The sequence below is a fragment of the Vibrio sp. CB1-14 genome (genome assembly GCF_040412085.2).
GTDB classification, from domain to species: Bacteria; Pseudomonadota; Gammaproteobacteria; order Enterobacterales; family Vibrionaceae; genus Vibrio; species Vibrio chaetopteri.
Map to the genome: position 1 here is coordinate 461,371 of NZ_CP115920.1, position 57,671 is coordinate 519,041.

The window sequence follows — 57,671 nt, forward strand, 5'->3', positions numbered from 1 at the left end:
AGCCAATTGCGGATTAATCGGGATGTAGTGCAGTACGTCATGCAGTTTCGCGGTTTTCTTTACGGCAAAGTAGGACGGGCCAAGGTAGCTCCCCATGACTTGTATGTCCATCACTTGTGCATGCAGGTCATCATTATAGAAAACCTTATCGCCGTCTTGTACTTCAAAGGTTAGAAAGTCTTTGTAAGTTAGGTAGCGTGAAAACGGACCACTAGCACGGTTACCGACAATACCAACGTGCGAAATTTTTGCGAGAGGACGTGCGTAATCGGACAGTTGCGACCCTAGTGCGCTGTCACCGTCTAGCTCAAACCGGAATGGGTTGCGTGCCCCACCAGCAACAACGACAGCCGACTTTTGCGGTTTCACAAGAATGACATCACCGTCTTTAAAGCTCATTTTAGGCAGTTCACCGGTACGAATAAACTCATAGAGATCGACCGTGGCGATGACTTTTTTATTACGTAGAACTTTTATTTCTCGATAGCTGCCTCGCTCAGAGTCGATGCCGCCTGCGCGTTTTAGGTAGTAAAGCAAAGAGTCTGAAGCCATGCCTGCATATTGACCCGGGCGAATAACAGGGCCGCTGAGATAGACACTTACCGGTGTTGAGGTCAGCAAGTTTACATAAACATTGACGTTTTTGGTGTAAATTCGCTTAATTTTAGAGCTCACCAATGCGTTTACTTCACTGGCACGGACATCTTGTACTTTTATTGGGCCAATGTTGGGAATGAAAATATTGCCTTGGTTGTCAACAGTGGTGACATCAGAGTAGTTCACCGCTCCCCATAGCCAGATGTTGATCTTATCACCTGCGGCAATTAGGTAATTGTCGCTCAGGCCATCGGTTCGCTCGGTTTCGTAACCGCCTGCGAACAAATTGGCACCATAAGGCGGTGGCAGTGCTTCACCAGAAGAAGGGAGCAATTCTCGAACGTTAACTTCCCCTGGTAGCAATGTACCTTGACGCCCAGTGGTATTGTAACTGCCCATTTCAAGCGCTTGGTTTGGGGTCATTCCAGCTTGCAGCTGAGAGGAAATGGAGACCTGTGAGGCATTTGTTGGGATTGAGGCGCTCTGGGTAGCTGCGCCGGTTGGCACAGCGGTAGAGCTGGAGGATGTGCCCATAAGCTCTGGTGGTATCGTTACTGCGAATGCGGATGAGCAGGCAATAACGGTCAGAGCAAGGCTACTAAGCCGATAAGTAAGCTGAAATACTGACATTACTGAATCTTTATTATGGTTGAGGTTTCAACGATATTGTCGGTTAAGTACCAGACTTTGATTGGTGTCGTTGAAGCTGAACTGATATCGGAACTTTCTAGTTTCGCACAGGCGATGCGCGTGCGGTTTTCATTAATATCGGTCATCATTTGTAGCGCTCGGCACTCCTGACCAAGTCCCGAAGTATAAGGTTTACCTACTGCTACCATCATGCCGCTGGCATTGATTTGTGTTGTAATTGGGTTGTTTAATGCGACCCAATACTTTTCTGGGATACGTTCGCTATAGGTGATCGTCGATTGCCCAACTAGGGGAACCTGAGCTTCAACTTGACGTGGTGGTTGTGCGCATCCAGACAATACCATTGCGCAGACTGAGACGAGTGTGAGTTTGGTAGTAATTTTCAAAACAGAGGTCTTAGTGTTTGGACCGGGTTTGGGTACGCTACCGCCCTACGGTTTGTTGCGTTATCCATAACACGCGTCGAGTGAAAAAGTTGAGATGCTTTGGTGTAATTTAAGAACAGATTGAGCCGTTCTATGCGGTCGATATCATACCGTGAGAGTGAGTGTGAAGCAATGTCACGATTTTTGATTTAGGTCTCGGTTTGACGATAGATTGACGATAGATTGACGATAGTTCCTATCGCTAGGCAGTGTTGTCGTTATCATCTATTGGTTAGTTTGATATTGAACTGTGTAATTATATTACGTTATTGTTGCAATCAATTAGGTACAACGCTTATTCATTTCATAGGACTCTAAAACACATGACACACTACGATATTTTCAATGGCGACGCGGATGGCATTATTGCGTTATTACAACTTAGGCTCGCTCAACCTAAGGAATCTGTATTGATCACAGGGGTGAAACGCGACATTAAATTGGTCGAGAAGGTGGCAGTGAATAAAGGCGATCATCTTACTGTTTTAGATGTGTCAATGGAGAAAAACCATAACAGTGTGGCAAAGGCGCTGTCTTGTGGGGCAACGGTATTCTACGCTGATCACCATAGAGCGGGTGAGATTCCTCAACTTGATGGACTGGAAGCGCACATTGATTTAGATGCCAATACATGCACCTCATTGATTGTTGATCGTTTACTAAAAGGTCAATATCACGCTTGGGCGATTGCTGCGGCCTATGGTGACAACCTAATTGCAAAAGCGGATGAGTTAGCCATTGAGGCCGGTTACTCCAGCGCCCAAAGAGCCTTTCTTAAAGAGCTGGGCACTCTAGTCAATTACAACGGTTATGGTGCCAACATTGCCGATTTGCATTTTGAACCAGCCACCTTATTTAAAGCGTTATACCAATACTCATCGCCATTTGAGGTGCTAGAAGACCCGGAGTCGCCTTATTTTGTGCTAAAGGCCGCGTATGAGGCTGACTTGGCGTTGGCAATGTCTATTGAGCCTACTTATTCCTCCAAACAATTAACGGTTATCGAACTTCCTGATACCGCAGCCTCACGACGAATCAGTGGGGTTTTTGGTAACTTGCTGGCGAACCAAGCAAGTCACAAGGCACATGCAGTATTAACCCGAAATCAAGACAGCAGTTATACGGTTTCTCTTCGAGCCCCGCTTGACAATAAACAGGGCGCGGGAGATATTTGTGCCCAATTTGAGTCAGGTGGTGGACGAGCGGCAGCCGCTGGGGTAAATGCATTGCCTGAAGCTGAGCTAGACAGCTTTATTCAAAAAGTAGAGTCGTTCTACCTGAATGCTTAATAACAAGCATCGTACCTTATAATATTGAGGTGCACTAAAAAGACGGTATATTTCGACTGATTAAATAGTCGGTTGGGCTTAAAAAGGGAAAGAAAAATGAAAATTTTAGTCACTGGGGGCGCTGGCTTTATTGGTAGCGCTGTCGTACGTCACATTTTGGACAACACAACCGATAGTGTAGTGAATGTCGATGCATTAACGTACGCCGGAAACACAGAATCGTTACCGAATGCGCTGGATAATTCGCGTTACTGCTTCGAGCATGTTGATATTTGTGATTTTGCAGCCTTGCAGCGTGTGTTTGAGCAGCATCAGCCAGATTTGGTTATGCACCTTGCGGCGGAGTCGCATGTGGATCGCTCAATTGATGGCCCTTCTGCGTTTATTCAAACCAACCTAGTCGGTACGTTTAATATGCTGGAAGTTGCTAGGCAATACTGGAACGCGTTAGAGAGTGACAAAAAAGCGGCGTTCCGTTTCCACCACATCTCTACCGATGAAGTGTATGGTGATCTCGAGGGGACAGACGATCTGTTCACTGAAGAAACGTCTTATGAGCCAAGCAGTCCATACTCAGCCAGCAAGGCAGGTTCAGACCATTTGGTTCGAGCATGGGGTCGTACGTACGGTTTTCCTGTATTGGTGACTAACTGCTCTAACAACTATGGTCCTTATCATTTCCCTGAAAAGTTAATCCCACTGATGATTTTGAATGCGTTGGAAGGCAAGCCTTTACCAGTTTATGGTGATGGTATGCAGATCCGAGATTGGCTGTTTGTGGAAGATCATGCTCGCGCGCTTTATAAAGTCGTTACCGAGGGTAAGCTTGGCGAAACCTATAATATTGGTGGGCACAACGAGAAAGCGAACATCGATGTTGTGAAAACTATTTGCCAATTATTAGAAGAGCTTGTGCCAAACAAGCCAGAAGGCGTGGATGAATACCAAAACTTAATCACTTACGTAACGGATCGTCCAGGACATGACGTGCGTTACGCTATCGATGCTTCTAAGATAGAGCGTGAGTTAGGCTGGAAACCAGAAGAGACGTTTGAGTCTGGTATCCGCAAAACGGTTGAGTGGTATCTGAATAATAAAGAGTGGTGGACTCGCGTTCTTGATGGTTCATACACGAGAGAGCGTTTAGGTAATAACTAATCAGCCCAATTTTCTCAATGCCAGCAAGGCGGTGCTCAATATGGTGCCGCCTTTTTACTTTGATGTTATAGCGTGCAACGCAAAGCACAGAATTGCTCTATTGGTCGCAAATAGCCAATTGCATCAAGTTTTCCCCTATGCTGTTTTTTATGCTCGATTGCCCCAATGAGCAAAAGGAAGCTGCATGCTGTTTATCACTAATCGAATCCCCATTCAATCTGCGCGCTCTATAAAGAATCGCAAGATTTCATTCAATTCTCAAAATACTGATATCTCTAAATGGCTCTATTGCTGTGAGCGGCGCGGAGAGGGGGAGTATGTCGAGATATTATCTTCAACCATGTTCACAAAATTGAAGGCGCTACCTGCGGAAACGCAGCTGCTGTTTTATCTGCATGGTTTTAATAACAACATGAAGCGTGATCAAAAAGAAAGCAGCCAACTTCAGAGAGAAACGCGCTGCTGCCTAAATCGAATTAGACATCGCTATCAAGACGTTTACACATCGTACTCAATTTATTGAATGTTAGGAGGTCATACGAATGGAGCTTACGAGAGGGGTGTTTGTCCATCATCATGGGGGAAAAAATACGGTCACAGGATCGTGTCATGAGCTGAATATTGAAGGTAACTCAATCCTTATCGATTGTGGGTTGTTTCAAGGTGGGGATGCGAAACCCAAATCGTTGGATATTGATTTTAGTTTGGCGGCTGTGCGAGCGTTAGTACTTACTCACGCTCATATTGACCATATAGGGCGTCTGCCTTGGCTATTTGCCGTAGGCTTTCGAGAGCCTATCTATTGCACTCACGCGACGGCACATTTAGTACCATTGATGTTGGAAGACGGACTAGCACTCCAATTAGGACTAACTAAATCCCAGCGCGCACATATTGTTCAGCTCATTAGCCGCAAGCTTAAACCTGTAGGCTACAACGAGTGGGTGCCTGTGAAAAACGCTAAGCAGCACTACTTTACCCACATTCGTTTTCAGCCCGCTGGGCACATATTGGGAAGTGCTTATGTGGAAGTGAAGTTGCCCAATAAAGAGATTGTGGTGTTTTCTGGTGATCTTGGCCCAAGCAACACGCCTTTGTTGCCCGACCCAAAGCCACCTAAGCGAGCAGACTATCTGTTTTTGGAATCGACTTATGGCGATAAACGTCATGAAAGTGTTGAATCCCGTTCTAAGCGATTACTAGAGATTATTCAGCGTAGCCTTAGTGATGGCGGCGCCATTATCATTCCGGCATTTAGCGTTGGGCGAACCCAAGAACTGCTGTTTGATATAGAAACCCTGTTGTCGCAACACCAGCTAAGTGAGCGCTTACCTATTGTTGTGGATTCACCACTCGCGGCTAAGGTGACCAATGCCTATCGGCGGTATCGTAAGCTTTGGAGTAGAGAAGCAAAAGCGAAGGTCTTGGATGGGCAGCGTCCGCTCAGCTTTGATCAATGCATTGTGGTGAAGTCTCACCGAGAGCATGCAAGGCTGGTGAATCGACTGGCGGCCACGGGTGAGCCAGCGATTGTGATTGCTGCTTCTGGGATGTGTCAGGGTGGGCGTATTGTGGATTACCTAAAAGTGCTGTTGCCTGATGAGAGAACCGATGTGGTGTTTTGTGGGTATCAGGCAGGTGGTACGTTGGGGTGGGATATTCAGGCGGGTCGTTCTTCTGTTGTGATTGATGGTGATTCGGTTGACGTTAAGGCGAGTGTGCATTCAATGTCTGGGTATTCGGCGCATGCAGATAAGAACGATCTATTAGCGTTTGCGCTGAGATGTTCAGCGCACCTTAAGCAAGTGCATTTGATGCATGGTGAGTCAAAGTCAAAACAACATTTAGCGTATGATCTTTACCAGATCAAAGGTGCTAAAATAGAGCTATAGGGAGAAACATGCAACTTAATTGGTTGGATTTCTGCCTGTGAAAGAGTCGCGTCTCATTGGTAACTCGGGTACAATCCGGCTTGTTTTTACGTTATGTAGTATCCTGTTGCCACAGAGTTGTGTACAAATCTAGGTGGTAAGTTTGCTTTTTGAGGGTGTTACTTAAGGGCGGTAGCATTTGCTTTCGGAGGATATTATTAAAGCGCAAGTTATGAGTACTGTTGGTGTGCAGTTATTGGGGAAACTACTAATTGCAGGTGGAGGGGTCCTACTTGCTAGATTGCTCGGGCCAGAGGATTATGGTTCTTATAGCTATATACTGTCAATAATAACGATTGCAACATTACCAGTTGTAGCTGGTATGCCCAACTTGATTATTAGAGAGCTCTCAATCTATCAACAAAACAAAATGTGGGGACTGGTAGTCGGATTGATATCTTGGTGTCGATGTTACGCTATGCTGATGTCGGCTTTTGCTGCACTATTTGTTTTTTTTGCATATGTTCTAGGATTTATTGTAGATGTAAATCTCAATGTTCTATTAATTGCTCTAGTGTTAGTTCCTTTTAGGGCTTTTTTATCTCAGCAATGTGCGTTCCTTAATGCATTTCAAAGGCCAGCCTTAGCCAAAGTGCCAGAGCAAATAATAAATCCGACGCTAAGTATGATCTTTATTTTATTGTTTGCATATTATTCTAGTGTAACATTAGAAACAGTTTTTATATCTGTGGTGCTATCTACAATTTTGTCTCAAGTTATTGGTGTGATTTTATCTCGAAATAATCTCGAAGTTGTAAGAGGCAACCTAAATCCAGAATGGAAAATGAGAATCTGGGTCAAGTCTCTAGTCCCGTTTGCGTTAATCGCATTTGTTTATACCCTAAACTCGGAAGTCGCAACAGTTTTTCTTGGTAGCTTTAGTTCACATCAAGAGGTTGGATACTTTAAGGTGGCAATTCAAGCGGTAGCTATTATCTCTATTGGTTTGTCTTCAGTAAATTCCGTCATCATGCCCAAAATTGCCAGATCTTATAACATAAGAGATATTTCTCAGGCTCAGGCTACTATTAGAAGCGGAGTTAGATATAGCGTTCTATTATCAATGTTTATTGTTTTTGCGTATGTTTTTTATGGACGCCACTTAATTGATTTTTTATTTGGGGTGGAATATTCAGGAGTGTATGAAATATTAATTATTCTTACTTTTTATCAAGTGATAGATGTGCTTCTAGGACCTGTCGGCCTAGTGCTTAATATGACTGGAAATGAGGGGAAGGCACTTTCTAGACTCTTGGTGGTATTTGCTGTTAATGTTGCTCTTTTGTTCTTGCTTGTTCCATTATATGGTGCGGCAGGAGCTGCGTATGCAATGTTATTTAGTTTGGTCTTATTAAAAGTGTTGATGTGTTTTGCTGTTTATCAGTCGACAGGGTTAAAAACTTATATACATTGAGGGTTTATAATGAATAGTGAGATTTTTTTTAAACCAATCGAAAATGACGTTTTGAAGTATGATCATGGCTTGACGCATTTAGATGATGGTATTACAGCATTTATTCGATTAAAGGATGAAGCTCAAACAATAGAAGCATCTCTAAGATCAATTGAAGGTTTGTTTGATTATTACGTTATTCTTATTCAGCCATCGAATGATAAGACGGCTGAAATCGTTAAAGAAGTTATGAAGGATAGTAAAGCGACTATAGTACATTACCCTTATGAATCTTGGCCAAATGGCCCTGGATATTCAGAACAGGATGAAACTAGTGTTTATAGTAGAACGTTCTTTTACAACTTTGGTACTCAATTCATTCCAACAAAGCATGCATTTAAGTGGGATGGTGATATGATTGCGAGTACGGATTTAAGGAAGTACCTTTCTAAATGGCGTAAAAATAAGCGCGGTTATGTTGCAATGAAAGGAGTTGAGTGTGCAGATGGTTTGTGTGCCACAGTGAATTCGAGAATATATACGGGTAATGAAGTTCGAATATTTAAATCTAAGAAGAGTGCGTTTAGTAATGGCCCTAAATGTGAAATACTAAACATATATAAGAAAGGCCTATTGTATGCAATTTTTCGAAGGTTGTTTATTTATAAGATGCAGCAGCCAATGTACTATCATTTTAAGTATGCAAAACTAGAAAGTAGTCAGACAAAGGCTTGGCCTGAAAATTGGCGAGAAGTTGAACATTTTGTAAACCTTATGAGCTTTGATGTTGAAAGCAATAAAACAACCTTAAGGCCGCTTAGTGAAAATATATTGAAATAGGTTTTCTATGATACGAAAAATAGTTAGAAATATTATCCCAATACAATTTCGCTCTATGATACAGCGCTTAAGAGGGCGAAGTGTCTATCATGATTATTATTTGATGCACAGATGTATATTTATTCATATACCAAAATCTGCTGGGCAGAGTATCAGTTTGGCTTTGTTTAATGACAAGCACCCCGGTCATTACTCAATAAAAAAGTTTGAATGGGAAAGTCCGAAAAAAAAAGAAGCTTATTTCAAATTTACAGTTGTTAGGAATCCTTGGGATCGACTATATTCAGCTTATAATTACTTGACGAAATTTACACCTTACAAGTCAGATCAGGAGTTTTCAGAGAAGTATTTGAGTGAGTATAAAAGCTTTGAGGACTTTATTTTAAATGGTCTGAAAAAAAAGGAAATTTCAAGCTGGGTTCATTTTCGACCACAATCTGACTTCCTTCTAGATTCGAAAGGCAACTTTGATATTGACTATGTAGCTCGCTTTGAAAATATTGAAGACGGTTTTTTAGATATAGCGAAAAGACTTGATGTTGATGTACCTAAGTTACAAAAAGTAAACTCTAGTAATCGTGACTCCAAAAGTTATAAGAAGCATTACTCCCAAGATACTATTCGTATTGTAGCGAAACACTATGAAAACGATATAAAATTACTTAATTATGAGTTTTAAATATGCTGAGTTATAGAACAGTCCTTTTTTGTTGCGAGTCTCTTGAGCGTTTTCAATTTATAAGCCGTTTAGCAGAGCCAATCAAAAATAAAGCCTTATTGATTACTACAGAACCACTGGTAAAAGTACTGAGTCTTATAAATGGATTTGAGTGTCAATATGTACATAGAATGTCCAATGGTTTGAATCGCGTTACAAATATAAGAAAAGATGAGTTGGAAACTACAATCGAAGTCCTTAATGATGCCATGGCAGTTGAGGGGGCTTCTATGTGGGCTTCAGCTATTGAAAACACGATTTCTAAAAAAAAGTTTTCAAGAATAGAAAAAGTTGTTATTTGGAATGGTCAGCAAGTTCTAGGTAAAACGGTTGCTAATTATTACCGAAGTAAAAATGTGACCACTTTGTTTTTGGAGCTATCAAACTTACCTAAGAAAATATTTGTTGACAGAAAAGGGGTTAATGCTCAGTCTTCAATAGAAAATTTTAATCATCTACCACCTATTAATGAAGCTATTCATAAGCAGTGGCTGGATGATTACAGGTTATATAAGACCTCTCCGCCACCTCAAGCAAGTGTTAACCATAAAAAGAAGGTATTTAGCGCCCTTAATTTATTTTTGAAAGAAATTTTCTTTAGTAGAAACATCCACCCTACTTCACTCATTAAGCATAAGGTTGGTTCGGAATTTGAAACGGATATTGTTAGCCTGGAGGATGACTATTTTTTTGTGCCATTGCAGGTTTCGGGGGATACCCAAATAAAAATAAACTCGAAATACAACAATGTAGATTTGATTGTTTATAGTGCTCAAGTGGCAGAAAGGGTGGGTGCTAAGTTAGTGGTTAAAATACATCCTGCAGAAAGTAGTGTTAGCCAGGTGGAGTGTATTCTAAGCCTTAAGGAGAAACTAAATTTCTTGCTCTCGAGTCAAAATACAGTCGATTTATTGTCGAATTCAAAGAAAGTTATAACTATAAATTCCACGGTTGGCTTAGAGTCCATGATTCTCGACAAAGATGTAGAGGTTATAGGTGAAGCTTTTTATAAAGATTTCACACGAGATGACTTGCTTAAGTATATTCATGGTTATCTTGTTGATGGTGTTGACTACTTTTCGGATGAATCTATTGAACTGTCGAAAGTTCTGGAAATATTAGATAGATAATTCTGGTAAGAATTTTTAATGTGCGCTGTTTATAGTGTGATCGGTGATTTTATGATTGATGTATGTTTCATTAAAACTGGTAAGGCTTTTATACCTGAAGCTGATGCGTATAGTAAGTTTCTCAATTGTAGGGGGCTCTCTACGTCCGTTGTAGAAAGCGAGTTAGAAGCGAGTGAGCTGAAAGCTCGCTTATACTATCGGTTTGGTGGTGTATTGAGAGGTTGCATTGTAAAAGGAACGCCAGAAGTTCATGAATATCACACAGCAAGTGTTGGTCGATTCGCTTTTCTTAAGAATATATCGAAATCAATCTTAGCTTCCAAACCTAAATATTATTCATTTTTAAATGCCTTTGTTGAAGGAGAGTATTATTTCAGTCGTCAAATTCCTCGTTTCTATCGTGATATGGGGGCAAGCGATGCGGTATTATCATTACGCTCCATAAACTGTGAAAAGGAGTTTGATGTTTGTTATTTCGGAGCGATAAGTCAACGGAAGAATGTAGTGCCCGCCATTTCCGATTTAGCACGCCAAGGTTTCTCTATCGTGGTTGCTGGGCGTACTAACTCTGACGATGAATTATTGCTGAGTCAGATGAAGGGAGTAACCTTTCTTGGCATGCTTGATAGAGACCAAGTCCTACATTACCTGTCTAAGTCTAAAGCGGGGCTAAATATTATGCCTGACGAATACCCATTGACTCGGCAAACATCAACAAAAGTTATTGAATACTTGGTTGCTGGGCTACCTGTTATTTCCAATCAGTATGAGTGGATAAACGAACATAGCAGGCGTTATGGCTATGACTTCGCTACTATTAGCTCGTTAGATAAGAGAACTTTTCAATCGCTTATTAACAACCCCAATGCAATAATTAGCTTGGAGAAAGCGAAAAAATTCACATGGGAAGAAATCCTTCTAGAAATTGACTTTCTAGGTATCATTAACCGACTTATCAAGTGATGAACGTGCGTTAGGCTATGACAAAGAAATCTCTACTTTATATTATTACTCGCTCTGATGTTGTAGGGGGGGCGAGCATTCATCTTATCGATCTCATTCGTTACGCTAAAGTGGAGGGCTATGAGGTTCATGTCGCACTTGGTGGTGAAGGTGAATTTAGTCGATACCTCCAAGACAATGAACCATGCCAAGTGCATTGCCTTTCTTACCTGCAGCGTGAACTTGATTTGCGCTCTGACATTAAAGCGATTCGTGAAATACGGGCGTTAATAAAAACTGTCTCACCTGAACTCGTTCATTTGCATTCTGCTAAGGCTGGTTTGGTCGGTCGTTTGGCTACCATTGGCTTGAGGGTTCCTCGTGTATTCACCATTCATGGTTGGCCGTTTACCAATGGAATTCCCAGAACTCGTAAAGCTTTATATCTGACGATTGAATGGATAATGTCGTGGCTACCTACCTATGTGATTACTGTCTCTAAACAAGATAGGGCGCTAGCCAAGAAGTACCATTTTGCCAATATGGATAAAATGGTTGCGATCCAAAATGGTGTTGCACCAGCATCATATACAAGCTCAACGACTAATCACGCTATTGATGAGCAAGAGATGTTGAGATTTGCGATGGTAGCTCGATTCGATGAGCCGAAATGTCAGAGTATCCTGCTTGAAGCTTTGGCAATGAGTGACTCACACCGTATCAGTATTGATTTTGTTGGAAGCGAGCCTAGTTTGGAGGCCTGTAAAACCTTGGCTTGCTCATTGGGTGTTGAGAGTAAAGTCCGATTTCATGGCTATTTGGAACCCACTCAAGTGAGAGATGTTTTGTCGAAGAGTCATGGCTTTATTTTGATCTCGAATTGGGAAGGTCTACCTTTGACAATAATAGAAGCAATGTCTGCAGGCTTGCCTGTTATTGCAAGTGATGTAGGTGGAGTTCGTGAGTTGGTTGAGACTGATGTTACAGGGGTAATCATTCCGGTAGAAGATAGAGCAGCGAAGCTAGCGCAAGCATTTGAGCTCTATAGTCAGCACCCGGAACTCCTTGCAGAACACGGTAAGAGGGGGCTAGAGGCTTACAATAAAAGGTTTACGCTCGAGTCGATGCTTAAAAAGACGTTTAGTTTTTATCAAAAGGCGTGCGAATGACGATTTTATTGACGGGTGCAACTGGGTTTATCGGTAAAGAAATACGCAAGCAAGGGCTGGCTGAGTACCGTTGTGTTTCACGCCGTACTCAAGGTGAGCAAGACGACACCTTTTCGGTCGAAAGCATAGATGATCAAACGTGCTGGAGCGGTGCCTTTGATAATTGTGATGCAGTGATTCACTTAGCAGGAGTCGCGCACAATAAAGGCTCATCAGTTGATGACTTTTACGAGATCAATTATAAGGGCACAATGCACTTGGCTAGAAGTGCCGCTTCTGCAGGAGTGAAGCGTTTTGTGTTTGTCAGTACGGTTGGTGTGCTTGGAAATGGTACCGATAGTAAAGGATTAACCAATCACTCGTCAGCTGCCCCACATAATGACTATGCCAAATCTAAGTGGCTTGCGGAACAGGCTCTTTTAGAGTTGCAAGATCAATCTGAGATGGATGTGGTCATTGTAAGACCTCCTTTGGTTTATGGTAGTGAAGCGCCAGGAAACTTTGGTGCTCTTGCTAAGCTTGTGAAATCGTTTCCTTTGTTGCCTTTTGGGCTTGTAAAAAATAGACGCAGTATCATTTCTTGCACAAATTTAGCGGACTTTCTCTATCGTTGCTGTTATTTGCCAGAGGCGACTGGTAAAGCTTGGTTAGTCGCAGAGCGTGAGCCAGTATCTACGCGAGAATTGGTTCGTCAAATCGCGCTGGCGCAGGGGAAGTCTTGTTGGCAATTGTTGGTACCTACTTCATTAATGTACTGGGGAGCGGATCTGTTAGGTAAGCGAGCCATGGCTGAGCAGTTGCTTGGTGATTTAGTTTTGGAAGTCGACGAGACATTTGAGAAACTTGGCTGGGTTCCTCCATATACAATGCAACAAGGTCTTTCTTGCAATCAAAAAGAAGAGTTATAAATGTTACGTATTATCGATTTGGTTTTATCTGTTGTTGGTCTGGTTTTGACACTACCCATTTTGTTGGTTGTGACACTTGTTGGTTACTTTGATACCGGGTCGCCTATCTTTATTCAAGAGCGAGTCGGTCGAGGTAAGCGACCTTTTAAATTGATCAAGTTCCGAACTATGTCTGTAGACACGGCATCAGTTGCGAGCCACCTTGCTAGTCGCAGTTCAATTACTAAATTTGGTGCATTTTTGCGTAAAACTAAAATTGATGAGCTACCACAGCTTATTAATGTCGTTAAAGGTGAAATGAGCCTAGTTGGGCCTCGGCCTAATTTATTTAATCAGGCAGAACTGATTGAAGAGCGTGATAAGTTGAATGTATACGACGCGTTGCCTGGTGTTACTGGATTGGCTCAGGTGAGCAATATTGATATGTCTACACCTGAACTTCTTGCAAAGACAGATCGGAAAATGCTCGATACTCTTACTGTAGGTCGATATTTTGATTACATTATTGCGACAGCAACAGGCAAGGGTGCGGGTGACCGTGTCTCTAAATCTTGATAAAGCTCCCTATTGACTAGAGGTAATAGTGTTTTCTCTTAATCCAATTTGGACCATGCCCAGAGCGGGCAAAAGAGCGGTCAGCTTGTTTTTTGATACTGTCTTCATATTTGTCTCATTTTGGGCAGCGTTTTACTCTCGGATGGGAGCAATAGACGTATTTTGGCAAGATATTGAATATTGGTATGTTTTCGTTTCTGTCACTGTAGTGACATTGGCTGTATTTACTCATTTTGGTCTCTATCGGGCTGTACTTCGGTATTTGGGCTTGCAGGCTGTAGTAACGATAGCTTTTGGTGCCGCGCTGTCTGCACTTTCAATCATACTTTTCTCTTACTATTTTCAGATATTTTTGCCCCGCTCAGTGCCGGTTATTTACGCAACCTTTTTGGTTACATTGAGTGGTGGTGCCCGTCTTTTTGTAAGGTTTTTGATATCTGACTTTTTGATTAGCGGTCGTACACCGGTATTGATTTATGGTGCAGGCAAAGCGGGTCGGCAGCTGTATCAGGTGGTATCGCAAAGTGAGGACTATCGTGTCGTTGCTTTCATTGATGACAACCTGAAAAAACACAAGACGACAATACAAGGAGTCACGATATTTAGGCCCCAGTACATCTCCCGGTTATTGGGAAAGCATCAAGTAGAAAAAGTTTTCCTTGCCGTTCCCAAGGCGTCTCGAAATGAGCGTAAACGTATCATAGAGAGATTCTCAGATTTTCCTATCGAAGTTATGACCATTCCAAGTCTGAGCGATATCGTGAGTGGTGAGCTTAAAATTGAGCAGCTTAAAGAGGTCGCGATTGACGACCTGTTGGGAAGAGACTCTGTTTCGCCTAATCAATTGTTGCTAGAAAAAAACATCAAAGACAAAACCGTGATGGTCACGGGCGCTGGTGGCTCTATTGGCTCAGAGCTTTGTCGACAGATCATTAAATACAAGCCAAGTAGATTGGTTCTGTTTGAAGCGTCAGAGTTCTCGTTGTATAGCATCGAAAGAGAGCTGAACCAAAAAGCCCAAGGTATTGAGATTGTGCCTATCATGGGCAATGTTCAAAACCAGAAAAGATTGGTCAACACAATGACCAGTTTTGGTGTTGAGACGGTTTACCACGCAGCAGCCTACAAACACGTACCGTTGGTTGAATACAACGTCGCTGAAGGTATTCAAAATAATGTGTTTGGTACGTACCGCGCCGCATGTGCAGCGATTGAGGCCGGAGTGTCTTCTTTTGTGCTCATTTCTACCGATAAAGCGGTGCGCCCGACCAATGTAATGGGAACAACCAAACGTCTGGCGGAGCTGGGCTTACAGGCTTTGGCAAAAGGTTATCAGAAAGACCATCAAACCCTGTTTTCGATGGTACGCTTTGGTAATGTACTGGGTTCATCTGGCTCGGTCATTCCGCTCTTTAAGGCGCAAATTGCTAAGGGCGGACCAGTAACTGTCACGCATAAGGACATTATTCGTTACTTCATGACTATTCCTGAAGCTGCGCAGCTTGTGATTCAAGCGAGCGCCATGGCAAAGGGCGGTGATGTGTTTGTGCTTGATATGGGTGAGCCGGTTCGAATTTCAGACTTAGCGAAAAACCTAATTCACCTGTCTGGGCTGGAAGTGAAAGACGACCTTAACCCAGAGGGTGACATTGAAATCCTCTACACAGGCCTAAGGCCAGGTGAAAAGCTGTTTGAAGAACTGCTTATTGGCGACAGTGTTTCCAAGACGTCTCACGATCGCATTATGACCGCCCAAGAAGTCTCAATGGAGCAAGTCGAATACAATCAGTTACTTGACGATTTGCAGCAAGCGGCACAAGATTATGATCAACAAGCGTTGCGACAGCTCATGTTACAAGCACCAACGGGTTTTGTGCCGACTGATGGCATTGGTGACTTAGTTTGGGCTCAATCTAACGTCAACAAATCACAAACAAATTAAAAGACAGAATTATGAAAATTGCAGTTGCTGGAACGGGCTATGTAGGCCTATCGAATGCGATGTTGCTGGCTCAAAATCATGAGGTAGTGGCGGTCGATATTAATGCAGAAAAAGTAGAGATGCTGTGCAATGGGCAATCGCCGATTGTTGATAGCGAAATTGAAGCGTTTTTACAGCGTGATGATCTCAACTTTACTGCAACGCTGGATAAAGAGTTGGCATATCGCGGTGCGAACTACGTGATAGTTGCCACGCCGACAGATTATGACCCGCAGACCAACTATTTCAATACAGGCTCTGTTGAGTCGGTCATTAAAGATGTGATTGCGGTGAATCCGGATGCGGTGATCGTCATCAAATCAACCATTCCAGTGGGCTACACGGTTCGCGTTCGTGAAGAGCTTGGTACAGAGAACGTGTTCTTCTCACCAGAGTTTTTGCGTGAGGGCAGTGCTCTGTATGACAACCTTAATCCATCTCGCATCATTATTGGTGAGCGCAGTGAGCGTGCCAAGGTGTTTGGTGATTTGCTGGTAGAGGGCGCGCAGAAACAAAACATCGACGTACTGTATACCGACTCAACCGAAGCGGAAGCGGTGAAGCTGTTCTCTAACACCTATCTAGCGATGCGTGTGGCGTATTTTAACGAGTTAGACTCTTATGCTGAAGCCTTGGGTCTGGATACGCGTCAAATCATTGGAGGCGTGGCTCTAGACCCTCGTATCGGTGGGCACTACTGCAACCCATCGTTTGGCTATGGCGGTTACTGCCTACCAAAAGACACCAAGCAGCTTCTGGCGAACTATCAAGAAGTGCCGAATAATATTATCGGTGCTATCGTGGATGCGAATCGCACGCGTAAGGACTTTATTGCTGAGTCGATCATGAAGCGCAACCCTAAAGTGGTGGGTGTTTATCGTTTGATCATGAAGTCGGGTTCGGATAATTTCCGCGCATCGAGCATTCAGGGCATTATGAAGCGCTTGAAAGCTAAAGGTATTGAGGTCATTGTGTATGAACCTGTACTTAAAGAAGAGCACTTCTTCCATTCGCGCGTTATCCAGGATGTGGATGCCTTTAAACAAGAAGCTGACTTGATTATCTCTAACCGCATGTTGCCTGAGTTAGAAGATGTCGCGGACAAGGTTTATACGCGTGATTTGTTTGGTAACGACTAAATTCGTTATTGAATTAATTGATAGATATAGAAACGGGAGCAGTGATGCTCCCGTTTTTTGTTCGTGTCTTTTTTACCGTGGTGATTGAATCACTCTTCGGTTTCTTGAGTCTCTTCGTCCTCAAAACTCACATCAAGTGGCTCTTGAGACAAGATGATCCCTGTGTTGTCGGCATACACATAATCTTCTGGCAAGAAAGTCACGCCGCCAAAGTTGACCGGCACATCCACTTCCCCGACATCTGATTGCGTGGCACCAACAGGGATAGAGGCCAGCGCTTGAATGCCCAAATTCATGTCTTCTAGCTCGTCGACTTCACGAATGCAGCCGTAGACAATTATGCCTTCCCACTCGTTGTCCTCGGCCAATTGAGCGATTTCCGCATCAATAAGGGCTTTTCGCAGTGAACCACCGCCATCAATCAACAATATGCGACCTACACCATCTTGCTCTAAAATGTCGCGGATCACACCGTTATCTTCAAAGCATTTCACTGAGGTCACTTGACCTGCAAATGAGGCTCTGCCGCCAAAATTGCTAAACATTGGCTCGACAACATCTACTTGATCTAGGTAGATATCACATAGGGCTGAAGTACTGTATTCCATGGCGGCTCTTCTATGCAGTTTTCAAAAGGGATAAATCGAGTATATCGGTTGAATAGGTCAATGCAATGACAAGGCTCAATTAAGTGATCAGAGTTTGAGCTATAACCACACCAGAAAACAAGATGTTGGTGACTAGTGAGCACTTAACCACAATAGGCATCATCGGGGCGATTTGTGCAGGCTGTGTGGTTTGCCATACCGCGGTACCATGTTTGATGACCACCACCAAGCTCAGTACAAAAGGCAGGCTTATCCAAAGCGGTGATTGCTGCACCGACAAATACATCGCAAATGCACTCACTGCAACGGCGAGTAGGGCAAAGTGATACAACTTAGCCTTGCGCTCACCAAGACGGACCGCAACGGTACGTTTGCCGCAAGCGCTGTCGTTCTCTATGTCGCGCATGTTGTTGACGTTAAGTACCGCAACAGCGAGTAAGCCACAACCAATGGCTGGTAAAAATAGCAGTGTGTCTAAATGGCCGGTGTGAAGGAAATAAGTTCCAGAGACACCGAGCAAACCAAAGAAGATAAACACTGAAATGTCACCAAGTCCTACATAGCCGTATGGTTTATTGCCCACGGTGTAGGCGATAGCGGCTGCGATAGCCAGTACGCCAAGGCCGATAAAGGCGAGGATGTTTTGTAGCGATTCAAGGGCGTGTAACACTAAGAACAATCCAGAAGCGACAGTCAGCACCACATTCAGAATGATGGCTTTTTTCATTTCTAGCTGCGTGACCTCTCCCGACTGAATGGCGCGCATCGGGCCTAGCCTGTTTTCGTTGTCGGTGCCTTTTACGGCATCGCCGTAGTCGTTGGCAAGGTTGGATAGGATTTGCAGCAAAGTTGCTGTCAGCAGCGCGAGCAGCGCCACACTCCATGACATTTCACCTTTAGAAAAGGCAAGGGCACTGCCGGTGATGATAGAAACCAGCGCAAGTGGCAATGTTTTAGGTCTTGCGGCATCGAGCCAAATACGAAAAGAAGAAGTCATGATTACGCTACGAATTAACTGTTTTAAGTAAGTATACGGCAAAATGGGAAGTGGCTAAATACGCACACTAAATATGGTCTTAGTATGGGATTAGTATGATATTGATGGGTGTGTGAAGTGCGCTGAAAATCTTCACGGTTAAGCGGTATAGCATGTGGCGTCTGGCTAGGGGAAAACAAGAGATAACATAGTGAACTCAAACAAAACGAAAAAGCCGTGCGTCTACATCGCTGCATCGAAAGGACGTGGCGTGGTCTATATCGGCGTCACATCTAACCTTTCTGAGCGAATTTGGAAACACAAACACGGCGTGACCGAAGGTATCGTAAAGAAATACAACGTCAATCAACTGGTTCACTACGAATGGTTTGAAACGATGGAAGAGGCTGCGTCAAGAGAGCTGCAATTGCGCCATTGGGAGTGGGCTTGGAAGAATGAGTTGGTGACCAGTAGTAACCCTTATTGGAAGGATTTAAGTCACGAATTATGGTGATGTTAAAGGTTCGTCATTCTTGTACAGACAGGAATCTTCTAGAGGCTTAGTGCGTGCTTGAGTAGACCCCTGCCTGCGCAGGGGGGACGGTAATTTTGAGTGCGGTGATGTTAAAGGCTCGTCATTCCTGTGTAGACAGGAATCTATTTGAGGCTTGGTGCTTTGAGTAGACCCCTGCCTGCGCAGGGGTGACGATAATTTTAAGGGTGACGATAATTTTAAGGGTGACGATAATTTTAAGGGTGACGATAATTTTAAGGGTGACGATAATTTCAGTCGTGGCGATAATTTGAGTACACTCTTTAAAGAATAAAGCGACTCAAATCTTCATCTTCAACAAACTCACCTAACTTCGATTTCACATAGCCAGAGTCAATCACGAGCTTCGAGCCAGGCTTGTCAGTGGCTTCAAATGAAATCTCATCCATCAGGCGCTCCATCACAGTATGAAGGCGACGCGCACCGATGTTCTCGGTAGTTTCGTTGACTGTCCACGCCGCATCCGCGATCTGTTGGATGCCGTCGGTGGTGAATTCAACATCGACTTCTTCCGTCTTCATCAGCGCGATGTATTGCTCTGTCAGTGATGCTTTTGGTTCGGTTAGGATGCGTTTAAAGTCATCGCTGCTTAGGGCTTCTAGCTCAACTCGAATTGGCAGGCGGCCTTGTAGTTCAGGGATAAGGTCCGATGGCTTCGCTACTTGGAACGCACCAGAGGTAATAAACAGGATGTGGTCTGTTTTTACCATGCCATGCTTGGTTGAGACCGTGCTGCCTTCAATCAATGGCAGTAGATCGCGCTGCACGCCTTCGCGTGATACGTCTGGACCTGATGCTTCACCACGCTTACAGATTTTATCGATCTCATCGATAAACACGATGCCGTTGTTTTCAACGTTGTAAATTGCTTGCTCTTTTAGCTCTTCTTGATTGACCAGTTTAGCGGCTTCTTCTTCCACAAGGGCTTTGAGAGCATCTTTAATTTTTAGCTTACGCTTCTTCTTGGTGTCACCGCCAAGGTTCTGGAACATGCTTTGCAGCTGATTCGTCATCTCTTCCATACCAGGAGGTGACATGATTTCTACGCCCATTTGAGGCGCTGCTGTTTCGATGTCGATCTCTTTGTCATCAAGTTTGCCTTCGCGCAGTTTCTTACGGAAGATTTGACGAGTATTGGAAGAAGCGTCGTCAGTAGGCTGCTCGTTTTGACCCCAAGCATCACGTGCTGGTGGAAGCAGAGCGTCAAGAATGCGCTCTTCCGCTTGCTCTTCAGCGCGGAATTTCACTTTTTCCATCGCTTGCTGGTGGGTCATCTTGATCGCAACGTCTGTCAGATCACGGATGATGGTTTCTACTTCTTTACCTACGTATCCCACCTCTGTGAACTTGGTGGCTTCTACCTTGATGAACGGAGCATTAGCAAGTTTCGCTAAGCGGCGTGCGATCTCGGTTTTACCCACACCCGTTGGACCGATCATTAAGATGTTCTTTGGTGAAACTTCTACACGTAAGCTCTCTTCGAGCTGCATGCGGCGCCAGCGGTTTCGCAGCGCGATAGCAACAGAGCGCTTAGCTTTGTCTTGGCCAATGATATGGCGGTTTAACTCATGAACAATCTCGCGAGGAGTCATCTCAGACATAATTAATTCCTTACAAAACTTCTGGCACCAATGTGTGCCAGTTGGAAATTAGACTCATGACCTAGTTAGTGTCAGTGTCATGCTTAAAAGCACGTCATTCCTGTGCAGACAGGAATCTACTCAAGGCTTGGTGCGTGCTAACAGTAGATCCCCGCCTACGCGGGGATGACGCATTTTGTTAGCAGCCTGAGACATTTATTTACCGAGGCGACCTTACTTGTTTTCTGTCGCGTCGCTTTCTAGTTCTTCAATAGTGTGGTGATGGTTGGTGAACACACAAATATCGCCAGCAATCTTAAGTGCTTTCTCTGCGATCTCGCGCGCATCTAATTCTGTGTTCTCGAGCAGTGCCGTCGCTGCCGCTTGAGCAAAGTTACCACCAGAGCCAATCGCAATGAGGTCATTCTCTGGCTGAACCACATCACCGTTACCGGTGATAATCAGTGAAGCGGTTTCATCCGCTACCGCCAGTAGCGCTTCTAGTTTGCGAAGTGCACGGTCGCTACGCCAGTCTTTCGCAAGCTCAACCGCCGCTTTGGTTAGGTGGCCTTGGTGCATTTGCAGCTTGCTTTCAAAGCGCTCAAACAGAGTAAACGCGTCAGCCGTACCGCCAGCAAAACCTGCGAGTACTTGGTTGTTGTAGAGTCTACGAACCTTACGGGCATTGCCTTTCATTACGGTGTTGCCCAGCGATACTTGTCCATCACCCGCGATCACGACTTTGTTGTTACGACGTACAGATACAATAGTAGTCACGACGTTTGCCTCTTATTGGTTTTAATTTGGTTATGGAATGGATATGTGGACGCGAGGAATGGAATTCAAGGGGAAGAGCTTTTCGGGAATGTAAACGAAATCAGCCCCTGTTATGAGAGGCTGATTATTGGTTGTTTTTTGTTGGCGAGCTTCAGAGCTTACTGCGCTTCTTTCCAAATAGCGCAAGGCTCAATTTTAGCGCGCTGTAGCTTGTGCTTTTCGCGCTCGGCATCGCGTTTAAGCTTGTAAGGACCCAGTACGACTCTAAACCAGCTGCTGTTTTCTTTCTTGCGAATTTGGCTTGAGATGCCTTGGAAGGCAATGTCCAACTTACGAGCTTCCGCCTGTGCTAGCGTTTTGTATGCGCCGCACTGCATGATGTAAGGGATCTTAGAAACCACTTGCTCTTTGGCTTTTACCTCAACCTCACGCTTTGGCAAGGTTTCCACATAGTCCCACTTTTCTTCAGGTGGCGGTGGGATTGGTTTCGCCGGCTTTGGTTTCGGCTTAGGTGCTGGTTTGGTGGTCACAGGAGCGGGCTTGGCTGGCTCTGGGTCGTTACTTAGTAGGTACAACCCGTAACCAAACCCACTGGCGAGCAAAATCGCTAGCAAGCCACTGCGCCAGGGTTTCTTACCGGAAGTTCTCTTTTTTGCAGGGCGACGACTGGTGCCTTTGCCCCGTCTTACATAGTCTCGGTTTGCCACTTAGATTGGTTCTGATTGAAATAACTCACTGACCTCATGGTAAATACCGCGAGGTCAAGTTGCAAGTCAGTATCGTGCCAACTACAAGATTCTTGGAGGAGCCGCACTGTCGCGGATCACAAGTTCGGTATCCAATAAGCGAGAGCCTGCGCGAACGTCCGCGCCTTTGAGTACTTCAAGCATCATATACATCGCTTGGCGACCAATCTCATATCGTGGCTGAGAGACGGTGGTTAACGGTGGATCGCAGTATTGAGCAAATTGAATGTCATCAAAGCCCACTACAGATAAGTCTTGGGGAACTCGCAGACCAAGCTTCTTCGCTTCCTGCATTGCGCCAATCGCCATCACATCGTTGTGACAGAATATTGCGGTTGGTGGTTCAGGTAGGGCAAGTAGGGTACGAACCAATCGCGCGCCAGCTTCAAATGTAAAGTCACCTTTAACCGTGTAAGCTGGATTCATCGGCAGGCCAGCTCGGCGCAGTGCTTGTTGGTAGCCTTGCTGTCTAAAACGGCACAGGAATGCTGTGTCAGGACCGGCGATTTGTGCGATGCGCTTATGGCCTAAATTCGAAAGGTAGTTAACCGCCTCAAACGCTGAGGTGAGGTTATCAATGTGAACCGTTGGTAGCTCAAGCTCTGGTGCAAATTCACATGCCATCACAATAGGTGGTAAGTTTTTTTGCTCAGGCTTGCTGATATCAAACGGTAGGTCAGTACCGAGTAGCAGCATACCGTCGGCCTGTTTAGTAAACACGAGATTTACAAAAGAGGTTTCACGTTTTTTCGACTGACCACTATCACCCAGTAACACTAGGTAACCATGTTCCATTGCGGCATCTTCAATACCACGAATGATCTCGGAAAAATACGGGTCGCAAATGTCGGGAACAATCGTCACTATGGTTTTGGATTCATTTCTGCGAAGATTGCGTGCGAGTGAATTGGGAGAATAACCAGCTTCCAAAACAGCATCTTCAACACGTTTACGCGTAGAAGATGACACTTTTTCTGGGTTCATCAAAGCTCTCGAAACCGTAGCCGTTGAGACGCCTGCAAGCTGGGCAACATCCTTCATTGTCGCCATAAACGTGTGTCCTCTCTCTGTATGTCTGAACCTATAGGGAAGGTCTATTATTTATTGTTATCTTTCCCTGTGGGTTATTCCTGTGTTAAATGATTCATTTATCTAGTAAATAGATTTATAAGATCTATTTTTACAATCATGAACCAATACTAAATATTATTCATTTCTCGAATGAAAGTTACGGCCTGATTAACAGATTTTGCAAAACAATTGTGAAGCATATCACAACTAACGCCGCTTATTTTTTTGTCAGTAACCATTTTGCTTGGTGTGTTAGGTTAAGAATGGGTATCTAGCTGAGGTCTTGCGGCTCTACATCCAGTGACCAGCGCACTTTTTTTGCCAAAGGCAATTGAGCAATGACAGGTTTGGCCGCGCTGATGATCTTCTGCATTTGTGGGCGACTCGGTACTTGCAGCACCAGTTGCCATCGCGCTTTTCCTGCGCGTTTCGCTATGGGTGCAGGGGTTGGACCCAGTACCATACAAGCGTTATCAAAGAGCGGATGAGCTTCCAATGAGTAACGTACCTGCCTTAGGAAGTTCTCGACTTCATTACTGTTGTTGGCTTCGGCGCGAACCAAAGTCAAAAAACTAAATGGCGGCAACTTGGCTAGCTTACGCTCGTCAATGACTGTTTCGGCAAAGTGGCGATAGTCTTTATGCAGCAAGCTTTGCAGCAATGGATGTTCTGGGTGGTGAGTTTGTAGCAGTACTTCGCCTGGCTTACTGGCACGACCTGCGCGACCAGCGACTTGGATGAAGAGCTGGGCGAGCCTTTCTGAGGCTCTAAAGTCACTGCTATACAGTGAACCATCGACATCCAACAGCGCCACAAGCGTCACATTGGGGAAGTGGTGTCCCTTGGCGAGCATTTGGGTGCCAATCAAAATTTGATATTCATTCTTCTTGATAGCGTCCAATGCGGCTTCTAGGCTGCCTTTGCGCCTAGTGCTATCGCGGTCGATACGAATAGTATTGTATTCGGGAAATAAGCTCTCAAGCTGAGCCTCTAACTGCTCAGTCCCCACGCCTACAGTGACCAGTTGATGCGATCCACAGCCTTCACACTGATGCACAATCGGGCGCTGCGAGCCACAATGGTGGCAGCGAATTTCATTGCTTGATTGGTGATAGGTGTAGTACGCATCGCAGCGGTGACACTCAGCAGTCCAGCCACATTCGTGACACATTAGGGCTGGGCTAAATCCTCGTCGGTTCAAGAACAACATGACTTGGTTGCCCGCCTCTAAATGGCGGCGTAGCTCAGCGATAAGTGGTGCCGAGAGTCCAGCTTCGAGAAACTGACCTTTGACATCAATCACCTTGTTTGTGGTCGGAACGGCGAGTCCTGCGCGCTGACTGAGAATCAAATGATGATACTTTCCTGCGAGTGCGTTTTGCAGCGTTTCGATACATGGCGTTGCGGATCCTAAGATGATTGGGATCTGCTCTTTGTTAGCGCGCATCACAGCCACATCGCGAGCATGATAACGAAGGCTATCTTGCTGTTTGTAGGACGTATCGTGCTCTTCATCGACAATAATGATGCCGAGATCGGCAAACGGTGTCAGCAGCGCCGAGCGGGTGCCAATAACAATGCCTGCGACCTTATCGCGTGCACTTAACCAAGCATTTAGGCGCTCGGTGTCATTAAGCCCAGAGTGGATGACTTCAATCGGCACATTAAAGCGTTTGCGAAAGCGGTTGATAGTCTGTGGCGTGAGGCCAATTTCCGGCACGAGAACCAAAGCTTGCTTGCCACGCTCTAACACGGGCTTAATCATCTGTAGGTAGACTTCGGTTTTGCCTGAACCGGTGACCCCTTCAAGCAGATAGCAGCCAAACTCGTTCTGGCTATTGACCGAAGCAATAGCCACGGCTTGTTCGGCGTTTAAGCGAAGATCAAGCGGATCGTTACAGATCGCCTCAGGCCAAGTGGTGGACTTTGTCTGTTTCTCGATTGATGCGATCCAGCCTTTTTCCGTGAGTGTTTTAAGCACACTTGTACTCACATCACTATCGACGAAAGTTTGATGCGAGCACGGACCTGACTCGAGCATGCTCATGACTTTGGCTTGCTTTACTGCGCGACCGAAACCAGAGATGAGCTGATTTTTCCCCGATTCTGTGATGTGCCATTCAACAGTCGCTGCAAACTCTGCGGGTTTCCCTTTGCGCAGTGCTGCGGGTAGGGCGTTACTTAACGTGTCCCCAAGCGGATATTGGTAATAAAGGCTGCACCATGAGATAAGATCAAACAGCGGTTTAGACCAGACAGGTGAGCTGTCGAGCGCCGCTTTTATTGGCTTAAGTTTTTCTATCGGGAATTCAGATTCGTGGCTGAACGCTATCACAATACCGACCAGGGTCTTTGGTCCAAAAGGGACAGACACACGTCCGCCGACCACAGGAAATAGGTGGGCTGGAACTAGGTAGTCAAACTGTTTGTCGAGTGGTACGGGTAAAGCCACGCGAGCGACATTTGGGCGCATAATGAGGTCGGTATTGATAAAGAAGAGGTCTATTCTAACGGTATAGGCTGCCTTGTATAGACTGTGGAATCAATTTATCGGCGCAGACTCACCGAAGGTGGCGAAAAAAGTCGCAATTTTAGTTGATTCCCTTGGCACTATTCTTTACTATACTGCGCCTTGATGGCATGGCTTCTTGCTTTCTTATTGGAATGCAAAGCGATGGTATCGACTATCTATTAACTACGTGTGGTGTCCGGCTTAGAATCGGATGGCGACACGGCCTAAATTATTGAGGTTTCCCATGAAAGCTGGTATCCACCCAGAATACAAAGCTGTAACAGCAACTTGCTCTTGCGGCAACACATTCGAATTCAACTCTACTCTAGGTAAAGATTCTATCCACCTAGACGTATGTGACAAGTGCCACCCATTCTACACTGGTAAGCAACGTATCGTTGATACTGGCGGCCGTGTTGATCGCTTTAACAAGCGTTTCGGTGCTCTATCTAGCAAGAAGTAATTATTACTTTTGCAGATTAAAAAAGGACGCTTCGGCGTCCTTTTTGCATTTCTGAGGCGACAGTTTCGTCCATTTTGTGTGTCAATCTTAGTTCAGTGATTTTGGCACTCACTTCCAATTTTTTCCTGCTTTCATTTTGTCCATCCATTCAAAACCGTGATGAAGTCGCGTAGTATTGTTTTTGTAAAGTATAACTTTGCCAGAGTATTGAACATCTGAGATACCTCCTCTCCGTTCAAATGTACCCACTCTGTGTATGTAACCCTTTAGAAGCAAAGCTAATAAAAATTAACGGGTTTATACTCATAAAAAACAATACCATTCAGTCTCAAAAATGCAGGATCGCTAACCATGTCCGATGATCATCAAATCGACGAATTTCGCCAACAAGCGCTTGATTACCATGCCAACCCCGTCCCTGGAAAAATTGAAATAGCGTTAACTAAACCCGCTAACTCTGCTGCCGACCTAGCATTGGCTTATAGCCCAGGTGTGGCTGAGCCAGTACGTGAAATCGCGCAAAATGCTGAGAACGTTTATAAGTACACCGCAAAGGGCAATATGGTTGCGGTGATCTCTAACGGCACCGCTATTTTAGGTCTTGGTAACCTAGGGCCAATGGCCTCTAAACCCGTAATGGAAGGCAAAGCCCTGCTGTTTAAGCGCTTTGCTGGTTTGGACTCTATTGATATCGAAGTTAAACACCGCACGATCGATGAGTTCGTCGACACGGTTGCCAACATCTCAGATACGTTTGGCGGTATTAACCTAGAAGATATTAAAGCGCCTGACTGTTTCGAAATTGAGCGTCGCCTAATTGAGCGTTGTGATGTGCCTGTATTCCACGATGACCAACACGGTACTGCGATTGTTACCGCAGCAGGTATGCTCAATGCGATTGAGCTGCAGGGTAAAGATCTTAAGGAAGCGACCATTGTCTGCTTAGGTGCTGGTGCTGCGGCGATCGCTTGCATGGAGCTTTTGATCAAATGCGGTGCAATGCGTGAGAAGATCTACATGCTGGATCGCAAAGGTGTGATCCACACGCGTCGTGATGATCTTAACGAGTATAAAGAGCTGTTTGCCAACAACACCGACAAGCGCACGCTAGAAGATGTAATTGAAGGTGCGGATCTATTCCTTGGTGTATCGGGTCCTGATTTGCTGCCACCAGAAGCACTTAAGCTGATGGCGGACAAGCCAATTGTGTTTGCTTGTTCAAACCCAGATCCAGAAATTAAACCGGAGCTTGCACACCAGGTTCGTGATGACCTGATTATGGGTACGGGTCGTTCAGACTATCCAAACCAAGTTAACAACGTGCTGTGTTTCCCGTTTATCTTCCGTGGCGCGCTAGATGTGCGTGCGAGTGAGATTAATGATGAGATGAAACTGGCTGCGGTAGATGCGATTCGTGAGCTAGCGAAAGAGCCGGTACCACAAGAGGTACTAGATGCTGCAGGCGTTGAATCGTTGACGTTTGGTAAAGACTACATCATTCCAAAACCGATGGATCCGCGTTTGTTACCTCGCGTAGCTAAAGCGGTCGCGAAAGCGGCAGTAGAATCGGGTGTTGCTCGTATTGAGTTGCCAGATAGTTATATGGCTTAAGGTTGTGGCGAACACGAAACGTATTTAACGAAAGAGGGTCTAGATGACCCTCTTTTTTATTGGGCGGTCATGGCATCACACACTGTAATAGTTTTAACGTGATATGCCCACCACTCCCGTCATTCCTGCGCAGGCAGGAACCTTCCTGAGGCTTGGTGTGCGCTTTGAGTAGACCCCTGCCTACGCAGGCGCGCGGCTAGTGGGGTGACGATAGCTTTGGGATGACGATAATTTTGATCGTGGTGACTCTATAGCGTGCGTCATTCCTGCGCAGGCAGGAATCTTCTTGAGGCTTGGTGCGCGCTTTGAGTAGACCCCTGCCTACGCAGGCGCGCGGCTAGTGGGGTGACGATAGCTTTGGGATGACGATAATTTTGATCGTGGTGACTCTATAGCGTGCGTCATTCCTGTGCAGGCAGGAATCTTCCTGAGGCTTGGTGCGCGCTATGAGTAGGCCCCTGCCTACGCAGGCGCGCGGCTAGTGGGGTGACGATAAATTTGGCAATGGAGACTTTAAAGCGTGCGTCATTCCTGCGCAGGCAGGAATCTTCTTGAGGCTTGGTGCATGCTTTGAGTAGACCCCTGCCTACGCAGGGGTGACGATAGCTTTAGGATGACGTTATCTTTAGGTCTGTGTTGCTATATTCCTTGAACAAAAAGCTCGCGGAGGAAGTTCTAGTGAACTTGGACATATGATCTCAGGAGTAGAATGCAATCTACTCTTCATCAAACGCTTCAAACTCAATCCCCATCGCAGTCATCAGCTCTTTCGCTTCTGTTGGGATGTCATCAGGACGGTCTTTTCTTAAATCTTCGTCGGTTGGAAGCGGCTGGCCAGTGTAGGCGTGCAAGAACGCTTCGCACAATAGCTCACTGTTGGTTGCATGGCGTAGGTTATTGATTTGGCGACGAGTACGCTCATCGGTCAATACCTTTAGTACCTTCAGCGGGATAGACACTGTGATTTTTTTTACCTGCTCGCTTTTTTTACCGTGCTCCGCATATGGGCTAATGTATTCACCATTCCAATCTGCCATTACACACCTTCGCTCTGTTAATCATAAATAGTAGTAATAAGTATCCTGCAATTTTAGCGGGATTTACTGCCATAAGCAAAGACATATAGACGTCTAGAAGTGTTGACGTCTCACATTTTGGAAAGTAAAGTGGGGCAACGAATGTGGACATTTATTTTAATGCAATGTTAATTCTTTAACGTTTGTGGCGTTTGCCGGTTCCCATATTACCGGTAAAAGTAGACACTGTGGCTCTAGCCATGCGATTTGAGAAAGGAAGTTTCTATGAGCAATCGGAAGCCAGCGACAATAGCCGTACGTACTGGTATCGAATCGGATACCCAGCATCACGCTGTGGTGCCACCTATTTATCTTTCTACTAACTACGGATTCCCTGCGTTTGGGGAAGTGCCGACTTACGATTACACCCGCTCAGGAAACCCAAACCGAGGTTTACTCGAAACCGCTCTGTATGAGCTGGAATCTGGTAAAGGTGCGGTGGTGACCAACTGTGGTACCTCTGCTCTGAACCTTTGGGTCTCGGCCTTCTTAGGTCCAGAAGACACCATTATTGCTCCTCACGACTGCTACGGAGGTACATACCGTCTATTCAACACTCGTGCGCAGAAGGGTGACTTCAAGGTTCAGTTTGTTGATCAAAGCGATGAGCAGGCTTTTGATGCCGCGCTTGAGAAAAAACCGAAACTAATCCTACTTGAAACACCGTCTAATCCGCTTGTGCGTGTCGTTGATATTGCAGCCGTGTGTGAAAAAGCCAAGAAAGTTGGCGCGCTAGTGGCGGTAGACAATACCTTTTTGACACCTGTGTACCAAAAGCCTCTTGAGCTTGGTGCGGACTTTGTTATCCACTCAACCACCAAATATATCAACGGTCACTCTGATGTGATTGGCGGTGTGGTGATCACTAAGACTGAAGAGCACGCGGAAGAACTAGGCTGGTGGGGCAACTGTATCGGCGCGACGGGCACACCTTTTGATAGTTATATGACGCTGCGTGGTATTCGCACCCTTGGGGCGCGTATGCGTGTTCACGAAGAAAGCTCACAGCAGATCCTAGATTTTCTCAAGCCGCAACCATTGGTGAAAGTGATTTATCATCCGAGCCTGCCTGAGCACCCAGGTCATGAAATTGCTAAGAAGCAGCAATCTGGTTTTGGCTCTATGCTGAGTTTTGAGTTTGCAGGTAGCTTTGAGCAGCTGAAATATTTTGTCGGTGAGTTGGAGTTATTCTCGCTCGCGGAATCATTGGGCGGTGTAGAAAGTCTGATTTGCCACCCAGCATCTATGACACACCGTGCAATGGGTGAAGAGGCATTAGCAGAAGCGGGCGTATCTCAACAGTTACTTCGCCTCTCTGTTGGCCTAGAAGATGCGCAAGATCTGATTGATGACCTTGCTCAGGCGTTTGAGAAAGCATCTGCGTTTGGAGGATAAGCCGGCATGAGTCAAAGCAGTACCCAAAGCGGAAAGAGTAACAAGCAGCTGCACAAATTTGGCGGCAGCAGCTTAGCCGATCCTGAGTGTTATCGCCGCGTCGTTTCTATTTTAAAAGACTACTCTAACGAGGAAGACCTCATTGTGGTCTCGGCGGCAGGTAAAACCACCAATCGCCTTATCGAATTTCTTGATGCACTGAACAAAGATGGGCGCATTGCTCATGAACACCTTCAAGCACTGCGTCAGTTTCAGATTGAGCTGGTGGAATCGCTGTTGACTGGCGAAGAAGCAGAAAGCCTTGTCTCTCAGTTGAAAGATGAGTTCAGTACACTGGGTGAGCTTAGCTACCCACTGACCGATGCCGAGCGTGCTGCTGTGCTAGGTCACGGTGAAGTTTGGTCTTCACGCCTTTTATCGGCGTTGCTTAGGCAAAGTGATCTCCCAGCAGTGTCGCAAGATGCAAGAGCGTTTCTGCGCGCTGAGTTTGGTACTCAGCCAGAGGTAGATCGCGCTAAATCGTATCCGCTGATTAAAGAAGTACTGGCTCAGCATGCACATCATCGTGTGGTGATTACCGGTTTTATGGCACAAAGTGAATGCGGTGAAACCGTACTGCTCGGTCGTAATGGCTCCGACTACTCCGCAACTGTGATTGGCGCATTGGCTGAAGTTTCTTGCGTGACTATTTGGAGCGATGTAGCAGGCGTATACAGCGCTGACCCTCGTGTAGTTAATGACGCCTGCTTATTACCATTACTGCGATTGGATGAAGCCAGTGAATTGGCGCGTTTAGCTGCCCCTGTGCTTCACAGTCGTACTCTCCAGCCTGTCGCGCAAAGTGCCATGGATTTGAGTCTTCGCTGCAGTTATCAGCCGGAGTCGGGCTCAACGCGTATTGAACGTGTGCTGGCTTCTGGACGCGGCGCAAAGATTATCACTTCACTTGATGAAGTACTGCTAATTGAGCTTGCATTCGCAGCTGGTCACGACTTTGAGCGTGCTCAAACCGAAGTACTTAACGGTCTCAAGCGTGCGCAATTAGCGCCGTTGGCGTTTGAAGCGCAAGCTGACCAATATCGTCTCCGTCTTGCCTACACCGCAGAGATTGCCTCTGGTGCTCTCACTGAGCTGCAAGATCTGGCGATCGAAGCCGAGATTAAGCTTAAAGAAGGTTACTCTATGCTTGCCGCTGTAGGCGCTGGCGTGACTAAAAACGCCAATCATTGCTTTGGTTTTTATCAGCAGCTAAAACATGCACCAGTGGAGTTTTTCTCAGAAGCTGAGTCTCAATTGAGTCTAGCCGCTGTACTGCGCAAATCAGACATTCAGCCGCTTGTGAAATCGGTACACACTCAGCTGTTCCAAGCGCAAAAGCGCGTTGCGGTGGCGCTGTGTGGTAAAGGTAACATTGGTTCAAGTTGGTTAGAGCTGTTCAAAGAGCAGAAAAGCGAGCTTGAAAAACGTCGCGGCATGAGTTTCAACCTAGTCGCAGTTATCGACAGTCAGACTTATTGGTTTGATGAAGAGGGTATCGATGAGCAACAGGTACTTGCACGCTACGAAGATGAGGCCACTGAATACCAAGGTGACATCTGGCTGCAACGTTTAGCTGGACTTCAAGGCTATGACGAAGGTGTGGTTTTAGACGTCACTGCGAGTGCGGCATTAGCAGAAAGATACGTTAGCATTGCTGAGCATGGTCTGCACCTTATCTCAGCAAACAAAGTTGCAGGTTCAGCGCCAAGCAATGATTACCATGCGGTGCAAGATGCGTTTTCGAAAACCGGACGTCACTGGCTTTATAACGCCACGGTGGGGGCAGGGTTACCGATAAACCATACCGTTCGTGACCTGCGTGAAAGTGGTGATGATATCGTCGCGCTATCGGGCATTTTCTCTGGCACCTTGTCTTGGTTGTTCCAGCAATTTGATGGTTTAGTCCCTTTTGCGGAGCTCGTTGACCTCGCGTGGCAACAGGGTCTAACAGAGCCGGATCCCCGCTCTGACCTTGATGGCTCAGATGTGATGCGTAAGTTGGTTATCTTAGCGCGCGAATCGGGCTTGGATATCGAACCTGATGCCGTTGAAGTAGAGTCTTTGGTTCCTGAAGAGCTTGCTGAGTTATCACTCGAAGACTTCTTTGAGAAAGCCTCACTGCTGAGCGAAATCTTGCAAGAGCGCCTAGAAAAAGCTCAGCGCGAAGAGAAAGTGCTGCGTTACGTTGCTCGTCTGGATAGACAAGGTAAAGCGCGCGTAGGGATTGAAGCACTATCGAAAGAGCATGCGCTGGCGAACCTTTTACCTTGTGACAATATCTTCGCGATTGAGAGTAAGTGGTATAAGGATAATCCGTTGGTGATTCGTGGCCCTGGTGCGGGCCGTGAAGTGACGGCTGGGGCGATTCAGTCGGATTTGAATTTGATGTCTAGCTTTTTTTGATTGGGCAGGATAGTAAAGCAAGGTCAAGAGCTTGACCCCTCCTAGCCTCCCCTTATAAAGGGGAGGAACTACTGGCTCGCTGCGCATAGCCTGACTTTATTCGAGTACTAGAGTAGGCATTGCGATGCGACGATAGGAGCTAGCAGTGGTTCTCCCCCTTAATAACGGGGCGCGTAGCCGGGGGAGTTAGAGGGGGTAAGCGCCAGCGCTGCGAAACCTCTATCGCCCACCTACCTCAACCATTCTCCCATAAACCACACCCACCCCACCATCTTCAATTTCCCTAACTCACCACATGAAAAAAATTCATAATCCCTCTATTGACTTTAAAACCTATTCATTTCATTCTGTAGACATATAGACGTCTAAACGTCAGAAATTAAAAATCATCATTTAAAGACAGACAGGTTTTATCTGAGATTGGATGGGATAACCAATCTTGGTGATTAGGGAGAGGACCATGGGATACACACACGCAGGCCACATTGATGCTTTGAACCAGAATATTGCTGAGCTTTCGGACAATATTAATGTTTCATTCGAGTTCTTTCCGCCGAGCACGCCGACAATGGAAGAGACGCTGTGGAAATCGGTTCACCGCCTAAAGACGCTTAAGCCTAAGTTTGTTTCGGTGACTTACGGTGCTAATTCTGGTGAGCGTGATCGTACTCACTCTATCATCAAAGAAATCAAATCAGAGACTGGTCTTGTGGCAGCGCCGCACCTAACTTGTATTGATGCATCACGTGATGAGCTTATCGATATCGCAGAAGATTACTGGGCGAACGGCATCAAGAACATCGTAGCGCTGCGTGGTGATATTCCAGAAGGCGGCGGTCAGCCAGACATGTACGCGTCTGATTTGGTGGAGCTGCTAAAGTCTCGCCATGATTTTGATATCTCAGTGGCAGCCTTCCCAGAAGTTCACCCAGAAGCGAAAAGTGCTCAGGCGGATCTTCTTAACCTAAAACGCAAAGTCGATGCCGGTGCTAACCGTGCGATTACTCAGTTCTTCTTTGATGTTGAAAGCTACCTGCGTTTTCGTGACCGTTGTGTGGCAGCGGGTATTGATGTAGAGATTGTTCCGGGTATTCTGCCAGTGACTAACTTTAAGCAAGCGTCACGTTTTGCAGCAATGAATAAGGTGAAAGTACCTGGTTGGATGCAAAAGCAGTTTGAAGGCCTAGATGATGATTTAATGACTCGTCAGTTGGTAGGCGCTAGCCAAGCCATCGACATGGTTCGTGTTCTTAGCCGTGAAGGTGTGAAGGATTTCCACTTCTACACCCTAAACCGTGCAGAGATGACTTACGCACTGTGCCACACTCTCGGTGTTCGTCCAGAAGCATAAATGCTTATTCAATGACAAATAAAAAACGCCAATCTAAAAAGGTTGGCGTTTTTTTATGCGTTAACTCAGAACTGGATTACGCCAGCGCTTCTAGCTCCGCTAGTGCCTCTTCTGCCCAGTCTAACCATGCTTGACGTGCAAGTAGGTTACGGCGAAGAGTTAGGCGCTCAAGGCGAGCGTGCTTCTCTAGAGTACTTGGTGTTGCGTAGTAAGCCGCTTCAATCTCGCGGTAGTGTGCAACCAGCTTCTTCGACTCTTCAATAAGCTCTTCAAGTTGGATGCGGAAAGCAGCAGAAGGCTGAACGGCACAGGCAGCCAGTTTTGCTGAGAACTCATCACGAACGGTTGGGTGTACGGTTGGTTGCTCAAACCACTCGCCAAGCGTGCTGCGACCGGCATCTGTGATTGAGTAAACTTTACGATCCGGTTTGCCTTCTTGAGGTTCAAGCTTGCAAGTAACTAGGGCTTTGTCCGCCATCTTATTCAGTTCGCGGTAGACCTGTTGGTGGCTTGCTTTCCAGAAGTAACCGATGCTAGCAGAAAATTCCTTAGTAATGTCGTAGCCCGTTGCGTCACGAGTGCTTAGGACAGTAAGGATAACGTGTGGTAGTGACATGTCTTAAATCCAAATGGTCAAAATCTTAGTAATAGTTATGTTGTTCTTTTAAGTGCGTTTGTGGTTGAACGATTACACCATGCAAGCGCCTTGGAATCTTGGTTGATTCCAGGAAACTCGCGCAAAGAACATCGCACCTCGCCAAAGCGGGTACCAATAACCGTGTTTAAAGCCTTTGTCACCTAGACAGCCACATGAACATGTGACCTGCGCCGTCGACGTCGTATTTTTATTTTTATCGAACAGCGGAGTGTAATTATATCTGATTTATATAAGCAAAAAGTGGAATAGAATGCGATACCACTTCAAAAAACTAACAAAACTCTCAGTAAGTATGCCAGCAAAAATAAAAGGCCGCAATGTGCGACCTTTTGTCTCTTTTGTAAGATAATATATCGTTTAGCCAGTATTTCGCATACCAGCAGCGATGCCTGCGATGGTCACCATGAGTGCTTCTTCTAGCTCAGACTCGGTTTCTTCACTCTGACGAGTACGGTACAGAAGCTCAGCTTGCAGCATGTTGAGTGGCTCAACATAGATGTTGCGCAGGCGAATGGACTCTTGTCCCCAAGGGTCGCTTTGCATTAGGTGGTTGTGGTTTTCTACGTTCAGTACCGCAACGATATCTTTTTGTAATTGACCACGAAGCTTATCACCGAGAGGCAACAATTCAGGATCCGCAAGACGCTTATCGTAATAGCGAGAGATTTCCATATTACACTTGGTGTAAACCATCTCTAGCATACCTAGGCGTGTTGAGAAGAATGGCCATTCGCGACACATCTCTTCTAGCAGCGCTTGGTGACCTTTGTCGATAGAGTATTGAATCGCTTCACCCGCCCCAAGCCATGCTGGCAGTACTAGACGGTTTTGGCTCCATGAGAAGATCCATGGAATCGCACGTAAGCTTTCTACGCCGCCATTCGGGTTACGTTTCGCAGGGCGAGAACCAAGTGGTAGTTTGCCCAGTTCTAGCTCAGGCGTTGCTTGGCGGAAGTAAGGGACAAAATCCGGCTCGCCGCGAACTACTTTACGGTACGCATCGCAAGAGACTTCAGAAAGTACTTCCATTAGGTCGCGCCAATCTTGTTTCGGCTCAGGCGGCGGCATTAGGTTCGCCTCCAGAATGGCACTTGCGTACAGATTGAAACTGTTAACCGCAATTTCAGGTAGACCGAGCTTAAAGCGGATCATCTCGCCTTGCTCAGTCACACGCAGGCCGCCTTTAAGGCTCTTAGGTGGCTGAGACAGCAGGGCAGCGTGCGCTGGCGCACCACCACGACCAATCGTACCGCCACGGCCGTGGAACAGAGTAATATCAATACTTGCTTCTTCACCTACCGCTACCAGTTTTTCCATCGCGCTGTACTGAGCCCAGCCTGCCGCCATTACGCCTGCGTCTTTCGCTGAGTCAGAGTAGCCAATCATCACCATCTGATGGTTTTGGATATAACCACGGTACCAGTCGATCTCGAACAACTGCTTCATTACCGCTTCTGAGTTGTTCAAATCATCGAGTGTTTCGAACAGTGGGCAGACGTCCATACGGAACTTACAGCCACACTCTTGAAGGATAAGGTGAACGGCTAGAACGTCAGAAGCCGTGCGTGCCATAGAGATAACATAAGCACCAAACGCTTCACGCGATTGTGATGCGATCACACGGCAAGTATCGAGAACTTCTTGTACTGGCTCTGAAGGTTCCCAGTCGCGTGGTAGCAGTGGGCGCTTCGAGCTTAGCTCGTTAATTAGGAATGAAACCTTGTCTTGCTCGCTCCACTGATCGTAGTCGCCTAGACCTAAGTGGCGCGTTAGCTCAGAGATGGCATCTGAGTGACGTGTGCTTTCTTGGCGAATATCGAGGCGTACTAGGTGAACACCGAATGCCTTCACGCGGCGAAGTGTGTCGAGTAGAGAGCCATCGGCGATGATTGCCATACCACTTTCGCGAAGTGACTTGTAACAAGCCATGAGCGGCTCCCAAAGCTGGGAGATGTCTTCAAGGATTGGCTTGTTTGGCACATCTTGATGGTTAATTTGCGCTTCGAGCACTTCCATGGTGTTCACGAGAAGCTTGCGAACCGGTTTTAGGATAGCGCGGTACGGTTCGTGTGCATCGCCCGCAAGATCGCGAACTTGGTCACTACACTTAACCATGGAAAGCTCAGTGATAAGCTCTTGGAAGTCTTTTAGGTAAAGCTCAGCCGCTTTCCAGCGTGACAGTAGCATCACTTCGCGAGTGATTTTGTGCGTAACAAATGGGTTGCCGTCGCGGTCACCGCCCATCCAAGATGAGAAGTGTACTGGGCACGCATCAATAGGTAACCCTTCGCCCAGATAGCCTTTCAAGCGATCATCAAACTCACGTAAGAACTCAGGAACCGCATCCCATAGTGAGTTCTCAACTACGGCAAAGCCCCATTTCGCTTCATCGAGAGGCGTTGGACGTTGTTGGCGAATCACATCTGAGTGCCAGCTTTGTGAGATAAGCTGCTCTAAACGACGCTCGGTTTTCTTGCGCTCTTTATCTGACAGCTCGTTAAGTTCTAGCTTAGAGAGACACTCGTTGATTTTGACCAGTTTGTTGATCATGGTGCGGCGAGTGATTTCTGTCGGGTGAGCAGTCAGTACGAGCTCAATGTTGAGGTCACGAACGGCTTGAATGGTGTCAAACTTGCTGACATCTTGCTGGCTAAGTTTAGAAAATAGCGAGTAGATTGGATCTGGTTCACAGACATCGGCTTCGCAGCTGCGCGAGATCGTGTGGTATTGATCGGCGATGTTGGTGAGGTTTAGGAACTGGTTAAATGCGCGAGCGACAGGGGTCAGTTGCTCATTTGGCAGGCTCTTAATCTCTTCAATGAGAATGTCACGATCGGCTTCATTGCCTGCGCGTACTACGGATTTAGAAAGTTTACGAATCTTCTCCACTTTCTCTAAGATCTCGTCTCCATGCGCTTCCTTGATGGTGTTACCCAACAGGTGCCCTAGCATCCTAACATTGCTCTTCAATGGGGCATATTTTTCGTTCATAGTCGTCCTGCCTTGTAATTTAACTACATCCGTTATTCCTTATCAGCCTCACAATCTAGCGAAAAATGTTAGTGCGAGTCAAATAAAGTAAACCAAGTTTGCATTTATCGTGCTGGCACGAAAAACGCACACTTGGGCGAGTTAAAAGGTTGAATTGTTGAAAATTTATTACAGAATATGGTTTATTCGAAGCAATACTGCCTCATTGCTTTGGCTAAGATATCGATGGTCGGGTCAATAAAATCAAAGCTTAAAAACTCATCAGGCTGGTGGGCTTGGTCTATTGAGCCAGGGCCCAGCACCAAGGTAGGGCACAACTGCTGCAAAAATGGTGCTTCGGTACAATAGTTGACCGTTTCTGATGGGGTTTCACACAATGTTTCCATTCCACCAACAAACGGGTGTTTATGGTCGCACTCATACCCAGGGATTGGTTCGTGCAGAGCGGTAATGGTTAATCGCCCTGGCCATTTTGCTTCCACTTCTTTGAGTGCATTACGCAGTAGGTTATCCAAACCATCTAAACTTATGCCGGGCAGCGGTCTAACATCGTAATGCAGCTCACAGCAGCCACAAATTCGGTTGGCGCTGTCGCCACCATGAATATGACCAAGGTTAAGGGTAGGGCTAGGGATAGCGAAACCAGGGTGGTGATACTCTTTCACTAGCTTGTCACGCAGTTTCATCATCGCGTACATGACTTCATGCATGATTTCGATGGCATTAACGCCTAAAGCAGGATCGGAAGAGTGTCCAGACTTGCCGGTCACTCGAATCGCATTGGCTACATGACCTTTATGGCCACGAATAGGCACTAGGCTGGTAGGTTCGCCGATAATGCAGTAATCCGGCTTGAACGGCGCGTTGTCGGTAAAATGCCTTGCGCCCAGCATAGTGGTTTCTTCATCACAGGTCGCCAAAACATAAAGTGGTTTGGTTTGCTTGCTCCAGTCGATTTTCTTGACGGCTTCGTAGATAAACGCGAAGAAGCCTTTCATATCCGCGGTGCCCAAGCCGTAGAAGCGATTGTTGGCTTCGGTCAGGTCATGCGGGTTGAAACTCCAGCGACCTTCATCAAATGGCACGGTATCACTGTGACCAGCCAACAGTAGACCGCCTTCGCCTTGTCCCTTCTTGGCAATCATATTGAACTTGTTCGGTTCAACCTCGATGACCTCAACCTCAAAACCTAGGTCTTTCATCCATGTCGCCAGCTTTTCGATCACTTTCTCGTTGCCTTGATCCCAGCTTGGGTCAGTGGAGCTAATCGAAGGTGTGCTGATCAGGCCTTTGTAGACCTCTAAAAAACTAGGTAATTGCATATTATCTTCGCTTCTACTGTTGACAGATTAATCTTAAGACTGTAAAACACATATTAAATCATAATTAATGAATAAAAAATCAATTAATGGCATTTTTACTATATTTATAATCATTAATTGCAGTTTTTACTAACAACGTTAAATCGACTTACTTACGGAATCATAGTCATGCTAAAAACTACCATTATTGGCGCAACAGGTTACACAGGAGCGGAACTGGCTCTGATGGTGACCAAACACCCAGAGCTCACGCTATCAGGTTTGTACGTGTCCGCCAATAGTGTCGATGCAGGCAAACCGATTTCGCAATTGCATGGTAAGTTGGCTGGCTTAGTTGAAATGCCAGTGCAGCCGCTGGTCGATGTGCAAAAAGCGGCAAGCGAGTGTGACATTGTATTTTTGGCAACAGCTCACGAAGTGAGCCACGATTTGGCGCCGGTGTTTTTGGCACAAGGTTGCCAAGTGTTTGACCTATCAGGCGCTTATCGTGTGAAAGCCGATGACTTTTATACCACCTTCTATGGCTTTGAGCATCAGCACGAAAACTGGTTGGATAAGGCGGTGTATGGCCTTGCAGAGTGGAACGCAAAACAGATTGAAAGCGCGCAGCTCGTGGCAGTACCGGGTTGCTACCCAACGGCTTCACAACTGGCGATTAAACCACTACTGGAAGCTGGCCTTGTGGATAGCACTATGTGGCCAGTTATCAACGCAACCAGTGGTGTTACTGGTGCTGGTCGTAAAGCGTCGATGACCAACAGCTTTTGCGAAGTCAGCCTTCAGCCTTATGGCATTTTTAATCACAGGCACCAACCAGAGATTGCAACGCATTTGGGTTGTGATGTGATTTTTACTCCACATCTAGGCAACTTTAAGCGTGGCATCTTGGCGACTATCACCATGAAGCTCAATGAAGGCGTGACTGAGGAGCAGGTTGCCACAGCATTTGCGACAGCCTATGAAGGCAAACCAGGCGTGCGCGTCAAAGGGGAAACTATCCCAAGAATTCAAGATGTTGAGAACACGCCATTCTGCGATATCGGTTATAAGGTTCAAGGCCAACACATCATCGTAGTGTCGGCGATTGATAACTTGCTAAAAGGTGCATCGAGTCAAGCGATGCAGTGTTTGAATATCAAAAATCAGTTTGCACAGCTAACCGCGTTGGTTTAGTCGAGGAGAGCAGCATGAGTCAGCAAAATACACCATTAGTGATCAAGTTAGGCGGCGCGGCACTGTCGTGCTCAGATACGCTTGGACAACTATTTAAGGCTATCTCTGATTACAGCCAGCAAGCGCAGCGAAGTATCGTCATTGTTCACGGTGGCGGTTATCTCGTCGATGACCTAATGAAGAAGCTCGACCTGCCAACCGTTAAGAAGCAAGGTTTGCGCGTGACCCCTTATGATCAGATCCCTTTGATTGCGGGCGCGCTTGCGGGGACTGCAAATAAGCTACTACAAGGCGATGCGATTAAAGCGGGCCTTAATGCGGTAGGTTTGAGCCTTGCTGACGGCGGTCTTTGTGACGTGACTGAGCTAGACCCTGAGCTTGGCGCGGTAGGCAATGCCAAACCGGGTAACCCAGCGGTTCTTCAAGCGGTTCTGGCTGCTGGTGCGCTGCCAATCATTAGCTCAATCGGTCTAGATAGCCAAGGTCAGCTGATGAACGTTAATGCCGACCAAGCGGCAGTGGCAGTGGCTGGCGCATTGGATGCAGAATTAGTGCTGTTGTCTGATGTGAGCGGCGTGCTGGATGGCAAAGGTCATCTGCTACCAAGTCTGACTAAGCAAGAAGCGGATGCGCTGATTGAAGGCAAAGTCATTACCGATGGCATGATTGTTAAGGTGCAAGCCGCACTGGAAGCGGCCAACGACCTAGGTCGCCCTATTGAAGTGGCGACATGGCGATACCCTGAAAAATTAGTCGAATTGTTTGCGGGTAAGAGTATCGGCACACAGTTCGTCCCAAACTAAATTATTAGCAAGTAAATCAAATTTACGATTAACGAATTTAAAGTGAAGTAACCCCGAGAAGCTGACCGCCAAAATCAGGCTCGGACAAGGAGAGAGACATGAGTAAACCATCTGTAAAAAAAGTTGTTGTTGCCTACTCTGGCGGTCTAGATACGTCAGTGATCATCCCATGGCTAAAAGAGAACTACGACTGTGAAGTTGTCGCATTTGTTGCTGATGTAGGTCAAGGCGAAGAAGAGCTTGTAGGCATCGAAGAAAAAGCGAAAGCGTCAGGCGCTTCTGAGTGTTACATCGCTGACCTAAAAGAAGAAATGGTCGCTGACTACATCTTCCCAACGCTAAAAACGGGCGCGTACTACGAAGGTAAATACCTGCTAGGTACATCAATGGCGCGTCCGATCATTGCTAAAGCTCAGGTTGAAGTAGCGCGTAAAGTCGGTGCTGATGCACTGTGCCACGGTTGTACCGGTAAAGGTAATGACCAAGTGCGTTTTGAGGGTGCATTTGCAGCTCTAGCCCCAGACCTAACTGTGATTGCGCCTTGGCGTGAGTGGGATCTCGTCAGCCGTGAAGAGTGTCTAGATTACCTAGCGGAGCGCAACATCCCTTGCAGCGCATCACTGACTAAGATCTATTCACGTGATGCAAACGCATGGCACATCTCAACAGAAGGCGGTGTTCTAGAGGATACATGGAATGCGCCAAACGATGATTGCTGGGCATGGACAGTGGATCCTGAGCAAGCGCCTGATCAAGCAGAATACGTGACGCTAGAAGTAGCAAAAGGCGAAGTGGTTGCCGTTGACGGTGAGAAGATGACGCCATACAACGCTCTGGTTTACCTAAACGAGAAAGGCGTGAAGCACGGCGTTGGTCGTATCGACATCGTTGAAAACCGTCTTGTCGGTATGAAGTCTCGTGGCTGCTACGAAACTCCAGGGGGCACCATCATGATGGAAGCACTGCGTGCGGTTGAGCAGCTAGTGCTAGACAAAACATCGTTTGAGTTCCGTGAAGAGCTAGGCGTAAAAGCCTCACACCTTGTTTATGACGGTCGTTGGTTCACACCACTTTGTAAGTCTATCTTGGCAGCCTCGGAAGAGCTGGCACAAGACGTGAACGGCGAAGTTGTGGTTAAGCTATACAAAGGTCAGGCAATTGTAACTCAGAAACGCAGCGTAAACAGCCTGTACTCTGAAGAGTTTGCAACGTTCGGTGAAGATGAAGTGTACGACCAAAGCCACGCTGAAGGCTTCATCCGCCTTTACTCGCTATCAAGCCGCATCAGAGCATTGAATGAAGCAAAGAAAAAATAGTGTCGCTCCATCATACTGATTGAAATCTAGAAACCCATTTGTTATCAAATGGGTTTCTTTTTTTATCTGGACGATAAAAATGGGCGACTAAAACCTGAAATCGCATTGTTTTGAATATTTATGTGAAATAAGTGAATTTTTACTTTATTTTTAATTCGGTTTGTCGTACCTTGAACCCTATCAACAAAGACACTGAGTTGCATTTAATTCACTCAGCGAGAATAGCGGTTTATTCTTACAATAAGTAACCATAGAAGCAGCGACGCAGACTGAGCAGTTAGGAGAGACACGATGGCATTATGGGGCGGAAGATTTACCCAAGCAGCAGATACGAGATTCAAAGACTTTAATGATTCATTGCGCTTTGATTACCGACTTGCTGAGCAAGACATTGTTGGCTCAATTGCTTGGTCAAAGGCGTTGGTTTCGGTCGGCGTTCTGACTGAAGATGAACAGCAGAAGCTTGAGTTAGCGCTGAACGAGCTTAAACTCGAAGTGATGGAGAATCCAAAACAGATCCTAAGATCGGATGCGGAAGATATCCATAGCTGGGTTGAGCAACAGCTGATTGGCAAAGTGGGCGACTTAGGTAAGAAGCTACACACCGGCCGTTCTCGTAACGACCAAGTGGCGACCGACCTGAAGCTTTGGTGTCGTCAACAAGGTCAGCAACTTCTTCTTGGCCTTGACAGACTGCAATCGCAAATGGTTGAGGTAGCAAGAGCTCACCAAGATACCGTTCTGCCTGGTTATACCCACCTTCAACGTGCTCAGCCTGTGACGTTTGCTCACTGGTGCTTAGCTTACGTTGAGATGTTTGAGCGTGATTACTCTCGTTTAGACGATGCTATTAAGCGTTTAGATACCTGCCCGCTGGGTTCAGGTGCGCTAGCAGGTACGGCTTACCCAATGGATCGTGAGCAGCTTGCTCATAACCTAGGTTTCAGAAGAGCAACCCGTAACAGCTTGGACTCGGTATCCGACCGCGACCATGTGATGGAGCTAATGTCTATCGCCTCTATCTCTATGCTGCACCTATCGCGTCTGGCTGAAGATATGATCTTCTACAACTCAGGTGAGTCGAACTTTATTGAACTTGCGGATACCGTGACGTCTGGCTCTTCTCTGATGCCTCAGAAAAAGAACCCAGATGCTCTAGAGCTTATCCGTGGTAAAACCGGTCGTGTTTATGGCTCGCTAGCTAGCATGATGATGACAGTGAAAGCCCTGCCACTTGCGTACAACAAAGATATGCAAGAAGACAAAGAAGGTCTATTTGATGCACTCGACACTTGGAGTGACTGCATGGAAATGGCCGCGCTGTGTTTCGATGGTATCAAGGTAAACGGCGAGCGTACGCTAGAAGCGGCGAAGCAAGGTTATGCAAATTCCACCGAGCTTGCGGATTACCTAGTTGCTAAAGGTATTCCATTCCGTGAAGCGCACCATATTGTAGGTGTGGCGGTCGTCAGTGCGATTGCCAAAGGCTGCGCACTAGAAGAGCTTTCTATTGAAGAGCTGAAAGAGTTCTCGCCAGTGATTGAGAACGATGTTTATGACATCCTAACGATTGAGAGCTGCCTAGAGAAACGTAATGCCCTGGGTGGTGTCGCGCCGCAGCAAGTCGCTTACGCGGTAGATCAAGCTGAGAAACGTCTAACAGCGCGTGATAACTCGGCAGTGAAAGTACGTTCTGCTCGTCTGACGGACATCGATGCACTAGAGAGCATGGTGGCTTACTGGGCGAACCTTGGCGAAAACCTACCTCGCAGTCGTAACGAACTGGTACGTGACATTGGCTCATTCGCCGTCGCAGAACATCATGGTGAAGTCACCGGTTGTGCATCGCTCTACGTGTATGACTCAGGACTTGCAGAGATCCGCTCTCTAGGTGTTGAAGCAGGCTGGCAAGGCCAAGGGCAGGGCACGGCGATTGTTCAGCACTTGGTAGAGAAAGCACGTAAGATGGCGATTAAGAAAGTGTTCGTTCTGACTCGTACGCCAGAGTTCTTTATGAAGCACGACTTCATCCCAACATCGAAGACGCTGCTGCCTGAGAAAGTTCTGAAAGACTGTGACCAATGTCCGAGACAGCATGCTTGTGATGAGGTAGCGTTGGAAGTGAACTTGGTAGAGCAAATTATTGCCAAGATGAACGTTGCTTAAGTTATTGAAAAGTAGGCGAGTAACGAAAAGATCGGAAAAATTTTAAAAAAAGATCATTTTTCTGGGAACAAACAAGAAAAGGCGCGGTCTATTAAAGTACCACTGCTTTTTCTTAGAAGAATCTAAGAAGGCCCCGAACCAAGGTTGGTTACGGGGCTTTTTTCTTTTTTGTGCTTTTCAAATTTCTTTCCCCAGTCTCAACCTTTCACTTTCGATTAATCTAATCATTTGATTTTTCCTGCAGCGGAGAAAAACTTCGGTTCGCCAAGCATGTCACAATGTTGGCGTGTTGCTTGCGCTTGGTATCCGATAGAATATGCCTTTCTGTTTCAGCCCTATCGTTCGGATAGCCCAAAAAAGAGCAATAACATTATGATTGAACGCCTTCATACTAAAGAGCGCATGAGCCGTATCGTTAAACACAATGGCACCATTTACCTTTGTGGTCAGGTGTGTGCAGACGCGACTAAAGACATTACTGAACAGACGCAAACCATGCTCGATAAGGTCGAGGCTCTGCTACTTGAAGCGGGCAGCGACAAACAGCATATGCTGTCTGCGACCATCTACCTTAAAGACATGCAAGATTTCCAAGCAATGAACGCGGTATGGGACGCATGGGTACCAGCAGGCCATGCGCCAGCACGTGCTTGTGTCACCGGCGATATGGCTCGTGAAGCCTTGCTGGTAGAGATCTCTGTGATTGCTGCTGAAAAATAATTGACATGATGTGCCCGAGTACAAGGTGTATTCGGGCATGATTTTTTGATTAGTTAGCTAGACTCATTACGACCGATTGAGTAATTCAAGCATTTTATGTCGATTAGCCGTCGGCTTTTCATCTAGATAAACGTAGAGTAATTGCCTCACATCTTTCTCAGTCAGAGGGTCACTTAAGCTAGGGTCAGCACCGCGAGAAAGTAACCATTCAAACATGGTGAAGTTATCTTGTATTACCGCACTAACTAGGGGTAACGCTTGGTTGCTAGTGACAACATTGATGTCATAGTTGCTGTCTAGCAGAGATTGAATCAATACATATTTATGGAAAGTGCCCTCGGCATTTAAAAGAGCAGTCAATCCAAAGTCCCTTGCTACGATTTCGGTAAGTTTATGCGATGGTCCCATGTACTCGAAGTATGCCAAGCATTGGTCCCGATTGAATACCTTCATTTCAACCCCAGAAGCGCACCACATTACACGCTCTTCTGAAGGCAGAATTACAATCGTTACCGTCACTACAACAAAAAAAAAGAGAAACAACTTTTTTTTCATACGTTTCTCCAAAGTCTTTCTATAGGTTTAGTATTTGCGTAGTGAGGAATAATGAGAGGTTTGTTTTTTACAATGCCGTCCAGACACATAGAAAAGTAGGACTTGAAGCGCGACTCTAGCGTTCTAATAACAAACTCATATATCTTAACTTTACGTAAATCTTTTTGAGTAGCATATCGATAAAAGTGGGGAGCGAGATTTGTTATGAGTTTTCCTATAATTTTACGAAGAGGCAATGTAGGGTTGATTGTTGACTCATAAATGGCAAGCAAAAATCCAATGTTATAAGTCGCATCAATGGCTTCAAGCAATAGGCTTTGAGCAAACCCCCGATAAAAATCGGTTACTACCAGCTCGTTAATGTCATTCTTAAGTGAAGGGAAGAACAGGGCAAGAATTTCTTTAGTTTCTTGTTCTGTGAAAAGTAGTTCGTGCTCCTTGAACGTTTTCAGCCTCATTATTTTCCTCTCAAGATTGCCTTAGTTTGTCGACTGCACGCTACCTAAAGTCAAATAAATTGTCGATTCGCTGAGGGGGTATTGTGAGGGGATGCTGTTAAGAATGTAATTGATAAAGAGAATAGGTTGGTTTGTTGTGAGCGCCATAGGATTGGAAATAGAGCTAGGGTAGTAATACCCTAGCTCTATTTATTATGCTAAGTAAGCTTCTAGCTCTTCACTGCCACCAATGTGCTTACCACCGATAAACACCTGCGGTACGGTCGTGCGGCCGCTGATTGCACGTAGAGTCACTGTGGTTGCATCTTTGCCCAACACAATTTCTTCATACTGAAGGTTGTGGTCAATCAGGTTTTGCTTCGCTTTCATGCAGAATGGGCAACCTGGCTTAGAGAATACCGTGATGGATTCTTGAGTTTTGTAGCTTGGCGCGATGTAGTTCAGCATGGTGTCTGCATCAGATACCTTGAACGGGTCGCCTGGCTCGTTTGGCTCGATAAACATCTTCTCTACTACGCCGTTTTTCACCAACATGCTGTAGCGCCATGAACGCTTGCCAAAACCAAGGTCGTTTTTCTCAACCAGCATACCCATGCCATCGGTGAAGTCGCCGTTACCATCAGGTATGAAGGTAATGTTTTCTGCTTCTTGATCTGATTTCCACGCGTTCATAACGAAGGTGTCGTTTACTGATACACATAGGATCTCATCCACGCCGTGGTCTTTGAACACAGGGAACAGCTCGTTATAGCGCGGTAAGTGGCTTGATGAACATGTTGGTGTGAAAGCACCTGGTAGGCTGAACACAATCACGGTCTTGTCTTTAAAAATCTCATCTGTTGTTACGTTGACCCACGCATCACCCTGACGAGTTGGAAATGTCACTTGCGGTACTGCTTGGCCTTCTTTAGATGCAAACATACTTATGTCCTTCTGGATAATTAAATTATTGTGAGTCTAGCGTTGCTAACAGAGAGTAGCGTTTATTGCTTTGCTTCGTTGGGACTATTATCAAAAAAATGGTTTGATAGTTCTAATCGTTTATTGTTATGGTATCGATAGTCAAATTCTATCGGAGCAAGCGATGAACATTCGTGATTTTGAATACCTAGTGGCCCTGGCTGAGCACAAGCACTTCCGCAAAGCTGCAGAAGCCTGTTTTGTTAGTCAGCCGACACTAAGTGGTCAGATCCGCAAATTGGAAGATGAGATTGGTACCTCATTGTTAGAGCGCAGTAGTCGCCGAGTGTTATTTACGGATGCCGGTTTGCAGTTGGTTGAGCAAGCAAAGCGTATCCTTAAGGAAGTAAAGACGTTTCGTGAGATGGCTGCGGGGCAAAGTGGTGAGATGATGGGGCCGATGCATATTGGCTTTATTCCCACGGTGGGTCCATATCTACTCCCTCGCATAGTACCAAAGCTGAAAGAGTCATTTCCCGACCTTGAACTTTTCTTGCATGAGGCTCAAACACATCAATTGGTTAGACAGTTGGAAGAAGGTAAGCTCGATTGTTTAGTGCTGGCGTCAGTCCCAGAAACTGCACCATTTAAAGAGATTGAAGTCTTTAATGAGCCAATGAGTATTGCTGTGCCATGCGATCACGCTTGGGCAAAACGCGATGAGATAGAGATGGATGAGCTGAAAGGGCAAACGGTGCTGTCACTCGGTGACGGGCACTGCCTGCGAGACCAAGCTCTTGGTTTCTGTTTTGCAGCTGGCGCAACTGATGATGAACGATTCAAGGCAACCAGCTTAGAAACGTTGCGTAACATGGTCGCGGCGGGGGCAGGCATTACTTTGCTGCCTGAATTGTCTCTGCCTAAAGAGAAGGAAAAGGATGGCGTGTGTTACGTGACTGCTGTTAATCCGACGCCTTCTCGCAGTATTGTACTGGCCTATCGACCTGGCTCGCCGCTGCGCGCGCGTTTTGAGAAGTTGGCGGAATCGATTAGTAGTTATCTTGGTTGATAGTTATTTTGAGTACTTCTTTGTGCGTTGTGACGCCAAAGCGCCGTCACTCCTGCGCAGGGGTGACGGCTGTTTTAGTGGTGAAGATAGTTTTGAGTATGCGCTCTCACAACTCACGTCATTCCTGCGCATGCAGGAATCTACTTAAAGCTTGGTGCGCGCTTTGAGAAGACCCCTGCCTGCGCAGGGGTGACGGCTGTTTTAGTGGTGAAGATAGCTTTGAGTATGCGCTCTCACAACTCACGTCATTCCTGCGTAGGCAGGAATCTACTTAAGGCCTGGTGCGCGCTTTGAGAAGACCCCTGCCTGCGCAGGGGTGACGGCTGTTTTAGTGGTGAAGATAGCTTTGAGTATGCGCTCTCACAACTCACGTCATTCCTGCGTAGGCAGAAATCTAATTGAGGCTTGATACGCACTTTGAGAAGACCCCTGTTTGCACAGGGGGGACGGCTGTTTAAGTGGTGAAGATAGCTTTGAGTATGCGCTCTCACAACTCACGTCATTCCTGCGTAGGCAGGAATCTACTTAAGGCCTGGTGCGCGCTTTGAGAAGACCCCTGCCTTCGCAGGGGTGACGGTTGCTTTAGGGGTGACGACTTATTTTAGTGTTCTATAGCAAATGAAAGAGCGTCATTAGAATAGACTCTCACCACCAGACTCATCACTAGAGTACAAGGTATCCGTTAGACTTTCCTGTACGTACTCAGTCGGCTCAGTCCCAATCTTGAAGTATTCAAACATGGTCGAACCATCGGTCTTATTGGTGAGAAGACCCGAGTCACGGTCGATACGCACGCGAGTGATATCGTTTGGTACCTGCTTGCCGACTACATCGTGACCTTCAAGCGCCATGCCCATAAAGCCCACCCATGCAGGTTGAGCCGTTTTTGCACCTGCCTCAGCACCGGTGATTTGATCCTTACCTAAGTTCGCGTTTGCCGTTGTGCGGCCAAGCTTTCTTTGGTGGTCATCGAAACCAACCCAAGCGGTTGCGACGATACCTGGACCATAACCGTTATACCACGCGTCTTTCGAGTCGTTTGTGGTGCCCGTTTTTCCGCCCACATCGCGGCGCTTAAGCTTTTGAGCGCGCCAACCAGTACCGTTCCAACCAGTGCCTTCACGCCAGTTACCACCGCCCCAAACGTTGCTGTAGAGCATTTCACGCGTTAGGAACGCGGTTTGCTCTGAAATCACTTTTGGTGCATAGCGCGGCTCGTCGGTTTCCGTTAGGTCTTCTTCGTTAAATTGCGCGATGTCCAGTGGCTCAATCTCAGAGGCATTGGTTGCTTCTTCAATGCTCGGCGCTGCGCCTTCTGTTGCTGCCTTGGCAAACTCAGGAGCTTGCATATCCGGACAGTTCTGATGACACACCACTTTCGGGTTTGCTTCAAACTCAACTTTGCCGAATGGGTCTTCCACTTTACTGATGTAGAATGGTTCTACATAGTATCCACCGTTAGCGAACACAGAGAAGCCTTGTGCCATTTGAACGGGCGTCAAACTGCCAGCACCAAGAGCAATCGTCTCAGAGCGAGGTAGCTTAGACTTATCAAAACCAAATCGAGTTAGGTAATCACGAGTCTCATCCAGACCTACTTCACGCAGTACACGAACCGCCATAACGTTCTTTGATTGCGCTAGACCGATACGCAGACGTGTTGGGCCTGTGTAAGTTGGAGGCGAGTTTTTAGGGCGCCAAGCGGTGCCTGCACTCTTATCCCACTTATTGATAGGCGCATCGTTCACAAGACTTGCCAGCGTCATATCTTTATCCAGTGCGGCAGCGTAGATAAACGGCTTAATGCTCGAACCTACTTGTCGTACCGATTGTGTTGCGCGGTTAAACTTACTGTGTACGAAGTTAAAACCACCCACGAGAGACAGCACTGCGCCGTTTTCTGGGTTGATAGCAACAAACGCCGTATTGGCATTAGGCACTTGGCTTAGACGCCACGTGATAGCCATTGGCTCAGGTACTTGGTCATCTTCCGTTTGCGCTTCTTTTTCTTCAGGAGACACATCTGGAGTGATATCGAGATCCGCGGCGCGAACCCAAACTTGTTCACCCACGGCCACGATATCGCTCGGTGCTTTTGGTGCTGCACCTTGACGATCATCGGTACGGAACTTACGTGCCCAGTTCATGTTTTCCCAGCTGATAGTTTGTTCACCATAGCTTTTTACATAAACCGTAGCGGATTTATCGGCCACTTTAGTGACCACCGCAGGACGAAGCTCACCATAGGTTGGCTGGCGACGAAGGTGCTTGGCAATCTCTTCGCCAGTCATTGCGGTTTGACCTGCTTTCCACAGCACTTTTTCAGCGCCGCGGTAACCGTGTCGCTCGTCGTAGTTTAGAAGGTTTTTAATTGCCGCGATGTGACCTGCTTTTTGCAGTTTCGAGTCAATCGTGGTGGTGATTCGCATGCCTGATTCGTACGCTTCTTCACCGTAGCGGCTCACCATCCAAGCGCGAGCAATCTCTGCGACATATGGAGCGCTTAGCTCGATCTCAGCGCCATGGTATTGAGAGATAATTGGCTCCGCACGCGCTTCATCAAATTCAGCTTGAGTGATGTATTTTTCAGACAACATGCGTGAAAGCACGACATTACGACGCTGGGTCGCACGTTCAACAGAGTAGATAGGGTTCATGGTCGATGGCGCTTTAGGAAGACCGGCCAATACCGCAATCTCACTCAAAGTAAGTTCATCAAGGTTACGACCGAAGTACGCCTGTGCTGCGGCGCCAAAACCGTATGAGCGGTAGCCCAAGAAGATTTTGTTAACGTAGAGCTCCATGATTTCTTGTTTGCTAAGAAGTTGCTCGATGTGTACGGCGATGAAAATCTCTTTCACCTTACGCATGATTTTCTTCTCGTTCGACAAGAAGAAGTTACGAGCTAGCTGCTGGGTGATGGTACTTGCACCTTGTGAAGCACTACCGGACGCGATAACGGCCACTGCCGCACGGGTAATACCGATTGGGTCAAAACCAAAGTGGTCGTAATAGCGGCTATCTTCTGTCGCAATGAGAGCTTCGATAAGTTCTTGTGGGATCTCATCGTAAGATACTGGAATTCTGCGTTTTTCGCCGAATTGTGCGATCAGCTTCCCATCTTGGCTGAACACCTGCATCGGTGTTTGTAGTTGGACGTCTTTAAGAGTGGCGACATCAGGTAGCTCAGGTTTTACGTAGTAGTAAAACCCAAAAATTGTACCGACTCCAAGGAGTATGCAAATGAATGCAAGAACCAACAGTCTCTTTATGAACTTCACCGAGAATTTCCTAATTAATTGGGGTTACGAGTAGGTAATTACTTGTAGGCTAGGACAAAAATATACCTATAGGGTTAATTAACGCTTATTTGAGCGTCGATCTCAACCTTTTCACGTTGTTTATGTATTTGTTGAGGTTATTTTTCATGGCAAGAAAATGGATCACCGGGATAGATATTGGTCATCACAGTGCCAAAGCTGTTGTCTTGGTTTGTAATGGTACAGATATCTCCTTGGTTAACCATCTGGAGCTTAAAGGATGTGATGCTATTTTCTCCGATCCCCACGCCCTTAAACATCAAGATAGTGTTAAGAAACTTAAAATTCTGCGAAAGATTGCGCCGTTATTTCGCAATAGTGCCGCTATTGTGCTGCCAGAAAGTGCAGTGATCAGCAAAGTCGTCACACTTGAGGCGGGTCTTGAAGGGCAGGAGCAGGAGCTTGCCATTGAGCAAGCGATGAATCATCAGACGCCGTACCCAATGGATGACATTGCTTTGGACTTTATTAAAGAAACCGAAGAGGACAATGTTGCGGTAGAGGCGTATCGAGTGCATGTGACCAAACAATCTATCGTCGATAGCTGGTCTCAAGTGATCATCAAGCTTGGTTTTCGTCCTAAGTTGCTGGACACCAACAATGGAGCACTGCGCGGCGTCCAGAGCTGGGTTTGCGCTCACACACCATCGTTGGCAAATCATGCGGTGCTGGATCTTGGCTGCGTACAAGCGACACTACTTCCACCGCCGGCGCTTTCTCCAGAGTTGGCCAAATCATGGGTACTGGAACCTATCCCCGAACTACAAAATCGTGCAGAAAGTCAGTTCAAGTCGCTATCTGAAGTGGTGTTTGAGTCTGTTGCTGGGCGGGTTGCTTCTCAACTGCAATTGTATCGTTCGGTGGCCGGGAAAGAGGCTATTGATGGTGTCATTTTGATGGGAGGACACGCGCAGCAAGAGGGCGTGATCGATCGCGTCACTAAGGCCTTGTCCTGTCCAATAGCTTGCATTGATCTTCAGCGATTATCGACAAGTAAGACCAAGTCGGGCCAACCTTTGTCACCATGCTATGCCTCTGCGGTCGGGGCGGCAATCAATGGTCTGAATTGGCTAAAGAGACATTGATATGAAGATAATCAACCTATTGCCTTGGCGAGAAGCCAAGCGTAAGAAGCATCAACAGCGCTTTATCGCGATGCTTGTTGCGGCGCTGCTTCTTGGTTATTCGACGTCACATCTATTAAATCTGAAGCTGACAAGTGAGGTCAGTGTTCAACAACAGCGGGTTGCTTATCTGCAAGGTGAAATTGATGACTATCGACGTCAAATCCGTGCATTGTCATCGACCAAAAGTGAGCAGCAGTCTCTAGAAGCCCGCCTTGACTACGTTGATGGGCTGCAGCAGCAGCGCAATAAGACAACAGCGGTAATGAATTTGCTGCCGACTCTTATTCCTTCGCAAGTCTATGTAGACAAGATCCGTATGCAAGGTGAGCAATTTAAGGTCAGTGGCATTGGAGAAAGTACCGCTTTCCTCGCTCAAATGCTGGATAGATTTGAACAATCGACGATGGTCAATAACGTAGTGCTGCACTCTATCGTTCATGACCGCGAGCGCTTTGGCGCTAAATATCAAGCGTTTGAGCTGTCGTTTGCTATTGATGGTGCAGCGCTACTTGCCAATCCAGCCAAGCAGCCGCAAACAGGAGTGAACTAATGTCACTCGACCTTGAACTTGATGAATTGAGCAGTTGGCCGTTGATTCCACAGCTTGTCGTGGTCGGTATTGTGTTTGTGATGGCGGCACTGGTCAGTGGATGGCTTTCGGTGAAGCCCAGCCTTGAAGACCTCGATTACTACAAACAACAAGAAACTCAACTGAAGCAAGAGCTGCAGGTTGTCGCTCGCAAGGCCGCTATGTTGCCTGTGATGTCAGCGCATCTTAGCGATCTTTCTGACCATTACGACAGGCTTTTGCGTCAATTGCCTGCTCAGCAAGAGCTAGCAAGCTTGCTCGCAGACATCAACGAGCAAGGCCTCAACAATCATCTTACCTTCACTCGTATCAATTGGGGTAAGCGTCAGCCGCAGAAGTTTTTATTAAAGCTTCCTTTAGATATCGAGCTGACCGGAAGTTATGACGATATCGGCCGCTACGCTCAGGCAATTGCTGAGCTGCCTCGCATTGTACTGATCGAAAATGCTGAATGGCAGAGAGTCAGTTTGGAAAGCAGCACTCTGCACTTTCGTGTTAATGCCACTACCTACCAGTTTATTGCGGAGGCTGAAGGTGAAAAATAGCACTCTAGCTATATTGATAACTTTAGGTTTATTTGGTTGCAACGCCAATCAAGACTCATTGCAACAGTTTGTTTTAAATGCAGAATCGAGTTCTGAGCCGCAAAAAATGGCGGCGAGATTGATTCAGTCTTCTGAGGTAGTACGCTTCCAAGAGTCGAGCAGTCAATCGCCTTTCGGTTTGCCGAAAATGGCAACCCAGCAGAGTCCTGAACGCGGGCAGAGCTGTTGGCAACCGAAGACCAGAACCAAACAAGGATTAGAGCTCTATCGAATTAGCGAACTACAGGCCAAAGGGATCATGAGTAAAAACGGCAAGATGACCGGCTTGGTGATGCTGCCCAATCGACGTGTAGTGAAAGTGGAAGAGGGGCATTTTCTTGGCGAGAACAACGGTCAAATCAAACAAATAACCGAAAATGCGCTGATTGTAGGCGAGACCTTGTCCGATGGATTGGGATGCTGGTACCAAAGGCAAATAAAGCTGGCATTGAAGTAATGGAGAAACACGTGCAACGTTTAGTGGTGCAGGGCATCAATTTTCTTATCTATGGTCTTGCATTGAGCATTGGCTTGCTGACAAGTGGCGAACTTGCGGCTAATGAAATTACCAACGTTTCATTTCAACTCAACGAGCAGCGTCAGGGGGTATTGACGGTTACTCTGTCCGAGCAGGACAGCGCTGTTGATGTCAGTGGCAGCGACAATGGTCTGAACATTATGCTTCGGCAAACGAAAGTGACGCCTGAGCATTTGTCTATTTATGATGTCACCGATTTTGCCACACCCGTCACCACCATCGAACTTTTTGATGAGTCGCCTGATGTGCGTTTAGTCGTGAGAACCAAACAAACGGTTGATTATCAATACGTGGTAGCGGATAACCAGCTTCGCGTTACGTTTGTTGAGCTTAGCCAAGCTCGCGCTGACGAGAAGGCATTGGAGTCGCGCAACAAAGGTCAGCTTACCTCGATCAATTTTCAAGATATGCCAGTTCGTAACGTGCTGCAGTTACTTGCTGAGTACAATGATTTTAACTTAGTTGTTTCAGATACGGTGCAAGGCAATTTGACGCTGCGTCTTGATAGTGTGCCGTGGACAGATGTACTTGATATTATTCTGCGCGTTAAAGGCCTTGATAAACGAGTCAAAGGGGATGTCGTGCTGGTGGCGCCAAAGGCAGAACTTGACCGACAGGAAAAGCTTGAGCTAGAGCGTCATCAACTGACTGAAAAAATTGGTAAGTTGGCGTCAGAAATCGTCAAGATTAATTACGCCAAAGCCTCTGAAATGGCCGCCATGGTCGGTGGAAATGAGACCCTCAGCATGCTATCTGAGCGCGGCTCTGTGACGGTCGATGAGCGCACCAATTCACTATTGCTTCGCGATCTTCCTGACAATATAGAAGTCATTAAAAGCATTATTGCTGAGCTCGATATCCCCGTAAAACAGGTTCAAATTGAAGCACGAGTGGTGACGATTAGAGAAGGTAACATTGAAGAACTGGGGATCCGCTGGGGAGTGAGTTCATCCAATGGCACCACGACTGTTGGCGGCTCTATTGAAAGCAATCTTGTTGCCGCAGGTAGTGGCGAAAAACTTGAGATAGATGATTTTTTGAACGTCAATTTGCCAGCGCTATCTGATAATGCATCAAGTATTGCGTTTCAAGTGGCGAGTCTTGGTACCAATACCTTGCTCGACCTTGAGCTTTCAGCACTACAAAACGAATCAAAAGCAGAAATTATCTCTAGCCCAAGGTTGATCACCACCAATAAGAAGTCGGCGTATATTGAGCAAGGGACAGAGATCCCGTATCTCAAATCTACCTCAAGTGGCGCCACTGCTGTGGAGTTTAAAAAAGCGGTGCTCTCGCTGACTGTTACGCCGCAAATTACCCCGGATAACCGGTTAATACTTGACCTCGATGTTACCCAAGATCAAGTGGGGGAAATACTGAAAACACTAGAGGGAGAAACGGTCGCCATTGACACTCAACGTATCGGTACTCAGGTTCTCGTGAATAACGGTGAGACTGTGGTGCTTGGTGGAATTTACCAACACACCTTTTCCAATAAAATCGATAAAGTGCCACTTTTAGGTGATATCCCAGGCTTGGGCGCATTATTTCGACGAACCTATGAAAATATCGGTAAGAGTGAGCTACTAATCTTTGTGACGCCGAAGATTATTACCCCAACACCAGTACTCACAGATCTTGGTAACCCTTTGTAAAATGGTCATTAATTGAAAAGGATTAAAAATAAAGTTGCATTAAAGCCACCTTGCCTTGATAATTTCGGGTCTTATCACGACTTATCTGTGAGGAATCGGTGCCACAAGCCCTTTTTTCCGAGGTTCCTTTTCGGTCTTTTCTTGTGGCGATGTCATTGAATTAACGTTGTAAATTAATGCTGAACATGGCTGAGAAACGTAATATTTTTCTTGTTGGCCCTATGGGTGCCGGCAAAAGTACAATCGGTAGACACCTAGCTCAACAACTTCATATGGAATTTGTTGATTCTGATACTGTAATTGAAGAGCGCACTGGCGCAGACATCGCATGGGTGTTTGACGTTGAAGGTGAAGACGGTTTCCGCGCGCGCGAAGAAACCGTTATTAACGATCTAACCGAGCAGCAAGGTATTGTACTTGCTACTGGCGGTGGTTCTGTGAAGAGCAAAGACAACCGTAACCGCTTGTCGGCTCGTGGTATCGTTGTTTATCTAGAAACCACTATCGAAAAACAACTTGCTCGCACTAATCGCGACAAGAAGCGTCCATTACTTCAAACGGATAACCCACGCGAAGTACTAGAAAGCCTAGCGGACGAGCGTAATGATCTTTACAAAGAAGTGGCGGACTATGTGGTTCGTACTGACGATCAAAGTGCAAAAGTGGTAGCCAACCAAATCGTAAAAATGCTAGAAGAAGGTTAATCGAAACCTTTTTCATTAGGAGAGCAAACCATGGAACGGATTACGGTCGAGCTTGGTGAGCGCAGCTACCCAATTTCAATTGGTGCCGGGTTATTTGATGACTCGGCTCAATTTTCCCAAATTCCCGACGGAAAAACAGTCGTGGTGATCACCAACACCACTGTATCCCCTCTTTATGCTCAGGTGATTCTTAAACAGTTGGAAAGTAAAGGTTGCAAAACCTCATTGCTTGAACTGCCTGATGGTGAGCAATACAAAACTCTTGATACCTTTAACACGGTTCAAACCCATCTGCTCTCGGGCAACTACGGTCGCGATGTCGTTGTAGTCGCACTGGGTGGTGGCGTGATTGGCGATCTTGTCGGCTTTTCGGCAGCTTGCTATCAGCGCGGTGTTGATTTTGTGCAGATCCCAACCACTTTGTTATCGCAAGTGGACTCATCGGTTGGTGGTAAAACAGCGGTTAACCATGAGCTGGGTAAAAACATGATCGGTGCTTTTTATCAGCCTCAAGCGGTAATCATCGATACCAACTGTTTGCGTACGTTACCTGAACGTGAGTTTGCAGCGGGTATGGCCGAAGTGATCAAGTATGGCATCATCTATGATGAGTCGTTCTTTGAGTGGCTAGAGGAAAACCTCGACAAACTCTATGCTCTTGACCAGCAAGCGTTAACCTATGCGATTGCGCGATGCTGTCAGATCAAAGCTGAAGTGGTTGCTCAAGATGAGAAAGAGTCGGGTATTCGTGCGTTATTGAATCTAGGTCATACATTTGGTCATGCTATCGAAGCGGAACTAGGGTATGGTAAATGGCTACATGGAGAGGCTGTGTCTTCTGGCACTGCGATGGCGGCTCATACCGCTCAACTGCTAGGTGATATCACGCCGCAGCAAGTCACTCGTATTATTGCTTTGCTAGAGCGAGCGAAACTGCCCGTACATACGCCTGAGTCAATGAGCTTTGATGATTTCATCAAGCACATGATGCGCGACAAAAAGGTGTTATCGGGTAAGTTGCGTTTGGTGTTGCCGA

General features: G+C 46.3%; 50 protein-coding genes (2 of these 50 only partly in view). 33 read left to right on the forward strand and 17 right to left on the reverse strand.

Annotation, left to right across the window (positions count from 1 at the left end):
• A protein-coding gene (locus PG915_RS02095) for a polysaccharide biosynthesis/export family protein (protein ID WP_353497676.1) crosses the window boundary here: on the reverse strand, positions 1–1,227 show its 5' portion. The gene continues 579 nt to the left of window position 1, outside the view; 1,227 of the gene's 1,806 nt are visible here — the first part of the coding sequence; its start codon is at positions 1,225–1,227; the stop codon falls past the left edge of the window.
• Positions 1,227–1,634: a hypothetical protein gene (locus PG915_RS02100; protein WP_353497677.1), complete on the reverse strand. Its 408-nt coding sequence runs from the start codon at positions 1,632–1,634 to the stop codon at positions 1,227–1,229. Before PG915_RS02100 ends, PG915_RS02095 begins: the two co-directional genes overlap by 1 nt.
• A 362-nt stretch (positions 1,635–1,996) precedes the next feature.
• On the opposite strand from PG915_RS02100, the gene PG915_RS02105 reads away from it, so the two are divergent.
• The 14 genes from PG915_RS02105 to PG915_RS02170 all read left to right on the forward strand — a co-directional run bounded on the left by PG915_RS02105 (position 1,997) and on the right by PG915_RS02170 (position 16,826).
• Positions 1,997–2,962, forward strand: a complete 966-nt coding sequence (locus tag PG915_RS02105) for a DHH family phosphoesterase (protein WP_353497678.1) — start codon at positions 1,997–1,999, stop codon at positions 2,960–2,962.
• Between the two features lie 96 nt (positions 2,963–3,058).
• On the forward strand, positions 3,059–4,120 hold the full coding sequence (gene rfbB, locus PG915_RS02110; RefSeq protein WP_353497679.1) for a dTDP-glucose 4,6-dehydratase: 1,062 nt from the start codon (positions 3,059–3,061) through the stop codon (positions 4,118–4,120).
• Between the two features lie 184 nt (positions 4,121–4,304).
• Positions 4,305–4,643 carry a hypothetical protein gene (locus PG915_RS02115; protein WP_353497680.1) on the forward strand — a complete coding sequence of 113 codons (339 nt, stop codon included), beginning with the start codon at positions 4,305–4,307 and terminating at the stop codon, positions 4,641–4,643.
• A 19-nt stretch (positions 4,644–4,662) separates the two neighbouring features.
• On the forward strand, positions 4,663–6,012 hold the full coding sequence (locus PG915_RS02120; RefSeq protein ID WP_353497681.1) for an MBL fold metallo-hydrolase: 1,350 nt from the start codon (positions 4,663–4,665) through the stop codon (positions 6,010–6,012).
• A gap of 211 nt (positions 6,013–6,223) precedes the next feature.
• On the forward strand, positions 6,224–7,465 hold the full coding sequence (locus PG915_RS02125) for an oligosaccharide flippase family protein (protein ID WP_353497682.1): 1,242 nt from the start codon (positions 6,224–6,226) through the stop codon (positions 7,463–7,465).
• A 9-nt stretch (positions 7,466–7,474) separates the two neighbouring features.
• Positions 7,475–8,284 (forward strand): hypothetical protein, encoded by an 810-nt coding sequence (locus PG915_RS02130; protein WP_353497683.1) that lies wholly within the window; start codon positions 7,475–7,477, stop codon positions 8,282–8,284.
• A gap of 7 nt (positions 8,285–8,291) precedes the next feature.
• Positions 8,292–8,963 carry a sulfotransferase family 2 domain-containing protein gene (locus PG915_RS02135; RefSeq protein ID WP_353497684.1) on the forward strand — a complete coding sequence of 224 codons (672 nt, stop codon included), beginning with the start codon at positions 8,292–8,294 and terminating at the stop codon, positions 8,961–8,963.
• Between the two features lie 2 nt (positions 8,964–8,965).
• A complete protein-coding gene (locus PG915_RS02140) occupies positions 8,966–10,132 on the forward strand; it encodes a hypothetical protein (protein WP_353497685.1) in 1,167 nt (388 codons plus the stop codon).
• A gap of 51 nt (positions 10,133–10,183) precedes the next feature.
• Complete coding sequence (locus PG915_RS02145) at positions 10,184–11,095, forward strand: glycosyltransferase (RefSeq protein ID WP_353497686.1); 912 nt, start codon at positions 10,184–10,186, stop codon at positions 11,093–11,095.
• 17 nt (positions 11,096–11,112) lie between these two features.
• Positions 11,113–12,243 carry a glycosyltransferase family 4 protein gene (locus tag PG915_RS02150; protein ID WP_353497687.1) on the forward strand — a complete coding sequence of 377 codons (1,131 nt, stop codon included), beginning with the start codon at positions 11,113–11,115 and terminating at the stop codon, positions 12,241–12,243.
• The gene (locus PG915_RS02155) at positions 12,240–13,151 is read left to right on the forward strand and encodes an NAD-dependent epimerase/dehydratase family protein (RefSeq protein ID WP_353497688.1); all 912 of its coding nucleotides are present in this window, start codon (positions 12,240–12,242) and stop codon (positions 13,149–13,151) included. Before PG915_RS02150 ends, PG915_RS02155 begins: the two co-directional genes overlap by 4 nt.
• Positions 13,152–13,706 (forward strand): sugar transferase, encoded by a 555-nt coding sequence (locus PG915_RS02160; RefSeq protein WP_353497689.1) that lies wholly within the window; start codon positions 13,152–13,154, stop codon positions 13,704–13,706. It begins immediately after the preceding gene.
• A 55-nt stretch (positions 13,707–13,761) separates the two neighbouring features.
• The gene (locus PG915_RS02165; protein WP_420884615.1) at positions 13,762–15,648 is read left to right on the forward strand and encodes a polysaccharide biosynthesis protein; all 1,887 of its coding nucleotides are present in this window, start codon (positions 13,762–13,764) and stop codon (positions 15,646–15,648) included.
• An 11-nt stretch (positions 15,649–15,659) separates the two neighbouring features.
• Positions 15,660–16,826 (forward strand): nucleotide sugar dehydrogenase, encoded by a 1,167-nt coding sequence (locus PG915_RS02170; RefSeq protein ID WP_353497691.1) that lies wholly within the window; start codon positions 15,660–15,662, stop codon positions 16,824–16,826.
• A gap of 89 nt (positions 16,827–16,915) precedes the next feature.
• Here PG915_RS02170 and rraA read toward each other — a convergent pair whose 3' ends face one another.
• Together rraA and PG915_RS02180 are read right to left on the reverse strand one after the other, a co-directional pair.
• Positions 16,916–17,434 carry a ribonuclease E activity regulator RraA gene (gene rraA / locus PG915_RS02175; RefSeq protein ID WP_353497692.1) on the reverse strand — a complete coding sequence of 173 codons (519 nt, stop codon included), beginning with the start codon at positions 17,432–17,434 and terminating at the stop codon, positions 16,916–16,918.
• Between the two features lie 79 nt (positions 17,435–17,513).
• Entirely contained in the window at positions 17,514–18,431 is a 918-nt protein-coding gene (locus tag PG915_RS02180) for a 1,4-dihydroxy-2-naphthoate polyprenyltransferase (RefSeq protein ID WP_353497693.1), read from the reverse strand.
• Positions 18,432–18,621: 190 nt separating this feature from the next.
• On the opposite strand from PG915_RS02180, the gene PG915_RS02185 reads away from it, so the two are divergent.
• Complete coding sequence (locus tag PG915_RS02185; protein WP_353497694.1) at positions 18,622–18,924, forward strand: GIY-YIG nuclease family protein; 303 nt, start codon at positions 18,622–18,624, stop codon at positions 18,922–18,924.
• A 302-nt stretch (positions 18,925–19,226) separates the two neighbouring features.
• Here the strand turns inward: PG915_RS02185 and hslU are convergent, their stop codons facing one another.
• The 5 genes from hslU to priA all read right to left on the reverse strand — a co-directional run bounded on the left by hslU (position 19,227) and on the right by priA (position 25,610).
• Positions 19,227–20,564 (reverse strand): HslU--HslV peptidase ATPase subunit, encoded by a 1,338-nt coding sequence (gene hslU / locus PG915_RS02190; protein WP_353497695.1) that lies wholly within the window; start codon positions 20,562–20,564, stop codon positions 19,227–19,229.
• A gap of 213 nt (positions 20,565–20,777) precedes the next feature.
• Positions 20,778–21,320: an ATP-dependent protease subunit HslV gene (gene hslV / locus PG915_RS02195; RefSeq protein WP_353497696.1), complete on the reverse strand. Its 543-nt coding sequence runs from the start codon at positions 21,318–21,320 to the stop codon at positions 20,778–20,780.
• Between the two features lie 158 nt (positions 21,321–21,478).
• Positions 21,479–22,027 (reverse strand): SPOR domain-containing protein, encoded by a 549-nt coding sequence (locus PG915_RS02200; RefSeq protein ID WP_353497697.1) that lies wholly within the window; start codon positions 22,025–22,027, stop codon positions 21,479–21,481.
• An 81-nt stretch (positions 22,028–22,108) separates the two neighbouring features.
• On the reverse strand, positions 22,109–23,116 hold the full coding sequence (cytR, locus tag PG915_RS02205) for a DNA-binding transcriptional regulator CytR (protein ID WP_112461353.1): 1,008 nt from the start codon (positions 23,114–23,116) through the stop codon (positions 22,109–22,111).
• 292 nt (positions 23,117–23,408) lie between these two features.
• Complete coding sequence (gene priA / locus PG915_RS02215) at positions 23,409–25,610, reverse strand: primosomal protein N' (protein WP_353497698.1); 2,202 nt, start codon at positions 25,608–25,610, stop codon at positions 23,409–23,411.
• A 283-nt stretch (positions 25,611–25,893) separates the two neighbouring features.
• On the opposite strand from priA, the gene rpmE reads away from it, so the two are divergent.
• Together rpmE and PG915_RS02225 are read left to right on the forward strand one after the other, a co-directional pair.
• Positions 25,894–26,112, forward strand: a complete 219-nt coding sequence (gene rpmE, locus PG915_RS02220; protein ID WP_006071169.1) for a 50S ribosomal protein L31 — start codon at positions 25,894–25,896, stop codon at positions 26,110–26,112.
• Positions 26,113–26,463: 351 nt separating this feature from the next.
• Positions 26,464–27,723: a malic enzyme-like NAD(P)-binding protein gene (locus PG915_RS02225; RefSeq protein ID WP_353497699.1), complete on the forward strand. Its 1,260-nt coding sequence runs from the start codon at positions 26,464–26,466 to the stop codon at positions 27,721–27,723.
• 716 nt (positions 27,724–28,439) lie between these two features.
• Here PG915_RS02225 and metJ read toward each other — a convergent pair.
• The gene (metJ, locus tag PG915_RS02230) at positions 28,440–28,760 is read right to left on the reverse strand and encodes a met regulon transcriptional regulator MetJ (RefSeq protein WP_006071165.1); all 321 of its coding nucleotides are present in this window, start codon (positions 28,758–28,760) and stop codon (positions 28,440–28,442) included.
• Between the two features lie 264 nt (positions 28,761–29,024).
• Between metJ and PG915_RS02235 the strand changes: the two genes are divergently transcribed.
• The 3 genes from PG915_RS02235 to metF all read left to right on the forward strand — a co-directional run bounded on the left by PG915_RS02235 (position 29,025) and on the right by metF (position 33,987).
• On the forward strand, positions 29,025–30,194 hold the full coding sequence (locus PG915_RS02235) for an O-succinylhomoserine (thiol)-lyase (protein WP_353497700.1): 1,170 nt from the start codon (positions 29,025–29,027) through the stop codon (positions 30,192–30,194).
• Between the two features lie 6 nt (positions 30,195–30,200).
• Complete coding sequence (locus PG915_RS02240) at positions 30,201–32,636, forward strand: bifunctional aspartate kinase/homoserine dehydrogenase II (protein ID WP_353497701.1); 2,436 nt, start codon at positions 30,201–30,203, stop codon at positions 32,634–32,636.
• A 460-nt stretch (positions 32,637–33,096) separates the two neighbouring features.
• The gene (metF, locus tag PG915_RS02245; protein WP_042477154.1) at positions 33,097–33,987 is read left to right on the forward strand and encodes a methylenetetrahydrofolate reductase; all 891 of its coding nucleotides are present in this window, start codon (positions 33,097–33,099) and stop codon (positions 33,985–33,987) included.
• Between the two features lie 76 nt (positions 33,988–34,063).
• On the opposite strand, the gene PG915_RS02250 is transcribed toward metF, so the two are convergent.
• The 3 genes from PG915_RS02250 to argE form a co-directional block, all read right to left on the reverse strand.
• Entirely contained in the window at positions 34,064–34,603 is a 540-nt protein-coding gene (locus PG915_RS02250; protein ID WP_353497702.1) for a PadR family transcriptional regulator, read from the reverse strand.
• Positions 34,604–35,002: 399 nt separating this feature from the next.
• A complete protein-coding gene (ppc, locus tag PG915_RS02255) occupies positions 35,003–37,636 on the reverse strand; it encodes a phosphoenolpyruvate carboxylase (RefSeq protein ID WP_353497703.1) in 2,634 nt (877 codons plus the stop codon).
• 182 nt (positions 37,637–37,818) lie between these two features.
• Positions 37,819–38,958, reverse strand: a complete 1,140-nt coding sequence (argE, locus tag PG915_RS02260; RefSeq protein WP_353497704.1) for an acetylornithine deacetylase — start codon at positions 38,956–38,958, stop codon at positions 37,819–37,821.
• Between the two features lie 168 nt (positions 38,959–39,126).
• Here argE and argC point away from each other — a divergent pair, with 168 nt between their 5' ends.
• From argC to PG915_RS02285, 5 genes are all read left to right on the forward strand, one after another.
• A complete protein-coding gene (argC, locus tag PG915_RS02265; protein WP_353497705.1) occupies positions 39,127–40,131 on the forward strand; it encodes an N-acetyl-gamma-glutamyl-phosphate reductase in 1,005 nt (334 codons plus the stop codon).
• A gap of 14 nt (positions 40,132–40,145) precedes the next feature.
• The gene (gene argB, locus PG915_RS02270; protein WP_353497706.1) at positions 40,146–40,934 is read left to right on the forward strand and encodes an acetylglutamate kinase; all 789 of its coding nucleotides are present in this window, start codon (positions 40,146–40,148) and stop codon (positions 40,932–40,934) included.
• Between the two features lie 98 nt (positions 40,935–41,032).
• Positions 41,033–42,250: an argininosuccinate synthase gene (locus tag PG915_RS02275; RefSeq protein ID WP_252012680.1), complete on the forward strand. Its 1,218-nt coding sequence runs from the start codon at positions 41,033–41,035 to the stop codon at positions 42,248–42,250.
• Positions 42,251–42,541: 291 nt separating this feature from the next.
• Complete coding sequence (gene argH / locus PG915_RS02280; protein ID WP_353497707.1) at positions 42,542–44,416, forward strand: argininosuccinate lyase; 1,875 nt, start codon at positions 42,542–42,544, stop codon at positions 44,414–44,416.
• A gap of 372 nt (positions 44,417–44,788) precedes the next feature.
• Complete coding sequence (locus PG915_RS02285; protein WP_353497708.1) at positions 44,789–45,136, forward strand: RidA family protein; 348 nt, start codon at positions 44,789–44,791, stop codon at positions 45,134–45,136.
• A 66-nt stretch (positions 45,137–45,202) separates the two neighbouring features.
• Here PG915_RS02285 and PG915_RS02290 read toward each other — a convergent pair whose 3' ends face one another.
• The 3 genes from PG915_RS02290 to PG915_RS02300 all read right to left on the reverse strand — a co-directional run bounded on the left by PG915_RS02290 (position 45,203) and on the right by PG915_RS02300 (position 47,070).
• Positions 45,203–45,691, reverse strand: a complete 489-nt coding sequence (locus PG915_RS02290; RefSeq protein ID WP_353497709.1) for a hypothetical protein — start codon at positions 45,689–45,691, stop codon at positions 45,203–45,205.
• The gene (locus PG915_RS02295; protein WP_353497710.1) at positions 45,688–46,149 is read right to left on the reverse strand and encodes a hypothetical protein; all 462 of its coding nucleotides are present in this window, start codon (positions 46,147–46,149) and stop codon (positions 45,688–45,690) included. Before PG915_RS02295 ends, PG915_RS02290 begins: the two co-directional genes overlap by 4 nt.
• 192 nt (positions 46,150–46,341) lie before the next feature.
• Positions 46,342–47,070 (reverse strand): redoxin family protein, encoded by a 729-nt coding sequence (locus PG915_RS02300; RefSeq protein WP_353497711.1) that lies wholly within the window; start codon positions 47,068–47,070, stop codon positions 46,342–46,344.
• Between the two features lie 163 nt (positions 47,071–47,233).
• On the opposite strand from PG915_RS02300, the gene oxyR reads away from it, so the two are divergent.
• Positions 47,234–48,118: a DNA-binding transcriptional regulator OxyR gene (gene oxyR, locus PG915_RS02305; protein WP_353497712.1), complete on the forward strand. Its 885-nt coding sequence runs from the start codon at positions 47,234–47,236 to the stop codon at positions 48,116–48,118.
• A gap of 632 nt (positions 48,119–48,750) precedes the next feature.
• Here the strand turns inward: oxyR and PG915_RS02310 are convergent.
• The gene (locus tag PG915_RS02310) at positions 48,751–51,399 is read right to left on the reverse strand and encodes a penicillin-binding protein 1A (protein ID WP_353497713.1); all 2,649 of its coding nucleotides are present in this window, start codon (positions 51,397–51,399) and stop codon (positions 48,751–48,753) included.
• Positions 51,400–51,545: 146 nt separating this feature from the next.
• Here PG915_RS02310 and pilM point away from each other — a divergent pair, with 146 nt between their 5' ends.
• The 7 genes from pilM to aroB form a co-directional block, all read left to right on the forward strand.
• Complete coding sequence (gene pilM / locus PG915_RS02315; RefSeq protein WP_353497714.1) at positions 51,546–52,523, forward strand: pilus assembly protein PilM; 978 nt, start codon at positions 51,546–51,548, stop codon at positions 52,521–52,523.
• Position 52,524: 1 nt separating this feature from the next.
• Complete coding sequence (locus PG915_RS02320; protein WP_353497715.1) at positions 52,525–53,115, forward strand: PilN domain-containing protein; 591 nt, start codon at positions 52,525–52,527, stop codon at positions 53,113–53,115.
• On the forward strand, positions 53,115–53,699 hold the full coding sequence (locus PG915_RS02325) for a type 4a pilus biogenesis protein PilO (RefSeq protein WP_353497716.1): 585 nt from the start codon (positions 53,115–53,117) through the stop codon (positions 53,697–53,699). Before PG915_RS02320 ends, PG915_RS02325 begins: the two co-directional genes overlap by 1 nt.
• Entirely contained in the window at positions 53,689–54,195 is a 507-nt protein-coding gene (locus PG915_RS02330) for a pilus assembly protein PilP (RefSeq protein ID WP_353497717.1), read from the forward strand. The genes PG915_RS02325 and PG915_RS02330 overlap by 11 nt, the downstream gene beginning before the upstream one ends.
• Positions 54,195–55,931 (forward strand): type IV pilus secretin PilQ family protein, encoded by a 1,737-nt coding sequence (locus PG915_RS02335; RefSeq protein WP_353498645.1) that lies wholly within the window; start codon positions 54,195–54,197, stop codon positions 55,929–55,931. Before PG915_RS02330 ends, PG915_RS02335 begins: the two co-directional genes overlap by 1 nt.
• 185 nt (positions 55,932–56,116) lie before the next feature.
• A complete protein-coding gene (gene aroK, locus PG915_RS02340) occupies positions 56,117–56,635 on the forward strand; it encodes a shikimate kinase AroK (protein ID WP_353497718.1) in 519 nt (172 codons plus the stop codon).
• A 30-nt stretch (positions 56,636–56,665) separates the two neighbouring features.
• Positions 56,666–57,671, forward strand: partial view of a 3-dehydroquinate synthase gene (aroB, locus tag PG915_RS02345; protein ID WP_353497719.1) — the 5' portion only. 80 nt of this gene lie beyond the right edge of the window; 1,006 of the gene's 1,086 nt are visible here — the first part of the coding sequence; its start codon is at positions 56,666–56,668; the stop codon falls past the right edge of the window.

What these genes read in the sequence shown, in the direction of transcription:
- PG915_RS02105 (WP_353497678.1), top strand. Translation starts at nt 1,997, where the DNA reads ATGACACACTACGATATTTTCAATGGCGACGCGGATGGCATTATTGCG.
- rfbB (WP_353497679.1), top strand. Translation starts at nt 3,059, where the DNA reads ATGAAAATTTTAGTCACTGGGGGCGCTGGCTTTATTGGTAGCGCTGTC.
- PG915_RS02115 (WP_353497680.1), top strand. Translation starts at nt 4,305, where the DNA reads ATGCTGTTTATCACTAATCGAATCCCCATTCAATCTGCGCGCTCTATA.
- PG915_RS02120 (WP_353497681.1), top strand. Translation starts at nt 4,663, where the DNA reads ATGGAGCTTACGAGAGGGGTGTTTGTCCATCATCATGGGGGAAAAAAT.
- PG915_RS02125 (WP_353497682.1), top strand. Translation starts at nt 6,224, where the DNA reads ATGAGTACTGTTGGTGTGCAGTTATTGGGGAAACTACTAATTGCAGGT.
- PG915_RS02130 (WP_353497683.1), top strand. Translation starts at nt 7,475, where the DNA reads ATGAATAGTGAGATTTTTTTTAAACCAATCGAAAATGACGTTTTGAAG.
- PG915_RS02135 (WP_353497684.1), top strand. Translation starts at nt 8,292, where the DNA reads ATGATACGAAAAATAGTTAGAAATATTATCCCAATACAATTTCGCTCT.
- PG915_RS02140 (WP_353497685.1), top strand. Translation starts at nt 8,966, where the DNA reads ATGCTGAGTTATAGAACAGTCCTTTTTTGTTGCGAGTCTCTTGAGCGT.
- PG915_RS02145 (WP_353497686.1), top strand. Translation starts at nt 10,184, where the DNA reads ATGATTGATGTATGTTTCATTAAAACTGGTAAGGCTTTTATACCTGAA.
- PG915_RS02150 (WP_353497687.1), top strand. Translation starts at nt 11,113, where the DNA reads ATGACAAAGAAATCTCTACTTTATATTATTACTCGCTCTGATGTTGTA.
- PG915_RS02155 (WP_353497688.1), top strand. Translation starts at nt 12,240, where the DNA reads ATGACGATTTTATTGACGGGTGCAACTGGGTTTATCGGTAAAGAAATA.
- PG915_RS02160 (WP_353497689.1), top strand. Translation starts at nt 13,152, where the DNA reads ATGTTACGTATTATCGATTTGGTTTTATCTGTTGTTGGTCTGGTTTTG.
- PG915_RS02165 (WP_420884615.1), top strand. Translation starts at nt 13,762, where the DNA reads ATGCCCAGAGCGGGCAAAAGAGCGGTCAGCTTGTTTTTTGATACTGTC.
- PG915_RS02170 (WP_353497691.1), top strand. Translation starts at nt 15,660, where the DNA reads ATGAAAATTGCAGTTGCTGGAACGGGCTATGTAGGCCTATCGAATGCG.
- rraA (WP_353497692.1), bottom strand. Translation starts at nt 17,434, where the DNA reads ATGGAATACAGTACTTCAGCCCTATGTGATATCTACCTAGATCAAGTA.
- PG915_RS02180 (WP_353497693.1), bottom strand. Translation starts at nt 18,431, where the DNA reads ATGACTTCTTCTTTTCGTATTTGGCTCGATGCCGCAAGACCTAAAACA.
- hslU (WP_353497695.1), bottom strand. Translation starts at nt 20,564, where the DNA reads ATGTCTGAGATGACTCCTCGCGAGATTGTTCATGAGTTAAACCGCCAT.
- cytR (WP_112461353.1), bottom strand. Translation starts at nt 23,116, where the DNA reads ATGGCGACAATGAAGGATGTTGCCCAGCTTGCAGGCGTCTCAACGGCT.
- priA (WP_353497698.1), bottom strand. Translation starts at nt 25,610, where the DNA reads ATGCGCCCAAATGTCGCTCGCGTGGCTTTACCCGTACCACTCGACAAA.
- rpmE (WP_006071169.1), top strand. Translation starts at nt 25,894, where the DNA reads ATGAAAGCTGGTATCCACCCAGAATACAAAGCTGTAACAGCAACTTGC.
- PG915_RS02225 (WP_353497699.1), top strand. Translation starts at nt 26,464, where the DNA reads ATGTCCGATGATCATCAAATCGACGAATTTCGCCAACAAGCGCTTGAT.
- metJ (WP_006071165.1), bottom strand. Translation starts at nt 28,760, where the DNA reads ATGGCAGATTGGAATGGTGAATACATTAGCCCATATGCGGAGCACGGT.
- PG915_RS02235 (WP_353497700.1), top strand. Translation starts at nt 29,025, where the DNA reads ATGAGCAATCGGAAGCCAGCGACAATAGCCGTACGTACTGGTATCGAA.
- PG915_RS02240 (WP_353497701.1), top strand. Translation starts at nt 30,201, where the DNA reads ATGAGTCAAAGCAGTACCCAAAGCGGAAAGAGTAACAAGCAGCTGCAC.
- metF (WP_042477154.1), top strand. Translation starts at nt 33,097, where the DNA reads ATGGGATACACACACGCAGGCCACATTGATGCTTTGAACCAGAATATT.
- PG915_RS02250 (WP_353497702.1), bottom strand. Translation starts at nt 34,603, where the DNA reads ATGTCACTACCACACGTTATCCTTACTGTCCTAAGCACTCGTGACGCA.
- ppc (WP_353497703.1), bottom strand. Translation starts at nt 37,636, where the DNA reads ATGAACGAAAAATATGCCCCATTGAAGAGCAATGTTAGGATGCTAGGG.
- argE (WP_353497704.1), bottom strand. Translation starts at nt 38,958, where the DNA reads ATGCAATTACCTAGTTTTTTAGAGGTCTACAAAGGCCTGATCAGCACA.
- argC (WP_353497705.1), top strand. Translation starts at nt 39,127, where the DNA reads ATGCTAAAAACTACCATTATTGGCGCAACAGGTTACACAGGAGCGGAA.
- argB (WP_353497706.1), top strand. Translation starts at nt 40,146, where the DNA reads ATGAGTCAGCAAAATACACCATTAGTGATCAAGTTAGGCGGCGCGGCA.
- PG915_RS02275 (WP_252012680.1), top strand. Translation starts at nt 41,033, where the DNA reads ATGAGTAAACCATCTGTAAAAAAAGTTGTTGTTGCCTACTCTGGCGGT.
- argH (WP_353497707.1), top strand. Translation starts at nt 42,542, where the DNA reads ATGGCATTATGGGGCGGAAGATTTACCCAAGCAGCAGATACGAGATTC.
- PG915_RS02285 (WP_353497708.1), top strand. Translation starts at nt 44,789, where the DNA reads ATGATTGAACGCCTTCATACTAAAGAGCGCATGAGCCGTATCGTTAAA.
- PG915_RS02290 (WP_353497709.1), bottom strand. Translation starts at nt 45,691, where the DNA reads ATGAAAAAAAAGTTGTTTCTCTTTTTTTTTGTTGTAGTGACGGTAACG.
- PG915_RS02295 (WP_353497710.1), bottom strand. Translation starts at nt 46,149, where the DNA reads ATGAGGCTGAAAACGTTCAAGGAGCACGAACTACTTTTCACAGAACAA.
- PG915_RS02300 (WP_353497711.1), bottom strand. Translation starts at nt 47,070, where the DNA reads ATGTTTGCATCTAAAGAAGGCCAAGCAGTACCGCAAGTGACATTTCCA.
- oxyR (WP_353497712.1), top strand. Translation starts at nt 47,234, where the DNA reads ATGAACATTCGTGATTTTGAATACCTAGTGGCCCTGGCTGAGCACAAG.
- pilM (WP_353497714.1), top strand. Translation starts at nt 51,546, where the DNA reads ATGGCAAGAAAATGGATCACCGGGATAGATATTGGTCATCACAGTGCC.
- PG915_RS02320 (WP_353497715.1), top strand. Translation starts at nt 52,525, where the DNA reads ATGAAGATAATCAACCTATTGCCTTGGCGAGAAGCCAAGCGTAAGAAG.
- PG915_RS02325 (WP_353497716.1), top strand. Translation starts at nt 53,115, where the DNA reads ATGTCACTCGACCTTGAACTTGATGAATTGAGCAGTTGGCCGTTGATT.
- PG915_RS02335 (WP_353498645.1), top strand. Translation starts at nt 54,195, where the DNA reads ATGGAGAAACACGTGCAACGTTTAGTGGTGCAGGGCATCAATTTTCTT.
- aroK (WP_353497718.1), top strand. Translation starts at nt 56,117, where the DNA reads ATGGCTGAGAAACGTAATATTTTTCTTGTTGGCCCTATGGGTGCCGGC.